This window comes from Roseiflexus sp. RS-1 (genome assembly GCF_000016665.1).
GTDB lineage: Bacteria > Chloroflexota > Chloroflexia > Chloroflexales > Roseiflexaceae > Roseiflexus.
Genome location: NC_009523.1, coordinates 3,866,542 through 3,924,212, shown reverse-complemented (window position 1 = coordinate 3,924,212; position 57,671 = coordinate 3,866,542). Strand labels below are relative to the sequence as shown.

The 57,671-nt window shown below is 60.4% G+C and carries 48 protein-coding genes, 2 tRNA genes and 2 riboswitches (2 of these 52 only partly in view); of the genes, 25 read left to right on the top strand and 25 right to left on the bottom strand.

Annotated features, from left to right (window positions below):
• On the top strand, nt 1-355 hold the end of the coding sequence (locus tag ROSERS_RS16080) for an IS110 family transposase (protein ID WP_011957831.1). The gene continues 608 nt to the left of window position 1, outside the view; 355 of the gene's 963 nt are visible here — the last part of the coding sequence; its start codon lies off the left edge, out of view; the stop codon is at nt 353-355.
• Between the two features lie 96 nt (nt 356-451).
• Here the strand turns inward: ROSERS_RS16080 and ROSERS_RS16075 are convergent.
• The 3 genes from ROSERS_RS16075 to fabZ form a co-directional block, all read right to left on the bottom strand.
• A tRNA-Leu gene (locus tag ROSERS_RS16075) sits at nt 452-537 on the bottom strand.
• Between the two features lie 177 nt (nt 538-714).
• Nucleotides 715-1,089: a nucleotidyltransferase family protein gene (locus ROSERS_RS16070; RefSeq protein WP_041333891.1), complete on the bottom strand. Its 375-nt coding sequence runs from the start codon at nt 1,087-1,089 to the stop codon at nt 715-717.
• Between the two features lie 326 nt (nt 1,090-1,415).
• Nucleotides 1,416-1,847 (bottom strand): 3-hydroxyacyl-ACP dehydratase FabZ, encoded by a 432-nt coding sequence (gene fabZ / locus ROSERS_RS16060; protein WP_011957829.1) that lies wholly within the window; start codon nt 1,845-1,847, stop codon nt 1,416-1,418.
• A gap of 133 nt (nt 1,848-1,980) precedes the next feature.
• On the opposite strand from fabZ, the gene ROSERS_RS16055 reads away from it, so the two are divergent.
• From ROSERS_RS16055 to ROSERS_RS16025, 7 genes are all read left to right on the top strand, one after another.
• The gene (locus tag ROSERS_RS16055) at nt 1,981-3,132 is read left to right on the top strand and encodes a glycosyltransferase family 4 protein (protein WP_011957828.1); all 1,152 of its coding nucleotides are present in this window, start codon (nt 1,981-1,983) and stop codon (nt 3,130-3,132) included.
• Nucleotides 3,133-3,136: 4 nt separating this feature from the next.
• A complete protein-coding gene (locus ROSERS_RS16050) occupies nt 3,137-4,237 on the top strand; it encodes a glycosyltransferase family 4 protein (protein ID WP_011957827.1) in 1,101 nt (366 codons plus the stop codon).
• Between the two features lie 296 nt (nt 4,238-4,533).
• Nucleotides 4,534-5,436: a sortase gene (locus tag ROSERS_RS16045; protein WP_232282636.1), complete on the top strand. Its 903-nt coding sequence runs from the start codon at nt 4,534-4,536 to the stop codon at nt 5,434-5,436.
• Nucleotides 5,437-5,649: 213 nt separating this feature from the next.
• Nucleotides 5,650-6,711, top strand: a complete 1,062-nt coding sequence (gene recA, locus ROSERS_RS16040) for a recombinase RecA (protein WP_011957825.1) — start codon at nt 5,650-5,652, stop codon at nt 6,709-6,711.
• A gap of 6 nt (nt 6,712-6,717) precedes the next feature.
• Nucleotides 6,718-7,407 carry a regulatory protein RecX gene (locus ROSERS_RS16035; protein ID WP_011957824.1) on the top strand — a complete coding sequence of 230 codons (690 nt, stop codon included), beginning with the start codon at nt 6,718-6,720 and terminating at the stop codon, nt 7,405-7,407.
• Nucleotides 7,408-7,416: 9 nt separating this feature from the next.
• Nucleotides 7,417-8,079 carry an MBL fold metallo-hydrolase gene (locus ROSERS_RS16030; protein WP_011957823.1) on the top strand — a complete coding sequence of 221 codons (663 nt, stop codon included), beginning with the start codon at nt 7,417-7,419 and terminating at the stop codon, nt 8,077-8,079.
• 238 nt (nt 8,080-8,317) lie between these two features.
• Entirely contained in the window at nt 8,318-9,991 is a 1,674-nt protein-coding gene (locus ROSERS_RS16025) for a CTP synthase (protein WP_011957822.1), read from the top strand.
• A 968-nt stretch (nt 9,992-10,959) separates the two neighbouring features.
• On the opposite strand, the gene ROSERS_RS16020 is transcribed toward ROSERS_RS16025, so the two are convergent.
• From ROSERS_RS16020 to ROSERS_RS16005, 4 genes are all read right to left on the bottom strand, one after another.
• Nucleotides 10,960-12,009 (bottom strand): sigma-70 family RNA polymerase sigma factor, encoded by a 1,050-nt coding sequence (locus tag ROSERS_RS16020; protein ID WP_011957821.1) that lies wholly within the window; start codon nt 12,007-12,009, stop codon nt 10,960-10,962.
• Nucleotides 12,010-12,371: 362 nt separating this feature from the next.
• Nucleotides 12,372-12,448: transfer RNA gene (locus ROSERS_RS16015), tRNA-Pro, on the bottom strand.
• Between the two features lie 62 nt (nt 12,449-12,510).
• On the bottom strand, nt 12,511-13,758 hold the full coding sequence (locus ROSERS_RS16010; protein WP_011957820.1) for a cysteine desulfurase-like protein: 1,248 nt from the start codon (nt 13,756-13,758) through the stop codon (nt 12,511-12,513).
• A gap of 111 nt (nt 13,759-13,869) precedes the next feature.
• The gene (locus tag ROSERS_RS16005) at nt 13,870-16,104 is read right to left on the bottom strand and encodes a DUF11 domain-containing protein (RefSeq protein WP_011957819.1); all 2,235 of its coding nucleotides are present in this window, start codon (nt 16,102-16,104) and stop codon (nt 13,870-13,872) included.
• Between ROSERS_RS16005 and malQ the strand changes: the two genes are divergently transcribed.
• Both malQ and ROSERS_RS15995 read left to right on the top strand, forming a co-directional pair.
• Nucleotides 16,007-17,818, top strand: coding sequence for a 4-alpha-glucanotransferase (malQ, locus tag ROSERS_RS16000; RefSeq protein WP_442969647.1), 1,812 nt, complete (start codon nt 16,007-16,009; stop codon nt 17,816-17,818). The genes ROSERS_RS16005 and malQ overlap by 98 nt on opposite strands.
• 30 nt (nt 17,819-17,848) lie before the next feature.
• Nucleotides 17,849-20,575, top strand: coding sequence for a phosphoenolpyruvate carboxylase (locus ROSERS_RS15995; RefSeq protein WP_011957817.1), 2,727 nt, complete (start codon nt 17,849-17,851; stop codon nt 20,573-20,575).
• A 29-nt stretch (nt 20,576-20,604) separates the two neighbouring features.
• On the opposite strand, the gene ROSERS_RS15990 is transcribed toward ROSERS_RS15995, so the two are convergent.
• The 3 genes from ROSERS_RS15990 to ROSERS_RS25155 form a co-directional block, all read right to left on the bottom strand.
• On the bottom strand, nt 20,605-21,504 hold the full coding sequence (locus ROSERS_RS15990; protein WP_011957816.1) for a transglutaminase-like domain-containing protein: 900 nt from the start codon (nt 21,502-21,504) through the stop codon (nt 20,605-20,607).
• A gap of 832 nt (nt 21,505-22,336) precedes the next feature.
• Entirely contained in the window at nt 22,337-23,425 is a 1,089-nt protein-coding gene (locus ROSERS_RS15980) for a CobW family GTP-binding protein (RefSeq protein WP_011957815.1), read from the bottom strand.
• Nucleotides 23,426-23,452: 27 nt separating this feature from the next.
• A complete protein-coding gene (locus ROSERS_RS25155; RefSeq protein ID WP_041333881.1) occupies nt 23,453-23,695 on the bottom strand; it encodes an FmdB family zinc ribbon protein in 243 nt (80 codons plus the stop codon).
• A 179-nt stretch (nt 23,696-23,874) separates the two neighbouring features.
• On the opposite strand from ROSERS_RS25155, the gene ROSERS_RS15970 reads away from it, so the two are divergent.
• The 9 genes from ROSERS_RS15970 (at nt 23,875) to ROSERS_RS15930 (ending at nt 35,202) form a co-directional block, all read left to right on the top strand.
• Nucleotides 23,875-24,378: a glutathione peroxidase gene (locus ROSERS_RS15970; RefSeq protein WP_011957813.1), complete on the top strand. Its 504-nt coding sequence runs from the start codon at nt 23,875-23,877 to the stop codon at nt 24,376-24,378.
• Nucleotides 24,379-24,506: 128 nt separating this feature from the next.
• The gene (zigA, locus tag ROSERS_RS15965) at nt 24,507-25,760 is read left to right on the top strand and encodes a zinc metallochaperone GTPase ZigA (protein WP_011957812.1); all 1,254 of its coding nucleotides are present in this window, start codon (nt 24,507-24,509) and stop codon (nt 25,758-25,760) included.
• 35 nt (nt 25,761-25,795) lie between these two features.
• Entirely contained in the window at nt 25,796-26,173 is a 378-nt protein-coding gene (locus ROSERS_RS15960; RefSeq protein WP_011957811.1) for a SaoD/DsrE family protein, read from the top strand.
• Between the two features lie 311 nt (nt 26,174-26,484).
• A riboswitch (cobalamin riboswitch) is annotated at nt 26,485-26,627 on the top strand.
• 89 nt (nt 26,628-26,716) lie between these two features.
• Nucleotides 26,717-27,658 carry a class I SAM-dependent methyltransferase gene (locus ROSERS_RS24275; protein ID WP_049767530.1) on the top strand — a complete coding sequence of 314 codons (942 nt, stop codon included), beginning with the start codon at nt 26,717-26,719 and terminating at the stop codon, nt 27,656-27,658.
• 33 nt (nt 27,659-27,691) lie between these two features.
• On the top strand, nt 27,692-28,237 hold the full coding sequence (locus tag ROSERS_RS15950) for a hypothetical protein (RefSeq protein WP_011957809.1): 546 nt from the start codon (nt 27,692-27,694) through the stop codon (nt 28,235-28,237).
• A 15-nt stretch (nt 28,238-28,252) separates the two neighbouring features.
• Entirely contained in the window at nt 28,253-28,954 is a 702-nt protein-coding gene (locus tag ROSERS_RS15945; protein ID WP_011957808.1) for an energy-coupling factor transporter transmembrane component T family protein, read from the top strand.
• Nucleotides 28,939-30,372, top strand: coding sequence for an ABC transporter ATP-binding protein (locus ROSERS_RS24270; RefSeq protein WP_011957807.1), 1,434 nt, complete (start codon nt 28,939-28,941; stop codon nt 30,370-30,372). The genes ROSERS_RS15945 and ROSERS_RS24270 overlap by 16 nt, the downstream gene beginning before the upstream one ends.
• The gene (gene bchH / locus ROSERS_RS15935; protein WP_011957806.1) at nt 30,369-34,100 is read left to right on the top strand and encodes a magnesium chelatase subunit H; all 3,732 of its coding nucleotides are present in this window, start codon (nt 30,369-30,371) and stop codon (nt 34,098-34,100) included. Before ROSERS_RS24270 ends, bchH begins: the two co-directional genes overlap by 4 nt.
• Before the next feature lie 25 nt (nt 34,101-34,125).
• On the top strand, nt 34,126-35,202 hold the full coding sequence (locus ROSERS_RS15930; protein ID WP_011957805.1) for a hypothetical protein: 1,077 nt from the start codon (nt 34,126-34,128) through the stop codon (nt 35,200-35,202).
• On the opposite strand, the gene ROSERS_RS15925 is transcribed toward ROSERS_RS15930, so the two are convergent.
• The 4 genes from ROSERS_RS15925 to ROSERS_RS15910 all read right to left on the bottom strand — a co-directional run bounded on the left by ROSERS_RS15925 (nt 35,191) and on the right by ROSERS_RS15910 (nt 38,215).
• Nucleotides 35,191-36,039 carry an SDH family Clp fold serine proteinase gene (locus ROSERS_RS15925; RefSeq protein ID WP_011957804.1) on the bottom strand — a complete coding sequence of 283 codons (849 nt, stop codon included), beginning with the start codon at nt 36,037-36,039 and terminating at the stop codon, nt 35,191-35,193. The two genes, ROSERS_RS15930 and ROSERS_RS15925, sit on opposite strands and share 12 nt — an antisense overlap.
• Nucleotides 36,040-36,054: 15 nt before the next feature.
• Nucleotides 36,055-36,750 carry a rhomboid family intramembrane serine protease gene (locus ROSERS_RS15920; protein WP_011957803.1) on the bottom strand — a complete coding sequence of 232 codons (696 nt, stop codon included), beginning with the start codon at nt 36,748-36,750 and terminating at the stop codon, nt 36,055-36,057.
• A 41-nt stretch (nt 36,751-36,791) separates the two neighbouring features.
• Nucleotides 36,792-37,118: a chaperone modulator CbpM gene (locus ROSERS_RS15915; protein ID WP_011957802.1), complete on the bottom strand. Its 327-nt coding sequence runs from the start codon at nt 37,116-37,118 to the stop codon at nt 36,792-36,794.
• 158 nt (nt 37,119-37,276) lie between these two features.
• Nucleotides 37,277-38,215, bottom strand: a complete 939-nt coding sequence (locus ROSERS_RS15910; protein WP_041333871.1) for a DnaJ C-terminal domain-containing protein — start codon at nt 38,213-38,215, stop codon at nt 37,277-37,279.
• 103 nt (nt 38,216-38,318) lie between these two features.
• Here ROSERS_RS15910 and ROSERS_RS15905 point away from each other — a divergent pair, with 103 nt between their 5' ends.
• The 3 genes from ROSERS_RS15905 to ROSERS_RS15895 are packed head-to-tail and all read left to right on the top strand — an operon-like array spanning nt 38,319 to nt 40,437.
• Nucleotides 38,319-39,212 (top strand): cobalamin-binding protein, encoded by an 894-nt coding sequence (locus ROSERS_RS15905; RefSeq protein ID WP_011957800.1) that lies wholly within the window; start codon nt 38,319-38,321, stop codon nt 39,210-39,212.
• The gene (locus ROSERS_RS15900) at nt 39,209-39,604 is read left to right on the top strand and encodes an acyl-CoA thioesterase (protein ID WP_011957799.1); all 396 of its coding nucleotides are present in this window, start codon (nt 39,209-39,211) and stop codon (nt 39,602-39,604) included. The genes ROSERS_RS15905 and ROSERS_RS15900 overlap by 4 nt, the downstream gene beginning before the upstream one ends.
• 5 nt (nt 39,605-39,609) lie before the next feature.
• On the top strand, nt 39,610-40,437 hold the full coding sequence (locus ROSERS_RS15895) for a helical backbone metal receptor (RefSeq protein WP_049767607.1): 828 nt from the start codon (nt 39,610-39,612) through the stop codon (nt 40,435-40,437).
• Nucleotides 40,438-40,456: 19 nt separating this feature from the next.
• Here the strand turns inward: ROSERS_RS15895 and ROSERS_RS15890 are convergent, their stop codons facing one another.
• The 10 genes from ROSERS_RS15890 to ROSERS_RS15845 all read right to left on the bottom strand — a co-directional run bounded on the left by ROSERS_RS15890 (nt 40,457) and on the right by ROSERS_RS15845 (nt 52,115).
• Nucleotides 40,457-41,032 carry a DUF7676 family protein gene (locus ROSERS_RS15890; protein WP_011957797.1) on the bottom strand — a complete coding sequence of 192 codons (576 nt, stop codon included), beginning with the start codon at nt 41,030-41,032 and terminating at the stop codon, nt 40,457-40,459.
• 85 nt (nt 41,033-41,117) lie between these two features.
• The gene (locus ROSERS_RS15885) at nt 41,118-42,140 is read right to left on the bottom strand and encodes an ABC transporter ATP-binding protein (RefSeq protein ID WP_011957796.1); all 1,023 of its coding nucleotides are present in this window, start codon (nt 42,138-42,140) and stop codon (nt 41,118-41,120) included.
• Nucleotides 42,137-43,252 (bottom strand): iron ABC transporter permease, encoded by a 1,116-nt coding sequence (locus ROSERS_RS15880; RefSeq protein ID WP_011957795.1) that lies wholly within the window; start codon nt 43,250-43,252, stop codon nt 42,137-42,139. Before ROSERS_RS15880 ends, ROSERS_RS15885 begins: the two co-directional genes overlap by 4 nt.
• Nucleotides 43,253-43,266: 14 nt before the next feature.
• Complete coding sequence (locus tag ROSERS_RS15875) at nt 43,267-43,596, bottom strand: (2Fe-2S) ferredoxin domain-containing protein (RefSeq protein WP_232282634.1); 330 nt, start codon at nt 43,594-43,596, stop codon at nt 43,267-43,269.
• A gap of 23 nt (nt 43,597-43,619) precedes the next feature.
• Nucleotides 43,620-44,924, bottom strand: coding sequence for an ABC transporter substrate-binding protein (locus ROSERS_RS15870; protein ID WP_011957793.1), 1,305 nt, complete (start codon nt 44,922-44,924; stop codon nt 43,620-43,622).
• A gap of 85 nt (nt 44,925-45,009) precedes the next feature.
• On the bottom strand, nt 45,010-45,237 hold the full coding sequence (locus ROSERS_RS15865) for a hypothetical protein (protein ID WP_041333867.1): 228 nt from the start codon (nt 45,235-45,237) through the stop codon (nt 45,010-45,012).
• 171 nt (nt 45,238-45,408) lie between these two features.
• Nucleotides 45,409-45,552: riboswitch (cobalamin riboswitch) on the bottom strand.
• Between the two features lie 50 nt (nt 45,553-45,602).
• A complete protein-coding gene (locus ROSERS_RS15860; protein WP_011957791.1) occupies nt 45,603-46,484 on the bottom strand; it encodes a DUF72 domain-containing protein in 882 nt (293 codons plus the stop codon).
• A gap of 3 nt (nt 46,485-46,487) precedes the next feature.
• Entirely contained in the window at nt 46,488-47,879 is a 1,392-nt protein-coding gene (locus tag ROSERS_RS15855; protein ID WP_011957790.1) for an Asp-tRNA(Asn)/Glu-tRNA(Gln) amidotransferase GatCAB subunit A, read from the bottom strand.
• Between the two features lie 444 nt (nt 47,880-48,323).
• On the bottom strand, nt 48,324-50,126 hold the full coding sequence (locus ROSERS_RS15850) for a M61 family metallopeptidase (protein ID WP_011957789.1): 1,803 nt from the start codon (nt 50,124-50,126) through the stop codon (nt 48,324-48,326).
• 75 nt (nt 50,127-50,201) lie between these two features.
• On the bottom strand, nt 50,202-52,115 hold the full coding sequence (locus tag ROSERS_RS15845) for a hypothetical protein (RefSeq protein ID WP_011957788.1): 1,914 nt from the start codon (nt 52,113-52,115) through the stop codon (nt 50,202-50,204).
• A gap of 363 nt (nt 52,116-52,478) precedes the next feature.
• On the opposite strand from ROSERS_RS15845, the gene thrC reads away from it, so the two are divergent.
• From thrC to asd, 3 genes are read left to right on the top strand one after another with little or no spacing between them, the layout of a single operon-like run.
• Nucleotides 52,479-53,519: a threonine synthase gene (gene thrC / locus ROSERS_RS15840; protein ID WP_011957787.1), complete on the top strand. Its 1,041-nt coding sequence runs from the start codon at nt 52,479-52,481 to the stop codon at nt 53,517-53,519.
• 17 nt (nt 53,520-53,536) lie between these two features.
• The gene (locus ROSERS_RS15835) at nt 53,537-54,940 is read left to right on the top strand and encodes an aspartate kinase (protein ID WP_011957786.1); all 1,404 of its coding nucleotides are present in this window, start codon (nt 53,537-53,539) and stop codon (nt 54,938-54,940) included.
• Between the two features lie 22 nt (nt 54,941-54,962).
• A complete protein-coding gene (gene asd / locus ROSERS_RS15830; protein ID WP_011957785.1) occupies nt 54,963-56,021 on the top strand; it encodes an aspartate-semialdehyde dehydrogenase in 1,059 nt (352 codons plus the stop codon).
• Between the two features lie 1,007 nt (nt 56,022-57,028).
• On the opposite strand, the gene murJ is transcribed toward asd, so the two are convergent.
• Nucleotides 57,029-57,671 carry the 3' portion of a murein biosynthesis integral membrane protein MurJ gene (murJ, locus tag ROSERS_RS15825; RefSeq protein ID WP_011957784.1) on the bottom strand. It continues 989 nt past the right edge of the window, so 643 of the gene's 1,632 nt are visible here — the last part of the coding sequence; the start codon falls outside the window, past its right edge; the stop codon is at nt 57,029-57,031.

Sequence of the window (57,671 nt, the reverse complement as noted above, 5' to 3'; positions counted from 1 at the left end):
CGCGATCACCGCACGGAACCTGCTGCTCCGCCTGCCCGAACTGGGGACCATCAAGCGCACGGAAGCGGCGGCCGTTGTGGGCGTTGCGCCGTATGCCAATCAGAGCGGCGCACAGCACAAACCCCGGCATAGCTCCGGCGGCAGGAGGGATGTGCGCAGCGTGTTGTACATGGCGACCCTGGCGGCCACGCGGCGCCGTCTGGTCAGGCGCGCCTTCGATCAGCGCCTGTGTCAAGCTGGCAAGCCGCGCAAGGTCGCCATCGTCGCTGCGATGCGCAAGCTGCTGACTATTCTCGGCGCAATATTGCGTCAGCAAAAGCCCTGGGATCCGGCTGTGCATACGAGCGCCCCTTGACAAGCAACACAGTTACTCAGCGGTGCATTACTCACACACCATGCAAACGGCCCCTCCGCCGATCTGGCGAAGAGGCCGCTTACCGCGTGGTGATCCTGGTGCCGGAGACGGGACTCGAACCCGTACGGGGTTGCCCCCATCGGTTTTTAAGACCGAAGCGTCTGCCATTCCGCCACTCCGGCTTTGCATGATCTATCTTAACATAGTCTGGCAGTCTGGCAAGAGGCTTCGTCGTTCCGGCAACAGGCCAATCGCAATTTCAACAGCCAAAACCCCGATCAGGCGGATTTCATTCCGGTGCATGTTCAAAACCGGTGCACTATTCTGGACTTCTTACCATAGGTGTGAGATATGCCCCCTTATTCCGTATCGTTCGTATCTGCACTTCGTGCAGCCAGCAGGATGCTTCCCTGTATGATCTTTTCCATCCCTTCAGGAGGCGTCTTGTCGAAAAGAAGGAGGTCAATGCCGATCTCGAGATGCTGTGAAAAAAAGAAGAAGTATGGCTTCATTTCATCAATCGGATTTCCCGCCCGTTCGTGGACTCGAAGCAGTATGTCAACGTCGCTCGTCCCCGTGTGGACTCCCGTAGCCAGAGAACCGATCAGGCGCACTTCGCACAGTTGGGGAAAGGTCGCCAGTGCTGTAGCAGCAACCTCTTTCAGGCGTCGGATGATCTCATCCCGATCCAGGGAGATGGCCTTCACAGAACCGAATGATTCGATCTGCCGCATACAATCCCTCCTGCGCCTGCGCCTCGGTGAAATAATCGGCTGGCTTTCCTGAGGTAAAACCATTCGGATATCGAGGCGGGATGTAGTAACAGAGCGTCTGACCATTTTTCATCCACAACGACATCTTCATATCATTGTATGCGATCTCTTCGATGCGCGCCATAATCCTGCATAACGTCAACATTCCAATGCTCCAACTCCAATGTTCCACGTTCCAACGTTCAACACTAACGCTCAACGTTCCACGTTCCAACGCTCAACGCTCAACGCTCAACGCTCAACGCTCAACGTTCCACGTTCAACGCTCAACCTTCAACCTTCAACCTTCAACCTTCACTACTCAACGCAAACATCAACTCCCCCTCACACACCAACTGCCCGTTCACGGTCGCAACCCCTGTGCCTTTGCCAATGCCGCGCCGCATTTTGTCGAACCGCACCTCCAGTCGCAGCGTATCGCCAGGATAGACCGGCTTGCGGAAACGCACTCCGTCGATCCCGGCGAAGAACGCCATCTTGCCCCGATTTTCCGGCAGACTCAGCGCCGCCACAGCGCCGGTCTGCGCCAGCGCCTCGACGATCAACACCCCCGGCATGATCGGACGGTTGGGGAAGTGTCCCTGAAAATATGGTTCGCCGATCGTCACCAACTTCTCGCCAACCGCGCGCTGCCCCGGCTCGAGTTCAAGAATGCGGTCGATCAGCAGAAACGGATAACGGTGGGGGATGATCGCCATGATCTCCTGGATGGTCAGCATATGCAACACCCTTCCAAACCTGTGCGTCGGTATTGTGACGCCGCAGTATACCAGAAAGAAGCCAGAGCGTTCGCAAACCGAACCTCTGGTACAATGATCCCGCTCTGGACGGCAAAGGAAACAGGTTCGCAACGTGCATCTCGCCATCAACGCCATGTTCTGGTCGCAACCGACCGTCGGCAGCGGGCAGTATCTGCGCATGCTCGTCCATGCCATGCTATCCGTCGCGCCCGATGTGCGGGTGACTCTGCTCCTGCCTGCCGGTCGCCCGGTCGCTGAACCGCTGCCACCGAATGTCCAGGCGGCGCCTGTGCCCACGCCGTTCGATGGGCGCAACGCGAACCTGGCGAAGGTCTGGTTCGAGCAGATCGCCGTTCCACGCGCAGCGCTGCGCCTGAATGCCGACCTGCTGCATGTACCGTACTTTGCGCCGCCGCTGCGCCCGCCGCTGCCGACCGTCGTGACGATCCTGGACATTATTCCGCTCTTGCTGCCGGAGTATCGGGGACGGGCAGCGGTGCGTCTCTATATGCGCCTGGTCGCGCGCGCCGCGCGGCATGCGACGCAGATTATCACGATTTCGCACCATAGCGCCAGCGATATTATCCGTCACCTCGGCTGTCAGGCAGCGCGCGTGGCGGTCGTCCACCTGGCGGCCGGCGCACAGTTCCGCCCGCGCGACCGTACCTTGAGCGAAACGGAAGTTGCCGCCCGCTACAGCGTCACGCCCCCGTTCGTGTACTATGTCGGCGGGCTGGACGCGCGGAAGAACCTGGCGACGCTGGTGTGGGCATTTGCGCGTATGCGATACGCTGGCGGACCTCCCGCCACGCTGGTGATTGCCGGACGTGCGGCTGGCAACGATCCACGGATGTTTCCCGACCTGGATGCTATCATCATGTTCGCCAGAGCCGGCGCTTTTGTGAAGCGCATTGATGTCCCCTACGAAGATGCGCCGCTGCTCTATGGCGCAGCAACGGTATTCGCCTTTCCGTCGCGCTACGAAGGGTTTGGCTTACCGCCGCTCGAAGCCATGGCGTGCGGTACGCCGGTGATCGTCGCCGATGCCGCCAGCCTGCCCGAGGTTGTCGGCGATGCGGCGCTGCGTGTTCCAGCGGAGGACGTGACAGGATGGAGCGCTGCACTCTGGCGCATGCTGGCGGACGACGCCCTGCGCGCCGATCTGTCCCGACGCGGACTGGAGCGCGCGGCGCAGTTCAGCCCGGATCGTATGGCGCGCGAGACGCTGGCAATCTACGCAGCGACACGCAACAGTTCCGGTTGACGCGATGCGCATTCTGATGCTCTCCAAAGCGCTGGTCAACGGCGCGTACCAGAAGAAGTGCGAAGAACTGGCTGCCCTGCCCGATGTCGAGTTGATCGTCGCCGTGCCGCCCGCCTGGCGTGAACCGCGCGTCGGCGTTATCCGGCTCGAACGACGGTTTACCGCCGGCTATCAACTGGTCACGCTGCCGATGATGTTCAACGGCCGCCACCACCTGCATTTCTACCCGACCTTCGAGCGCCTGGTGCGCCGGACGCGCCCCGATATTGTGCACGTCGATGAGGAGTCGTTCAATCTGGCGACGTTTCTGGCGCTGCGGGCGGGAGTACGGCACGGGGCGCGCTGCTGCTTCTACAACTACGCCAACATCGACCGATTCTATCCGCCGCCCTTCAACCTGTTCGAGCGCTATGCCTTTCGCCACGCAGCGCATGCCTTTGCATGCAGCACCGAAGCCGCCGCAATCATCCGGCGCCACGGCTACACCGGACCGCTCACCATTTTGCCGCAGTTCGGCGTCGATCCCGACCTGTACGCGCCTGCGCGGCGCGACCGCCGTAACGCCACGCTGGTCGTCGGCTACATCGGGCGTCTCGTGCCGGAAAAAGGGGTGATCGACCTGGTGGAAGCCGTCGCGCGGGCGCCGTCGGTGCGCTTGCGGTTGATCGGCGATGGCGCACTGCGCCCGGCAATCGAGGCGCGGATCGCCGCACTGGGCATCGGCGAGCGTGTCGAACTGCACCCTGCCGTCCCATCGACCCGCGTTCCCGACGAATTGCAGCGACTCGACGCGCTGGTGTTGCCATCGCGCACCACGCGCACCTGGAAAGAACAGTTCGGGCGTATCCTGGTCGAAGCGATGAGTTGCGCCGTTCCGGTGGTCGGCTCTTCATCGGCAGCCATTCCCGATGTCATCGGTGATGCGGGAATCATCTACCCGGAAGGGGAAATTGACGCACTGGCGGATGTGCTGCGGCGTCTGGCGGATGATCCGGCGCTGCGCGACGACCTTGGGCGACGCGGACGGGAGCGCGTGCTGGCGCAGTTCACCCAGGCGGCAATCGCCCGACAGTACCATCACGCATACCGTTCGATGCTGAATTGAGATCCACAACCGGGCAATGGTGCGTTATACTGGAAAGAGGAGAAAGACGCCAGCCGCAAACGCTGCGGGCGAATTCGCCTGGGAAGAGCGTCATGGTTTGTGAACAATTATTTCGCTCTAGCCCGCGCAGGCGGGCTTCGCCCCACGCCCTCCGCACGCGGGGGGTTGAGCCGAGGGCGTATGGTCTTTGAAGAAATAATCCGTCATAGCCCGCGCAGGCGGGCTTCGCCCTGGATAGCCGAGGGCTTCAGCCCGACGGCAAGAGACAAATACTGATTTATATTATCAATATGCCGATGAAGCACACCATCCGCGAAGCCGTCACCAGCGCACACAACCCGCCAAAGGTCGGGCGTATTTTGCTCAACCCTTTTCGACGTGCGAAGCGTCGTGCTGGCGCTCCAACAACATTTCGCGAAAAACTCTACTGGACGCTTGGCAACCTGCTTATGCTGATCGGCGCCATCCTGCTGGCGTATGTTGGCGGCATCTACGCCCAGGCGGATTACAACCGCTACGCAGCGCGCGGCGACACCGACGCCCCGCCGCCTGCACCGGTCGCCGCACCGCGCGCCCCCGACGCCGAGCCGACGCCATTTGTCGCGCCGCTGCCGTTCGTCGCGCCGCGCCTCAACACCGCCGAAGGGCAACTCATCAGCGACGTGCCGGACATCGTCAGGTCTATCGTTCCATCCCAGATTTCGCGCATCATCATTCCGAGCATCGACGTCGACTCAAAAGTCGTCGAAGTCGGCTGGGAAGTCGCAGAACAGAACGGGCGACAGGTCGCCGTCTGGCAGGTCGCCGAGTATGCTGTCGGGCACCATCGCGGCTCCGCCAACCCCGGCGAAGGGAGCAACATCGTGCTTGCCGGTCATGTTGGCGGCTACGGCAAAGTCTTCAAAGATCTGATCAACGTCAAAGAGGGTGACCAGATCATCCTGTTCGCTGGCGGTCAACAGTATCTCTACGTCGTGCGTGAACAGGTAATGGTGCACGAGGAAGGCGTATCACCCGAACAGCAGGCGATGAACGCCCTCTACATCGCGCCGACCAGCGAAGAGATGGTCACGCTGATCACCTGCTGGCCCGACCGCGGACCGGAAAAATTCAAGTATCGCATCATCGTGCGCGCAACCCCGTATGGCGCAGGAAACGATGAGTCGCTCACCAATACCGAAGGCTGGAATGTGCGCTGATATGCGGCGACGCCGCCGATACGCGCACAGAATCGCCTGCGCCATGAGACGCTGGTACCCGATCAGGCGAACCAAATAGCCCACTTGTGCGAAAAGAACCTTCGTGCTATAATGCACGCATCGTCTGTGGCGCCGCTTTGACAGCGCAGGCGCGATCAGGTAGAGTCATAAGGAGAAGCACGAGTGAGCACATCAAATGGAGGAGCGCAGATCATGGCCCTCTCCCCGGAAAAGGAAAAGGCTCTGGCAGCAGCCATGAGCCAGATCGACCGCAAATACGGCAAGGGCTCGATCATGCGGATGGGGGAAGTCAGTTCCAAACTGGCGATCGAAGTCATCCCCACCGGGTCGATTGCGCTCGACATTGCGCTGGGCGTCGGCGGCGTGCCACGGGGTCGGGTTGTCGAAATCTACGGTCCGGAGTCCAGCGGTAAAACGACCCTGGCGCAGCATATCATCGCTGAGGCGCAGAAGATGGGCGGCATCGCCGCCTTCATCGACGCCGAGCATGCGTTCGATCCGGTCTATGCAGCACGATGCGGCGTTGATGTCAACAATCTGCTGGTCTCGCAACCCGATTACGGTGAGCAGGCGCTTGAGATCTGCGAAGCGCTGGTGCGCTCGAATGCGGTCGATGTCGTAGTGGTCGACTCGGTTGCTGCGCTGGTGCCGCGCGCTGAGATCGAAGGCGACATGGGCGACTCGCTCCCCGGTCTGCAGGCGCGGTTAATGAGCCAGGCGCTGCGCAAACTTTCCGGCGCCATCAGCAAATCACGCGCGGTTGTCATTTTTCTCAACCAGCTCCGCCTGAAGATCGGCGTGATGTTCGGCTCGCCGGAGACTACCACCGGCGGTCAGGCGCTGAAGTTCTACGCATCGGTGCGGATGGACATCCGCCGCATTGAGACGCTCAAGAACGGTCAGGAGACGATCGGCAGTCGCACGCGGGTGAAGGTGGTCAAGAACAAGGTCGCGCCGCCCTTCCGCCAGGCGGAGTTCGATATTATGCACAACGAGGGCATCTCGCGCGCTGGCAATATCCTTGATGTCGGCGTCGAACTCGACATCATTCGCAAGAGCGGCGCCTGGTTCTATCTCGGCGACGATCGCCTGGGTCAGGGGCGCGAAAATGCCAAGCAGTTCCTGAACGAAAACCCGGCGCTGGCAGATGAAATTGAGCGCCTGATCCGCGCTCACGCAATGGCGGCGCCGATCTCGATTGTATCGCCCAAAGAAGACGATGCCGTAGAAGACGCAGGACTGTTCGAGGAATAGCCTTCCATGCCGGAAGGAATCATCACCGCGCTGCGCGCCCAGGAACATGATGCGCAGCGCGTCAATCTGTATATTGACCACGCCTTCGCTCTTGGCGTCAGCCTGACGACGATTGCGCGCGAGCGATTGTATGTCGGTATGCACCTCGATGCTGCGGCATATGCCCGTATTGAGGCAGCGGAGTGCATCGAGCGCGCTGTGCAGACCGCCCTGCGCGCGATTGAGTCCCGCCCTCGCTCGATTGCCGAAGTGCGTGACCGCCTGCAACGCAAAGGCTTTGCCCCTGAGACGGTCAACGCAGCGATTGAACGGTTGCAGGCGAGCGGGTTGCTCGATGATGCGGCATTTGCGCGGTTCTGGATTGAAAATCGGCAAACATGCCGTCCACGCGGGCGTCACGCCCTCGCCGATGAGTTGCGACGCAAGGGTGTGGACGCTGAACTGGTTGCCGTTGCCCTCGATGCATCCCTGACCGACGACGAGACCGGGCGCGCTGAAATGCTTGCGCGCGCTGCCATGCGGCGCTATGCAACCGTCGCCGATTATCAGACGTTCGTCCGTCGGCTCGGCGGCTATCTGCAACGCCGCGGCTTCAGCGCCGAAACGGTCCTTCCAATCGTCGAACGCCTCTGGTGCGAACGCGGCAGTCTGAACGATGCAGACACAGGCGTGGACGTTGAACAAGACGAAGGGTGATCGACTATCATGGCAGATATTCAATATCTGGGGCATGCATGCTTCCGCCTGCGCGGGCGCGACGGCATCGTCATTACCGATCCGTATGACCGTTCTATCGGGCTTGACCTCGGTCGACCGACGGCGCATATCGTGACGGTCAGCCACCACCATCCCGACCACAACAACGTTGCCGCTGTGCGACCGGCGCGCGACCGGGTGATGGTGATCGATGGTCCTGGCGAGTATGAGGTCGGCGGAGTGCTGATCACCGGTGTGCGCACGTTCCACGACAAGAATAGAGGCGCCGAACTGGGGCGGAACACCGTCTACGTCATCCATCTCGATGATATCGTTTTCTGCCACCTCGGCGACCTGGCGCATGAACTGACGGCGCAACAACTCGAAGAAATCGGCAGTGTCGATGTGCTCTTCGTGCCGGTCGGCGGTGGTGAAACCATCGGTCCGGCAGAGGCGGCGTCGGTGATCAGTCAGATTGAACCGCATATTGTGATCCCGATGCACTACGCAGTGGAGGGATTGGTCGGCATGAACCTGGCGCCGCTCGACCGATTCCTTCATGAACTGGGCATTAAGGACTATACTCCTGAAGAACGGTTGTCACTCAACGCGAGCAATCTTCCCGAAGACGGCGAGCAAACACGCATCATCGTCATGCGATCTGTTTCTTGAGGCGACTGCTGAGATCGTGCTATCATGCGCGGAGTATGGTCAAAATATCCCGGTTTGCCGTCTATACGCGGGTAACGCGCAGACAGACACGTCGTTCTCAACGGCGCTCATGGCGCCCGTCAGGTCGGAGTCTCTTGAGGGGAAGGCGTCACTGCCTTCCCCTCAAACTATTTTGCATTGGTTTCGTTGTTCATCATATGGATGAAGATAGAATGAACGAGCAGGAGCAGGACCTTCAATGGCAAAGTACATTTTTGTGACCGGCGGAGTTGCGTCTTCAGTCGGCAAAGGCATTACAGTTGCGTCGATTGGACGCCTGCTCAAGGCGCGAGGGGTGCGTGTCTCGGTCCAGAAACTCGATCCCTATATCAACGTCGATCCCGGTACCATGTCGCCCTACCAGCACGGCGAGGTCTTCGTCACCGAAGATGGCGCCGAGACCGATCTGGACCTGGGGCACTATGAGCGGTTCATCGACGTGAATCTGACCCGCCTCAGCAATGTCACGACTGGACAGATCTACTCGGCGGTCATTCAAAAAGAGCGCCGTGGCGATTACCTTGGCGGCACGATTCAGGTCATTCCACATATCACCAATGAGATCAAGTCACGGATCGCCGCCGTTGCCCGTCAAACCGGGGCGGATGTGGTGATCGTCGAGATCGGCGGAACTGTCGGCGATATCGAAGGGCTGCCGTTTCTGGAGGCCATTCGGCAGATGCGCAAGGATGTCGGGCGCGACAACGTGTTGTATATCCATGTGACCCTGCTGCCGCATATTGGCGCTACCGGCGAAGTGAAGACCAAACCCACCCAGCACTCTGTGATGGAACTGCGGCGCGTCGGTATTACGGCGGACGTCATCGTGTGCCGTTCCGATTATCCGATCACCGACGAGATCCGCGACAAGATCGCTCTCTTCGCCGATGTTGATGTTGAGGCAGTCGTGCCGCTGCACACGGTCGATTCGATCTACGAAGTGCCGCTGGTGCTGGAAGAAGCCGGTCTTGGCGCCTATCTGACGCAGCGCCTGGGATTGAGCGCGTCCCGACCCGATCTCGACGACTGGCGCGATCTCGTGGCGCGCATCAAGGCGCCCAAGCGCAAACTTGCGATCGCGTTGGTCGGGAAATATGTCGAGCTCCATGATGCCTACATCAGCGTCGTCGAGGCGCTACGACATGCCGGGTTACATCAGGGGGTCGATGTCGATATCCGCTGGATTTCATCCGAACAGATCGAAGAGGAGGGGTGCGAGCCGCTGCTTCACGATGTTTATGGCATTGTTGTGCCCGGCGGCTTTGGCGACCGCGGCATCGAAGGCAAGATTGCCGCTGCGGAATATGCACGCGTCAATAATGTGCCATACCTGGGGCTGTGTCTGGGGATGCAGGTGGCCACGATCTCGTTCGCACGGCATATTATGGGACCAGAAAGCCGCGCCAACAGCACCGAGTTCGATCTCCATACACCGCATCCGGTGATCGACTTTATGCCCGATCAACTCGACATTACCGACAAGGGCGGCACAATGCGCCTTGGCGGGTATCCGTGTAAACTGACTCCGGGGACGCGCGCCTATGCCGCCTACGGCGTCGATGTCGTCGTCGAGCGTCACCGCCATCGCTTCGAGTTCAACAACAAATACCGTCGTCTCTTCGAGTCAGCCGGAATGATCGTCAGTGGACAGTCACCCGACGGTCGGTTGGTCGAAATCATCGAACTGCGCAACCATCCATGGTATGTCGGTACACAGTTCCATCCAGAGTTTCAGTCGCGTCCTGATCGCCCGCATCCGCTATTCCGCGACTTCGTCGCAGCTGCGGCGAAGACCTTCCGCGAGGGGGATCAGCGACCGCTTCCGCTGGAGCAGAACGGCGCTGTGACGGAGCATGAGCCGCATAGCCGATAGGCGATAGCTGATAGGCGAGAGGCGAGAGGCGATAGCTGATAGGCGATAGGCGAGAGGCGAGAGACGGCTGGAGCAGAAGGGCGCTGTGACGGAGCATGAGCCGCATAAATGTATTTCGGTCACCGCGTGGGGCGCGCCATTTCCAGGAGTATTCAACCCTGTTCATCAGGTTCAACCTTTGTGAGAACTGCTATACATTCTCAATCTCTATAAGCCTTGCCTGAGGTCGGGTAAACCCTGCGGGCTGAATCAACCCAGGTCTCTCCGGCAATATGGCAGGGATAACAGACACGCCAGCCCCGCAGGGGCTTCTGCGCACTCAGGGAGGGCTTGTGGTCTTTGAGTAATTATTCCGCTACAGCCCGCGCAGGCGGGCTTCGCATTCCATAGCCGAGGGCTTCAGCCCCACGGCAAGAGGCGCATACCGGATTTATTTCTCAATCTTCATTAGCCCGCACTTTAGCCCTCACGAGCGGAGTCTCGCCTGACGATGGACGATGTCGGATGTCTTCTCTCACCGACCGACATGCATGTCGGTCGCCGCATGGGGGCACGATAGTAACTGCGGTCGTTCGAGGAGGTTCAACCTCAATGAGAACTGCTGTATATGCGGGCGAAACGTCCGCGTACCAGGAATATCCCTGAACGATTGTGGGTTGCCCCAGCAGGAATGTGTTCTGTGAGTCCGCTGCGAAAAGGCTATTTCACTGTGGAGACGCAGCGTTCGCAAAGGCAGGTTCCATATTGCGTCACGCACACGCATGCTTTGCCAGGCATCCATCATGGTTCGTTTTTGGGTTCTCTGCCCCCCCGGCGTCTCGGCGGTGCGTTTGTGCGGCGACGTCATCCTATCAGGAGGATTGATATCATGTGCAAACGCATGCGCCCCGGAACATGCCTGTCACCGTCTACAACAGAACATGTTCCGGGGCGCAACCGTGTTGTGCCGGGGCGCCTGGAGTCGCCTGCTACTCCAGGTAATCGCGCAGATGGAGACCGACGTCAGGAGCGCGCAGGCGACGCAACGCCTCCGCCTCGATCTGGCGCGCGCGCTCGCGGGTCATCCCCAGCACCCGCCCGACCTCTTCGAGCGTGCGGCGCTGCCCGTCCACCAGACCGTAGCGCAGATCAATGATCCGTCGCTCGCGCTCATTCAGGCGGTCGAGCGCTGCGGCAAGATCACGCCGGAGCAACTGGTGCGACGCTGCTTCGACCGGCGTCGGCAGATCGCTATCCTGCAAGAAATCACCGAGCGTATGCTCCCCATCCTCGCCGACCGGCATTTCCAGCGACACCGGACGACGCGACGCCTCGAGCACCCGCTCGATACGCTCAGTCGGCTGACCGAGCGCCGTCGCAATCTCTTCCGGCGTCGGCTGCCGCTCCAGCACCTGCGCCAGGCGGTCGGCGGCGCGCTTCACCTGACCGACCGACTCGCTCATATGCACCGGCAGGCGAATGGTGCGCCCCTGCTCGGCGATAGCGCGTGTCACCGCCTGACGGATCCACCAGGTCGCATACGTTGAGAAGCGGTTGCCTTTGCGGTGGTCGAACTTCTCAACGGCGCGCATCAGACCGATGTTGCCTTCCTGGATCAGGTCGAGCAGCGAGAGACCGCGCCCGACATACTTTTTGGCAATGCTCACCACCAGACGCAGGTTCGCCTGGATCAAATGTCGGCGCGCTTCCTGCCCGGCAGCGACATCATCGAGCAGCGCCTGACGCAGCTGCGGGCTGAGATCCTCTGCCGACGCCAGCCGCCGCGCGGCGGCAGCGCCGCGCTCCATGCGCTCGGCAAGTTCGACCTCCTCGGCAGCTGTCAACAACGGAACCCGCCCGATCTCCTGCAGGTAGTGCTGGATCGAATCCAGGGTCGAATCCGACTCCAGCGTCTCCTCCAGATTCTCGGCTGCAAGTTCCTCAATATCTGCAATCGGCGCCATCTCGCCCTCACCGGCGATCTCCTGGCGCTCGTCAAGTTCATCCCACGGATGCTGCTCATGCATTGTTCGGCTCATGGCGCAACTCCATCTAGAGACATAGCGCGGCTCCTCCATCATGTCGGGAGGAGCCGCGCCCTCTTCTTCTCAGGTAACAGGCGCGCCCAACGAGCCTGGTCGAGCGCTCGTGCGCGTGTCAGGGGGCGACGAGCCCGCCAGGCTCTGCATACCAGGAACCCGACATAATCATACACTCAGGGCGCCTGCCTTGTCAATAATCAATAGACACAAAGTATACGACAATAGACCTCAGGACACCGAGGCGCTCACTCCTGTTACACTCTATTATACGATGGGTAATGTGGTTTGGATGCGGCTTTTTTGAGTAGACCAATAGAACCCGCATGAGCGGGCTGAACGATTTGGCGGTGAAAGATGAATGGTCGGGGCGGAGGGATTCGAACCCACGACCCCAGCGTCCCAAACGCTGTGCGCTACCAGACTGCGCCACGCCCCGTCAGAACCGCTTTGAATCATACGCAAGACCAACGGGTTTGTCAAATGGCGCAGGACATCTTTTCAGTTCCCGATCCTCAGTTCGTTCAGCGCTTCCAGCAATAGTTCGATCTCTTCCACGGTGTTGTAGTGCACCAGACCAATACGCAGCATGCCGCCATCAGCTTCAACGCCCAGGCGCTCGGTCAGATTGATCGCGTAGTAGTTGCCGTCCCAGCAGAAGATGCCGCGCCGTCCCAGCGCTTCGGCAAGTTCGCGCGGTGTGCGTCCGGCAAGACGCACTGCCACGGTCGGCGTGCGCATGTCGAAACGCGCCGGGTCGCTGATACCGTAGAAGGTCAATCCCGGAATTGCAAGGAGACCGGCGATCAGTTGCTCCGATAATCCGCGTTCATACGCTTTGATCGCTTCCATCGCCTGCACCAGCGCCGCGCGTCGGGTCGTCGCTGGCTTGATGCGCTGCCCAAGTTCTGCCAGGTACTCGATTGCCGCCGTTACCCCGGCTAACCCTTCGTGGTTTTTGGTTCCAGTTTCCCAGCGATCAGGAACATCGTCAGAGGCGGGTCGAACCTTATACGGACGCAGGCGCGCCAGGTGCTCACGTTTGCCGTATAAAACTCCCATATGCGGTGCAAAGAATTTGTACGGCGAGCACGCGAGAAAATCGCAATCGAGCGCCCGCACATCGATTGGTCCGTGCGGGGCGTAGTGCACTGCATCGATATACACCAGTGCACCGACCGCGTGCGCCATCCGTGTGATGGTCGCCACGTCGTTGATCGTTCCCACGGCGTTCGACGCATACCCGACCGCGACGAGTTTCGTGCGTGGACCGATGGCGCGCGCCATATCCGCCATATCGAGGGTGCATTCTTCGGTGTCGATATCGACCATCTGAATGACGGCGCCCTGTTCTTCGAGCGCTTTCCAGGGTGCGACGTTGGCATCATGATCCAGGCGCGTCAGGACAATCTCATCACCGGGGCGAATGTCACGCCCAAATGCGCGGCTGATCGCAAAGGTCAGCGTGGTCATGTTTGGTCCGAAAACCACCTCGTCCGCAGCACACCCCAGAAAATCAGCCATAGCGGCGCGCGCCGCGTCAATCGTTTCATCAGTGCGGCGACTGGTTGCAAATGCGCCATGAGTATTGGCATTGTGGTGGATCAGATAATCGGCGACAGCATCGATCACCCGCTGCGGAACCTGCGTTCCGCCTGGACCATCAAAAAACACGGCGGGATGTCCATTCACTTCTTGCGCCAGCGCAGGAAACTGTGCGCGAATCCAGGTCAGATCGAGGGGGTGCATGCTGCTCTCCTCAACAGTATCGGGTGACCCATATGGTATCACAAAAGCCGACGACCGCTTGAGACGCGCTCAGGCGGTCGCCGTTCCAATCAAACAGATACAGCGTCGGTGTTACCGGGTTACCAGCGGAAGGTACACGCGCAGTTTGACCTGGAGTTCTGTTGTTACCGTCGCGCTATTGTTCGATGGATTTCCGTCAGTTGCAGGTGACGTGATCGTTGCCGTATTGGTAAGCGTGATGTCATCGGGAACATTGTTGCCGGTCACTGTGAGAATAAATGTGTCGGTCGCTACGTCGAGGGCGGGAGTCGTACAGGTAATGGCGCCAGACGCACCAACCGCTGGCGTTGTACAATCCCAACCCAGAGGTTTCTGCAGCGAAACGAACCGCGTGCCGGTCGGCGCCGCCATGGTGAGTGTAACATCATTCGCAAACTCTGGTCCGCTGTTATTGGCGTTCACCGTGTAGGTCAGCGTCTCTCCAGGACGAATGATCGGTTTGTCGGCACTGATGGTCACGCTCAGATCAGCATTGATCGTAACCGTGCTTTCGCCGGTTGCCGTGTTGTTGGCGCTGTTCGGATCGGTCGTCGCGCTGGCGATGCCTGCGTTGAGTGTGATGGTCGTACCGACTGGCGTTCCCTGCTTTACTCTGACTCTGAGCGTAAACGTCACATTGCCGAGACCGACTTGAGGGGCAGTGCACGTGATTGGACCAATATCTCCAACGCCTGGCGTTGTGCACGTCCAGCCATCCGGTGCATCAAGTCCAACGAATGTGGTATTCGTCGGAATAGAGGTCGTGAGCGTGACAACGCTGGCATTACTGGGACCGTTGTTGGTTGCCGTGATTGCGTAGGTCAGTTGTGCACCAGCGCTGACCGGATCGGGTTCGTCCGATACTGTCAATGCCAGATCGGCGCGGGTGGTGACGCTGGTTGTCGCCTGCCTGGTATTATTGGCGGCGTTTGGATCGGTTGTCGCCGATGAGATCGTGGCGGTGCTATCAATCGTCGCACCGGCGGCGGTATTCGGCTTGACCCGCGTGGTCAGACGGAATTCTACACTGGTGAGCGTAAAAGTCGGAAGCGTGCATGTGACCGTTCCTGTCTCGCCGACCGCTGGTGTTGTGCAGTTCCAGCCATCAGGCGACGTCAGAGCGACGAACGTCGTGTCCGTGTCGAGCGGCAATGACAGACTGGCGCTGTCTGCAAAACTGGGACCGTTGTTACGGACGGTCACAACGGCTTCAACATTCTCGCCCGCATTGATACTGGCAGGTGCGGTAAGTGACACGATTTCCAGATTCGCCGACGTGGTGACGGTGACAGTGGCGGAAGAACTGTTATTGGCGGTGTTCGCCTCCTGGATTGCCGACGCAATCGTGGCTGAGAGCGGCAGGGTCGTGCCGGGAGCAGTGGCCGGGTCAACGTTCAACCGCACATTGAACGTCACGGCACCAACCACAAATGAAGCAGCGGTACAACTGAAGCTTGATGCCCCAGATGCCGGTGGTGGGCAGGTCCACCCGCCAGGTGGCGTAATCTGATTGAAGGTTGTGTTTGCGGGGATCGTTCCCGTGACAGTGACATTCGACACCGGATCGGTGCCGGCATTGGTTACCGTAATATTGTAGTCCAATGGATCGCCAGCATTCACCGATGACGGCACTGAAGCCAGCGTTGCCTGCAGGTCGATCGTGACGATATCAATCTGCCAGGACGTCAGCGATCCGCTCGATCCATTCTCATCTTCGGCTACATACAGCCGCCAGATGCCGTTGGGATTCGTCAGGTTGTAGACCGACAATGCTGTTCCGTATGGTCCGGCGGGCAGATTTGGATGCGCTGGCATTGGATCATTGGCGCCGATGTTGGTTGGACGGTAGGTTCCACTCACAATCGGTCCTGCATCGGGAAGGGCGCTTGCAGCGGTTGCGTCGAACACCAGATTCACGTTTGTAATCGGTGTTGCACCACCAACATCAGACATGAGCATAACCGCCTGACCGGACGGTCCCACCAGCACAATGTCGAGATCGTCAGGGAATGTGTGTGACAGTCCATTTAAGCGCACAACAACGCTGACAATCGAACCGTTGACACCACTGACGTCGATAGTCGAGGGATAGGGTGTCGCCGCACCTTGTGCTCCAGCAGGCATCGTGACCGATCCGCCAGCTGGACTGGTGTACACTGCACGCGCTGGGGGAACGCCAGCAAGTGCCAGCGCCAGCATAAGGAACGCAATGCCTGTTGTGAGCAGTGCGCTCTGTTGTAACCGCGTTCCGCCGTTGTATAATCCTGGTGCGCGGAACGTCAGACGAGCGAGCAGGCGTCGAAGCACAGATTGCTCCTTCCTCTTTTTCAGTATCGTCTTCAGAAATGGTGTCCAGCGGTCTGTCAATGCGCAGCGCCTGATATTTCCTCCGGGGAATGCAGGTGCAGTGCTGCCTGTTTATTGTAATGCCGTCTGGCGGAATATATCAAGAGACGAATTATTGCAATATCGAATCAAAGTTGCAATCATTTGTCAAAGGATCGTAAACATGCCACCCTTTCCCCGTCGGAGCGGATTGATTCTGCACCCCACATCTCTCCCCGGACCATACGGCATCGGGGATGTCGGGGTCGAAGCGTACCGTTTTGTGGACTTTCTCGTCGCTGCCGGGCAGACCTGGTGGCAGACGCTGCCGCTCAACCCGACCGGGTTCGCCGACTCGCCGTACCAGGGGTTATCCGCCTTTGCTGGCAACCCCATGCTGATCAGTCCCGACCGTCTGCTCGCCGCCGGGCATCTGATGGTTGATGATCTGGCAGACCGTCCTGTCTGTTCCGATGAACGGGTTGATTTCGGCGTCGTTATTGCCTGGAAGTCGGCGCTGCTCGACCGGGCCTTCGAGCGTTTTCGGGCGTTCTCTGCCGCTGATCGCGCACCCTTTGCGCAGTTCTGTCAGGCGCAGGCTGCCTGGCTCAACGATGTTGCGCTGTTCATGGCGCTTAAACAGGAGTATGGCATGCGTACCTGGACGGAATGGCCCGCCCCGCTCGCTGCGCGCGATCCGGATGCGCTGGCGCAGGCGCGCAACGAACTTGCGGACGCCATCGAGGCGCAGAAGTATCGTCAGTGGGTTTTCTTCACGCAGTGGAACGATCTGCGTCGCTATGCCAATCGGCGGGGCGTCCGGATTATTGGCGATATGCCGATCTTCGTTGCCCTCGATAGCGCCGATGTGTGGGCGCATCCCCACCTGTTCCATCTCGATGACGATCTGCGCCCAACCTGTGTGTCGGGAGTGCCGCCCGATTATTTCAGCGAAACCGGGCAACTGTGGGGACATCCGCTCTACCGCTGGGACGTGATGGCTGCCGATGGATACCGCTGGTGGATCGATCGTTTTCGTGCTGCATTTGCGGTTGCTGATGTGGTACGTATCGACCATTTCCGCGGGTTCTACAACTATTGGGAAATCCCGGCAGGTGCGTCAACCGCGATTGATGGGCGGTGGGTCGATGGTCCGCGCGATGCCCTGTTTACAGCGGTTACATCTGCACTGGGAGACGTGGCGATCATCGCAGAAGACCTGGGCGATTTCACGCCCGAATCACGCGCCGGTCTCGATACGCTGATGGCGCAGTTCGGCTTTCCGGGCATGCGCATCCTTCAGTTCGCCTTCAACCGCCGCGAAGGTGATCGTTTCTTCCCGCACAACTATCCGCGTGCGTGCGTCGTTTACACCGGCACCCACGACAACGACACCCTTGTCGGATGGTTCACCAGCAGTTCAACCGATGCCGAACGTCGTGATGCGCTCCGTTATTTGTGCGGCACTGCCGATGATATTTCCTGGGCATTCATTCGCACGGCATGGATGTCGGTCGCAGATACGGCGCTGACAACCGTGCAGGATCTGCTCGGTCTGGGAAGCGAGGCGCGGATGAACCTGCCCGGCACACTGGGGATGCACAACTGGACCTGGCGCACGTCGGCTGGCGCCCTTGATCAACAGATCGCCAGGCGTCTGCGCGATCTGACAGAGATCTATCAGCGATTACCCTGAACCAGAGAAGGTACATTGCCGGGAGGTGGTATGAATACAGGTGACATCCCGACGCAGGCGCGGGTGGAACGCGATTTACACTGGTTGATGGATCGCTTCTGCGAAGTGCTGGATACCGTCAACGCTGAAGAGGTGCGAGTGTTCCTGCCCTGGAAAGAGCACGGGGATCTTCCCGATCAACTGCCCGAACGTGCGCCGCAGGCGTATTCTATCGCTTTTCAGTTGCTCAATCTCGTTGAAGAGAATGCTGAGGCGCAGGCGCGACGCGCTGCGGAAACCATCGACGGTCCGGCTGCGTTGCGCGGGTTGTGGGGTCAGACGTTCATGCAGCTTCGCAACGCCGGACTGAGTGACGCACAGATTGCCGCTGCGCTTCCGCGCATCCGTGTTGAACCGGTGCTTACCGCCCATCCAACCGAGAACAAGCGGGCAACAGTGCTGGCGCACTACCGTGAACTTTACCTGCAACTGGTGAAAGCCGAGAACCAGATGTGGACGCCGCTGGAGCGCAAAGGGATCGCCGATGATGTGCGCACCATTCTGGAACGTCTCTGGCGCACCGGTGACATTTTTCTCGAGCGACTCGAAGTGACCGCCGAATTGCAAAATGTTATCCACTACCTGCGTAATGTCTTTCCCGAAGCGCTGGCAATGCACGATCAGCGTCTGCGTCAGATCTGGGAAGAGATTGGCAATGACCCGGCGTTGCTGGACGACCCCGATTCGTTGCCATCGATCACGTTCGGCACATGGGTCGGCGGTGATCGCGACGGGCATCCGCTGGTCACTGCCGGGGAGACGCGCAACGCGCTGCTCGAATTGCGCTCCAATGCGCTCGCTCTGTTGCGTGAACAGTTGACTGCTATCGCGCGCCATTTGAGTCTTTCGAATCTGCTCCAGACTCCCCCCGACATTCTTGTTGACACCATCCAACGCTACGCTGCATTGCTTGGCGAGGCGGGACAGCAGGCGCTCAATCGCAACCCTTATGAGCCGTGGCGGCAAATGGTCAATCTGATACTGGCGCGGTTGCCTGAACCGGTCGGTGCGCCTGGTCCTGGTCGTTACACAAGTGCGGCAGAACTGATCGCCGATCTGCGCATTCTCGATGAATCGCTGGTTTCTGTAGGCGCCATTCGACTGGCGCGATCCGATGTGCGCCCGTTGATCCGCAGCGTTCGCACATTCGGCTTTCACCTGGCGGTGCTCGATATCCGGCAGAACAGCGCCTTCCACGACCGGGCGCTTGCTCAATTGCTCACGGCAGCCGGCATTGACGGCGGCGATTATCCTTCCTGGAGCGAAACGCAACGGATGGCGCTGCTCGAAGCCGAACTGCAATCACCGCGCCCTTTTACCAGGAGCGGCATGTCTCTCGGAATGGAAGCGGAGGCGGTGCTGAGTTGTTATCGCGTTCTGGTCGAACACGTGCACATGTATGGTATTGATGGTCTGGGCGCGCTGATTGTCAGTATGACGCGACAACTTTCCGATCTGCTGGTTATCTTTCTCTTCGCCCGTGAAACAGGGTTGCTCGTCAGCACGCCAGAAGGACCGATCTGCCCGCTCCCGATCGTGCCACTCTTCGAGACTATCGATGACCTGGAGCGCAGCCCCCTGATCCTGCGCGACTATCTGGCGCATCCCATTGTGCAGCGCAGTCTTGAGTGGCAACGGCGCAGGCACGGCGCCGCCGAACGGGTGCAACAGGTTATGATTGGCTACAGTGACAGCAACAAGGATGGCGGCATCGGCGCCAGTTTTTGGGCGTTGAAGCGGGCGCAGCAGGCGCTTGCCGCCGAAGGGCGGGCAGCTGGCGTGCGCATTCGCTTTTTCCACGGTCGTGGCGGGACGCTGAGCCGGGGCGCCGGACCGACAGGGCGCTTCATCCGGGCGCTGCCGGTGGAAGCGCTGGCGGGCGACTTGCGGATGACCGAACAGGGTGAGACAATTTCCCAGAAATATGCCAACCGTATCAGCGCCATCTATAACTTCGAACTCTTACTTGCCGGCGTCACCGGTGCAACGCTCCGTCCAGCGCCTGCCAGACCCGACCACCTGGCGATGGCGCTCGAACTGATCGCCAGGGAGAGCCAGAAAGCCTATCGCGTGCTGATCGAGCACGAACGATTCATTCCATTCTTCCGCGAAGCAACGCCAATCGATGCCATCGAAGCAAGCCGGATCGGATCGCGTCCTGCACGCCGCACCGGTACACGATCCCTTGCCGATCTGCGGGCGATTCCGTGGGTGTTCAGTTGGAACCAGGCGCGCTTCTATCTGTCGGGCTGGTACGGCATTGGCAGCGGCCTGGCAGTGGTGCAGCAGGAAGAACCGGCGCTCTTTGCCGAACTGTGTGCGAGAATGCGCGAATGGGCGCCGGTGCACTATCTGCTTGGAAATGTGGCGACCAGCGTGATGAACGCTGATGAAACGATCATGTGCGCATACGCAGAACTTGTTAACGATGCCACGACACGCACGGTCATTTTGCAGAAGATCCTCGATGAATTTGCACGCACCCGTGCGTTGCTTGAACAGGTCTATGGCGGAACGCTCGAAGAGAAGCGTCCCTATATCGCCCGTCAACTGGATCTGCGACGAGAAGGACTCCACCGCCTGCATCGTGAACAGATCGCGCGTCTGCGCACATGGCGCGCAGTGCGTGATCGCGATCCTGAAGCAGGCGAGGAGCACCTCCGCCGCGTCCTGGTGTTGATCAACGCAATTGCAGCCGGGTTGCGCGCAACAGGTTGATATGGCAGCCAGGCGCGGCGCCATCAGGTTCATGCAGGAAGGTCGAACAGCGCTTCGCCGTTCATCGACTCGACCGGCAGTGGCGGACGCAGACGGGCATCAGAGGCGAACAGCGCTGCGACCGCTTCTGGAGAAGGGGTCGCCAGAGCGCCGACAGTCACGTGCGCCACGGTATCGAGCAACGTGATGTCGGCATCGCGCAGCATCTCGTCAGGCGGCAGCATGAGACCCCAGCGATCCCATGGCAGCATTTCGATGCGGTTGAGCGTCGCCAGGTCGTGGATCAATGTGCAGCGGATCGCGTGCATCCCCCGGTTTTCGAGACTACCGAAGAGGGCGGGATCGAGCGAACCGGAGCGACAGCGCTGCCATGCAGCGCCGCCGCTGAGAAAACGAGACCGCGGCACGTCGAGTGGATCGAACGCGACACTCAGCGCCGCGCGTTGAGTATCGTCCATCTGCGGATCGACCAGCACCCAGCGGTGATCATCGTCGCTCCAGTATTCGACCATCCAGTGTTCCTCGTAGCGGCGAGGGGCGAAAAAGGTGGCAAAACCGCAGCGTACCCGCGTCGGGATGCCCTGATGACGCAGCAGTGCTACCAGGAGCAGGCTGTAGTCGCGGGAAGTTGCTGCCAGGCGTCGTTCCGGCGGGCGGGCGATCATCAAGGGTCGATCATCGAGCGCCAGGATGGCTGCCAGTTTTGCAGCAGCCGGGCGCATTTGAAGTGCTCGTTTGCGATCTCCGGTCAGGGGTGATGCGTCCAGTCCATGCCAGAAGACATGAACCAGCAATCCCTGAATGATGCGGCAGAGATCGGCAATGTCGTTCGGAAGATGGGCGAGATGAGCGTGATACATCGACAGATCGGTCAACGGACCGACCTGGGCATAGGTCCCGGTATAGGTGGAAGGTAGCAGGCGTGTCATACGAGTCTCCTGTGAACGATCACAGTCCCTTTTCTACTATACCGCGCCATGACGCACTGCGCAACGGGTTTTGGGTTCTGTTGTCTCTTCTTCACCGGAGTGCGTCTCATACCAGATCATCCGGAATGCCTCCTGTCTGCGGGGTTGGTGAATAGAACCCGTATTCGCCCTCGCGCCGTGGGGCTGAACCCCTCGGCTCTGCGAGGCGAAGCCCGCCTGCGCGAGCTGGTTAATTTCCTTGAGACTTTGCCCCTCATCCCCCCTGCCCCTTCTCGCACACAGGGAGAAGGGGGAGTTTGGGCATCCTGAAGCGCGTTTGCCCCTCATCGCCCCAACCCCCTTCTCCCACACGGGGAGAAGGGGGAGTCTGGGCGTCCTGAAGCCCAAAGCGAGAGAAGAAATGCAGGGGCTTGCCAAAAAACCTGCCGCTGGAAGCGGAGATGCCCTGGGTGCGCGCGCCTCCGGCGCGCACCCGGCGGGATGCCTGCAACCGGAGAAGGAGCGCCAGAAACGCGGTCGTCCCGCAATGACGACCACTCCGTTGCGGCGCCCGTTTGCCCCTCATCGCCCCAACCCCCTTCTCCCACACGAGGAGAAGGGGGAGTCTGGGCGTCCTGAAGCCCAAAGCGAGAGAAGAAATGCAGGGGCTTCCCAAAAAAACCTGCCCCCGGTGAGGCTTCCTTGCCCTCAGTGAGGGCTTCAGTTCGCACGACTCTGGGAGCGCGGGCGTCCCGCTTGTAGCGGCAGCAGGCTGGGAGCGCGGGCGTCCCGCAGCGGCAGCAGGCTGGGAGCGCAGGCGTCGCGCCCGCATCGGAGTAAAGCACTGAGTCGGTCACGCTCCGCCGAACACGCGGCGGAACCACGATTGTTGCCCCACTACCTGCTCCTGTGCCGGCACGTCGGTCAGACAGGAGTCGAAGGCCTTCTGAAGCGCATCGCCGTTCAATCCGCCGGGTATTCCGAGAAAGACCATCTGCGTGCCGGGAGGCGTGTCGCCCCACGGTTCTCCAACCGAGACCGTAATCCGCACGCCGACGATCTGGAGAATGGCGCGGCGGCCCGGTGTTTCTGCAAGATAGATGATCCCCTTGGCGCGAAAGATGGTTTCGGGCAGGTCTTGCAGAACGGTACGCAACTTTTTCAGCGCAAATGGGCGATGATTGACATAACTCCACGAGCTGAACTCAGTTGTATGGTCGTGGTGGTGCTCGTGGTCGTGGTCGTGGTCGTGGTCGCAGTGCGGACCGTGCTCGTGGTCGTGGTCGTGGGCATGGAGGCGGGACACGACCGGCGGTTGAACGTCCAGTTTGTAGCGCCCGACGCCCAGCAGCAGGCTCATCGGCACATCGCCGTGGATGGCGGGGAGAATACGGGCGCGGGGCACGATCTGGCGCACCCACTGCTCCACGTCGGCGCGCTGCTCCGCGCTCACCAGATCGACTTTGCTCAATACAACCACGTCGGCTGCGCTGATCTGATGGATGATCAGGTCCTCGTAGTACTGTTGCTTGCGAACATATTCCACGTCGACGACGGTGATGACCGAATCAAGATGGAAGAAAGGGCGCAGTTCGGGAAGGTCGAACGTTTCCGCCACCGCCCACGGGTCGCTCACGCCGCTTGCCTCGATGATCAGATACTCCGGCGGTTCCTCGCGGTCGAGCAGGAGCAGCGCCGTTTTGAGCAGGTCGCCGCGGATCGAACAGCAGATGCACCCGTTGGCGAGCGAGATCGTCTCGCCCTCGACGCCGACAACGAGTTGCGTATCGATGTTGATGCTGCCGAAATCGTTTACCAGCACAGCAACTCTCAATCCGTGGTCGGCATGGAGTATCCGGTTGAGCAGCGTTGTTTTACCGGCGCCGAGGAAACCGGTCAGAATAGTGACCGGCACAGGGCGGAGCGGCGCTTCTATAGACATGCTTCTCCTCCTCATGTACGACAAAGGTTACGACCGGCGACGCGGAGTGCAGCATGGGCATCCCGGACCATGGAGCGCACGGGCGACCTGTTGCGGGCTGGCGTACACCGGCGTCGGCGAGCTGCGTGAGCGGAAACTGAATGAACTGATGTCACGGGTGCACAACCCGTGACAGACAGGACACTCGACCGGGTCGTCGGCGCGTGCGGCAGGTCGCAACTCTTCGATCTCGATCTCGCACTCCGGGCAGGTGTAGGTGTAGAGTGGCATTGGTGTTTCATTTCCTGGAATTGTAAGTGTGATATATGCTATCACTTAAGAATCGAGATGTCAATGAGAATCGTTTGACATCTCTCCCAAAACCGTGCATACTATGTGCAAAGGTATTGCAAGTGTCACATTGCCAGCGTATTCCGGCGCAGGTTCAGTGGCGGAAAGAAAGGTCTCTCATGAGCATCTACGAGATGACTGCCAATCTTATTGACGGCACACCGAAGTCCCTCGGCGACTACCGGGGCAAGGTGCTTCTCATTGTGAACGTTGCGAGCAAATGCGGATTTGCGCCGCAGTATGCCGGTCTTGAAGCGCTCTACCGTCGTTACCAAAATGATGGTCTGGTTGTGCTGGGGTTCCCGTGCGACCAGTTTGGCAGGCAGGAGTTCGATGATCCCAACGCGATTCAGCAGTTCTGTACGCGCAATTATGGGGTCAGCTTCCCGATCTTCGAAAAGGTTGACGTCAACGGTCCGCACACGCATCCATTGTTTGCGTATCTGAAGGCGGAGCGCCCTGGATTTCTGGGGACTCAAACGATCAAGTGGAACTTCACCAAGTTTCTGGTTGATCGCGAAGGGAAGGTGCGCCGTCGGTACGCTCCTACCGACACGCCCGAAGCGATCGAGCGTGATATTGTCGCTCTGCTCCGCCGTTCACATCCGGCTACGGCTCATTGAGTCGCAGCGATCGTCGAACAGCGCCCCAACGCCGCCGGCTCAACCTGCGGCGTTCTTTTTCAAGATCGTTCTACGTCAGTTGACAATAGAACTGATATGATCTATCATTTGCTGGCGTGCCTGACGACATGCATAGAGCGAGAAGTACGAACGTGAAGCAACAGCATTCTTTTCGTCCCCTGCCGGTTACCGTGCTGTCGGGGTTTCTTGGCAGCGGCAAGACGACGCTGCTCAACCATGTGCTTGCCAATCGCTCAGGACTGCGGGTGGCGGTCATTGTCAACGATATGAGCGAGATCAATATCGATGCGCAACTGGTGCGCAGCGGCGGTGCAGCGCTCAGCCGTACCGATGAGCGTCTGGTCGAGATGTCCAACGGATGCATCTGTTGCACGTTGCGTGAGGATCTGCTTGTCGAGGTGGCGCGTCTGGCGCGCGAGGGGCGCTTCGACTATCTTCTGATCGAGTCAACCGGCATTTCCGAGCCGTTGCCCGTGGCTGAAACCTTCACCTTCGCCGATGAAACGGGGGTCAGTCTGGCGGAACTGGCGCGCCTGGACACGATGGTGACGGTGGTTGACTCTTTCAATTTCCCACGCGATTTTTTCTCGACCGATGATCTGCGTGATCGCAATCTGTCCGCTGGCGAGGAGGATGAGCGGTCGGTGGTTGATCTGCTGATCGATCAGGTGGAGTTCGCCGATGTGCTGGTGTTGAACAAAGTCGATCTGGTCGATCCAGACGCGGTTGATCACCTGGAGGCGCTGCTGCGCAAACTCAACCCCGATGCGCGGATTGTGCGCACGAGTTTTGGGCGTGTGCCGTTGCACGAGATTCTGAACACCGGACGGTTCGATTTCGAACGTGCGGCGCAGGCGCCCGGCTGGCTCAAAGAATTGCGCGGCGAGCACACGCCGGAGACCGAGGAGTACGGTATTTCGAGTTTTGTCTACCGTGCGCGACGTCCATTCCACCCGCAGCGCTTCTGGGACCTGATCCACGATGCGTGGCCCGGCGTGTTGCGCTCGAAAGGTCTGATCTGGCTGGCGACGCGAATGCAGGTGAGCGGCATCTGGTCGCAGGCTGGAAATGCGTGTCGGGTTGAACCTGGCGGGATGTGGTGGGCGGCGTTGCTCGAGGACGAACTGCCCGATGACCCCGATGTAGAGGCGCAACTGGCGCAGGTGTGGCATAGCCGCTGGGGTGATCGACGGCAGGAACTGGTGCTGATTGGTCAGGATATGGACGAAGCTGCGCTCCGTGCCCGCCTCGACGCATGTTTGCTGACCGATGCAGAAATGGCGCTGGGACCGGAAGGTTGGGCGCAGTTTGAGGATCCGTTTGGTGTGTGGACGGTCTGGGAACTGGGATCTGGTGGTTAATTCGGAGAAGTCGTCTATCTGGAGGGAAGATATTCATGAAGGTTGCATACGTGTTCGCTACCGATATGTCGGCTACCTACAAACTGGGGAAGATGATCCTGCCGCAACTTGAACAGGGGGTTCACGGCGCGCAGGTGGTGGGGATGATGTTTTTCGACGACAATCTGTATGTATTACGTCGAGGTGATCCAATCGGTGAGCGCCTGGCGAAGATCGCAAAGGAGCAGAACATTCTGCTGATGGTGTGTGACCGGTGCGCCATCGAGCGCGACCTAGGTGAGGGCGATTTCACGCAGTGCGGCCTCGGGCAGGTGAGAGCGAAAGGACTGGTCGAGGGCGTGGTCGCCGGTTGTTTCCCGCAACTGTACGAAGCCTTGTCCGGCAATCCGCCGGATCAGGTGATTACGCTGTGAGGCGGGTGGGAGGACAAAATCGTTTCAGCCCTCATCTTCCGTCCCCTCCTGCGCTGCGGAATAGGGGTTCTGCGATAGATTTGCTGCACCATGGCACCCAAGAATCCGTGACACGAACCGATGTTCTGCTCGGCTTTAAACCTTACAAGAGCAGGTTCTTCCGGCAGGAGGGGCGGATTTGAGACTTGCCTTTCCGGTTGTGGTCATCCGTCTCGCTCCCGACGCCTTTCGTGAACAGGTTTCAACTAAGGTGATGGTATATCGTCTTGCCACGTGATCAATAAGTGAGTATCATGCTATTTGTACTAGATAAACCTTTCAAACGTCGCGGTGACCCGCAGGCCCGGATGCCAGGGCGTAAAGGTGGAAGCTGGTGCAAGTCCAGCGCTGTGCCGCAACTGTAACCGATCGTATCGTCGGAAGCCAGGATGCCTGCCGCGACACTGTGTGTTCGACCCTTCTCGAGCTAAGGAGGAGAACCATGTTCCAGTCCATATTCTCTGCATCATCCTGCGATAGTTATCGCGTTCCCTGGCATTCAGTATGTCACTGATCGCCGATCAGCAGTATCAGGCGTGGCTTGATCCTGGTGATGGCGTTTTGTTCGCTCACGAGGATTCGTGTGCGCTGGTGATCGTTCGAGGGGAGCGCATTATGTCTGATTCCCTGTTCGATTTCGCTGCCGTCTGGGCAGAGCGTATGTGGCGGCATCCTTCTGAACGGCTTGATCCGGCGAAGGATCGGGCGTTCTGGCAGGAGTATGCGGAGCGCTACGATGAGCGCGCCGGTGATACTGCTGCTATTGCGCAGACGCTGGCGATCATCGGCGACCTGCTGCACCCCGATGATACGCTGCTCGATGTGGGTGCGGGAACCGGGCGTTTCACGCTGCCCCTTGGAGCACGGGTGCGCCATGTGACCGCGCTGGATCAGTCGTCGGCAATGCTGCATGTGCTCAGGCGCAAGGCGTATGCGCGAGGAATCACGAATATCACGCTGCTCGAAGCCGACTGGCAGGATGCAGTGGTCGAACCGCACGATGTTGTACTTGCCGCCTGGTCGCTCTATCGCCTGGTTGATCTGCGTGCAACGCTGGAAAAGATGGTTACCGTTACGCGTCGCGCGTTGGTGATCGTCAGCGGCGTTGGCAGCAGTCCGCCACACCGTTCGCTGATCGAGGCGATCTGTGGGAAGTGGACGGAGTCGCTGGATCCGAATCACTTGTTGATTGCAGGAACACTCTGGCAGATGGGACTGCTGGCAGACGTGCGGGTTGTCAGTGAGACCCGTGAGATCGTCGGTTCGACGCCATACGCTGTTGCGCAACTGCTCGCGCCGGATGCATCTCCTGATGCGCTCGATGCTCTGGAGGAGGGCTTGCTGCCGCTTCTACAACGCTGCGAGAACGGATGGCGCTACGCTTATCCGCAGATGGTCGGCATCGTGGTGTGGCTTTCGGGCAGTACGCTGTCCGTGTCGGTTTAGTGCTGCATCATTGGATACATAAAGGAGGTTCACATGATTGCACGGTTGACGCTCCGCGACGTCGTCTTCCTCGCAGTTGTCGCCGCCTGTCTGCTCGCTGTCAGTTTCCTGGTTGTGCCGCTGGTTATCAGTCTTCCAATCCCTGGCATTCGTTCGCTGGCGCCCTCGCCTTTCTACGGTTTGCTGCTGGCAGTTGCGCTGCTCAAGGTGCGCCAGCCCGGTACACTGTTCGTTGTCGTGAGTCTCGTCGGTCTGGTGCTGTTGATGATGGCATGGGTGATGTTTGCGATCAATGTTATTGCGGGGGCGCTGGCAGAGCTTATTGTGCTTGCAGTGTTCCGATCCTATCAGCGCAATGAGGCGGTACTGCTGGCGGCTGGTCTGTATATGCCGCTGACCGTGCTGGTCGGTCTGGGTATCGGCGCGGTGGTTGGAGGTCCGACGATTGCGCGGTTCCTGATGAATCCGTGGCTGATTGTGCCGGTTCTGGGCGCAACGGCGCTCTTGAGTTTTATCGGCGCCTGGGCAGGGTTGCGTCTGGGGCAGGAGTTGCGGGTTGCGGGTGTGCTGCGGGCGTAAGGAAGGGCGTGTTCGATGTTCCAGCGACTATGGCTTGCATCCGTGGCGCAGCCGCTGCATCCGCTGCTCAGCGTCGCCTGTGCGGCGGTTGCGCTGACGTTTGGGTTGCTGCTGCGCGATGCAACCACGCTACTGACGTTTGTTGCGGGGTTGGGGTTGATCTTCATGATGGTTGGCTACGGAGTGTTGTTAGCCCGTATTGCGCGGATCGTCATCCCGCTGGCGGCGCTGATCGGTGTACTGGCTGCACTGTTCGGCGGCGGAGTGTCTGGTGGTCTGATGACGTTCGGTAGGATCAGTCTGCTCGGTTTGACGATTGCGTTTGCCTGGACGATCGATCCGACGCAACTGGCGCGCGCATTGCGGCAGGCGGGCGCGCCGCCGCTTGTTGCCCTGAGTCTGCTCATTACGGTACGCTCGATTCCGACACTTGTCGGCGAGGCGGTGCGCATCCGTGATGCGATGCGGGTGCGCGGATTGTCGCTGCGACATACGCCGCTTCGTATTCTCTATCGCGCGCTGGTTGTGCCGCTTCTGATCCGGGTCCTGACCCTATCGGAGAGTCTGGCGCTGGCGCTGGAAACGCGCGCATTTACCGGCGATCCATGCGCGACGATCTATCGTCCGGTCGCCCTGCACGGGCGCGATTACGCAACACTGGCGCTGATGGTGATCCTGATGAGCGGAGTGGCAGGCGCACAATGGCTCTTCAACTGACCATTTCTCATCTTCGTTTTCGCTACGCAACGGCAAGCGAGTGGGTGCTTCAGGATGTGAGTCTTGATCTGCGCGGCGGTGAGTTTGTTGTGATTGCGGGAACGAGTGGCGCTGGAAAATCGACACTTCTCAACTGTGTCAACGGCAGTGTGGTCGTTTACGGTGAGATGCATGGACAGATCGCACTCAACGGCGTCGCCCTCACCGGTCAACCCGTCGCGCAGATTGCCCGATCCATCAGTACGGTGGCACAGGACGCCGAGGGGCAGATTGTGACGTTGCGTGTGGAGGATGAGATCGCCTTCGGATGTGAGAACCTGGGTTTCACGCCTGAAGCGATTCAGCAGCGGATTACCCGCAGTTGCGCGCTTCTTGATCTCAATCCCGATCAGGCGACCTCCACGCTGTCCGGCGGTGGTCAGCAACGCCTGATCACTGCAGCGGCGCTGGCGATGGGAACGCACGTGATCCTGCTTGATGAGCCGCTTGCGAACCTTGATGCGGTTGGCACAGCGCGCCTGCTTGATACGCTGCGCGATCTGGCGTCGCACGGCGCACTCGTGATCGTCGCCGAGCATCGTCTCGATATCATTCTCCCATACGCCACACGCCTGATCTGGATCGAGGATGGGCGGGTGACGCTGGATCTGCCGCACGATGAGGCGCTACACTATGTCGAGCGTCTCATTCGCCACACGAACATTGTCTCTGCTTCCAACCGGCACATACCGTCGGACATAGCCATCGAACTGGATTCGGTAAGCGCCGGGTATGCTGCCGTACCGGTATTGCGTGACATCACGCTGACCGTGCGGCAAGGCGAGCAGATCGTTGTGCTCGGCGAAAACGGATGCGGCAAAACGACGTTGCTGCGCGTCATTGCGGGTTTGCTCAAGCCGCAGCAGGGGCAATTGCGCTACAGTCTGGATCGTCATCGACCGCTGCTGCGCCAGATCGGGTATGTGTTTCAGAATCCGAACAGTCAGTTGTTCATGGATAGTGTGCGCTCCGAGATAGCAGTGCAGGCGGAGAGTCCTGCGCTTGCAGAAGAGGTCATGGAGCGTTTCGGATTAATGCCGCTCGCCGGTCGTCACCCGCATGCGCTGAGCACCGGTCAGAAGCGATTGGTAGCAGTGGCGGCGATGGTCGCAATGCGCCCTGATATCCTGTTGCTCGATGAACCATCGGTCGGTCAGGATGCCGGAGGAGTCGAGCGTATGCTTGCGGCGCTCGGCGCATTACGGCAGCAGTGGGGATTGACGCTGATCGTGGTGACACACGACTGGCGGTGTGCCAGCGCCTTCGGCGAGCGGGTGATCTGGATCGAAAAGGGCGCCATTCACAGGGATGGCAATGCGTCGGTGTTGCCCGATTACTTTTTGCGCGCCTACCCATGCCGGGATGAGGTGAACAGATGAGCACGGTTACGATTATTTCCGTCAGCGCTGTCGGGTTGAGTCACATGCGGGCGTTGGGGCTGCGATCACCGTGGCGTGAGCGACTGAACCTGCGGTTGCAGTATATCGGGCGTGACGCTCTGCACCCTGCGGATTGGGAACCGATCATCGCAGCAATCCAGGGCGCCGATATCCTGTTGCTCGATTTGATGGGTGCACCCAAAGACCTGAGCAGCGCACTGGTTCAGCAGATTACCGGTTTTACCGGTCCTGTGGTCGTGCTCAATGGTGACAGTATGGCGAGCCGTGCTCTGACACGTCTGGGTGGATTTTCAATGGCGGGCATGGCAAAGGAGAGCGAAACAGGAGAACCGCCGTCGCTTGATGCAATCCAGCGCATGATGGCAATGATGGAGAAGGTTGGGACACTCCTGCCGGTTGGGAAATTGCGTGACATGCGCAACTATCTCTGGCTGGTCAGGTACTGGCAATTTGCCAACCCGGAGAATTGTGAACAGATGCTGCGCCTGCTAGCGCGCGATTATCTGGGGCAGGGCGATCTGCCAAAGCCGGAGCCGCCGCAAACCCTGGAGCAGGTTGCCATCTATGATCCTGTTGCGCATCGTATGTATCCCGATCTGCGCCGTTATCGCGCGGAGGTTCCTGCTCAGCCTCATCGACCGAATGTAGCGGTTCTTTTTCGAAATACCACCTATCCGGTTGACCTCTTTCCGATCGCCGGTCGGTTGTGTCAACGCCTGCAATCGGTCTGCAACGTTGTTCCAATTGCCATATCCCGCGCGGTTGGGAATGATCTGGAGCGCTTACGTGATCTTCTTGCAGCGGATGGTCAGCCGCAGGTCGATCTGATCATCAACCTGCTCGCCTTTCGGTTGGGGCAGGGACCAATGGGCGGCGATCCGGAAGGGGCGATAGCCCTGCTCCGTGCGCTCAATGTTCCGGTGCTGCATCCCTTTGTATTGACAAAGCGCAGCGTTGCCGACTGGCAGGCGGATGATCAGGGAGCGCAGGTGGGCGAGTTTCTGGTTTCGATCTTTCTCCCGGAACTCGATGGGTGTATTGAAACGTATCCGATTGGAGCGATGCAACCGAACGGGCTGGGTTTTGAAGAGGCGACCCTGATCGAGGAGCGCGTTGAGCGCCTGATTGCCCGTGTGCAACGCTGGATTGCGTTGCGCAGGAAACCGAACGCTGAGAAGCGGGTGGCGATCATCACCTACGATTATCCTCCAGGGGAGGGAAATGTTGGGTGTGGTGCGTTCCTCGACAGTTTTGCCTCGCTGGCGGCGATCCTTCGGCATCTGGCAGACAACGGGTATACGGTGACACCCTGGGATGTAACCGAACTGAAAGAGCGCTTCGTTGCCGATGGGCAGATCAATACGCCGCAGTGGAAACAGCCGCATCGCACTGATGACTACGTCGTTATTGAACCGGCAGTGTATCAAGCCCTGACCCGCGACTGCCCGCAGTGGAACACGATCCGCACCTTCTGGGGCGAAGCGCCAGGGCAGATCATGCGCGAAGGAGCGGGTGTTCGGATACCGGGCATCCGTAACGGCAATATCTTTCTCGGCGTTCAGCCGTCGCGTGGTGCAGGCGAGCAGCACGTTCAGCAGTACCACGACACGCGCCTGCCGCCGCACCACCAGTATGTAGCATTCTACCGCTGGCTCGAAGAGGTGTTCCGCGCTGATGCCATCATTCACCTCGGCACGCATGGCACGCTGGAGTTTCTACCCGGCAAAGAAAAAGCGGTTTCGGGCGCATGCTTTCCAGACTATCTGATCGGCAACGCGCCCCACTTCTACGTCTACTACAGCGGCAACCCGACCGAGGCGATGATTGCGAAGCGTCGGACGCACGCGACCATCATCAGCCATCTGCCGCCGCCCTTCATCCGCAGCGATCTCTATGGCGACCTGTCGGAGTTGCGTGCGTTGATGAGCGACTATGTGCAGGCGGGCAATCTCAACCCTGAGCAACAGGCATCGATCCTGGACAGATTGACGGATCGCGTTCGACGTCTGGGATGGACGTGGGAAGGCATTGAGGCGCTCGAACAGACCCTTTACGAATACGAAAGCAGCCTGATACCAGGTCGACTGCACTGCTTTGGGCAGCGCTACACCGACGAGGAAGTGCGTGAGTTCCTGATCCAGACATTGCGCACTGCCGATGGGGAGCGTCCTTCGTTGTTCGAGTTGCTCTGCCGCGACAGACGCCTGGACTGGAGGGCGATCTGGGAGTCACCGGAGCGCCATGCGGAAGTGCTGGCACAGCTGGAAGACGATGCACGCGCCTGGGTGCAGGAGTATGTCATCGAAGGACAACGGTTCTCACGGCGGGAGCAAGAATGGCAGCAGGTATACGTTGCTGCCTGTGCTATCCGCGATGGTTTGCAGCAGTGCGATGAGTTGGGCGGGTTGGTGCACGCGCTGTCGGGCGGCTACTTGCCTGCTGGCATGGGAGGCGACCTTTTCCGCTCGCCGGATATTCTGCCGACCGGACGCAACATGGTGCAGTTTGATCCGCGTCGTGTGCCAACGGATGCAGCACTGGCACGAGGTGCGGCAATCGCTGAAGCGACGCTTGAACACTATCGGCAAACTCACGGCAGATATCCGCGTCAGACTGCGGTGATCCTCTGGGGATTGGAGACCGCCAAGACGCAGGGTGAGACGATTGGACAGATCCTTGCATATCTCGGCGTGCGGCGTGTCTGCCGTAGTGTATGGGAAACGCGGTTGGAGATCATCCCGCTGGCGGAATTGAAACGTCCCCGCGTGGATGTCACCATTCAGATGTGCGGCTTCTTCCGCGACATGTTCCCTAACCTGATCGAACTGCTCCAGGAGGCAATTTCACTGGTTGCTGCGCAAGATGAGGACGACGACCACAACCCTGTTCGTTGTCACACCCGTCGTCTCTACAACGAACTGCGCGCACAGGGGGCGTCCCACAACGATGCTGAAGACCTGGCGACTGCGCGGTTGTTTGGTCCGCAAAATACACTGTACGGCGCAGGCGTCGATCAGTTGATCAAAAGCCAGGCATGGCAGAATCCGGCGGAGCTTGCGGCATGCTACACCGACAGTCTGCGCTATGTCTACACGCGTCGGCGGTATGGCGAGGCGATGCCGCACCTTCTCAATGCTCAACTCACGCATGTCGAACTGATCAGCCAGGTACGCAGTTCACGCGATTACGAGATGACCGACCTGGATCACTACTACGAGTTTTATGGCGGATTAGCATGCAGTGTCAAAGCAGCAACCGGGCGTCAGGCGCACCTGATGGTGGCTGATACGACTGAAGGGCGCATTCGTGCAGAACCGTTGCAACGCGCCATTCAGCGCGGCTTGCGCACCCGCCTGCTGAACCCGCGCTGGCTGGATGCGATGCTGAAGCACGATTATCACGGTGCGCAACAGATTGCGAAACGCCTGGAGCATATGGTTGGTCTGGCTGCAACGACGGAGGCAGTCGATCCGGCGCTCTTCGAAGCCGCCAATCGCTGCCTGATCGCCGATGAAACGCTGCGCAAACGGATCGAGCAGAACAACCCTTATGCGCTGCTGGAGGTTGTGGATCGTCTGTTGGAGGCGCATCATCGCAAGTACTGGCAACCTTCGGATGACGACCTGGCGCGGCTGCAGGCGCTCCGTGGTCAACTTGAGGATCGGTTGGAGGGGATCGGTGTTCCACAGGATGCCGGTTCTGCCTGAGAACAGCATCACTCGTCAGTTTTGAATGTACATACGTGAAATCCTATCCTGTCGGAGACTCGGCGCCGGCGCAGTGACCGGCATCGGCAGCCTGCCGCATACCGATGCTGAGGCGGCCGTGCGATTGGTTGCCGAAGTCTCGCCGGAGATTCCCTTCTGGCCCCAACTGCCACAGCGCGCAGTGGAGGAGCGCATGGTCGAGCAGGTGTTGACGCCGGTTTGCGATCTGCTGGCGCCGCGCCGCGACTCGTATGGGTATGCGCTTCTCCGGGCGGATCGGCGCGCCGATCTGATGGCCCGTTTTGAGTGTGCGCAGGCAGAACTTGCACCGTTCGCCGCCGCCGGGTTCTTCGCATTTGAGCGTGCGCTGGCAGATGGCGCATTTCCGCGCGCCGTCGCCTTGAAGGGGCAGATCATCGGTCCGGCGACGCTGGCGGCGCTATTGTTCGTTGATGGGCAGCCATTGGTGAACGATTCGGCTGCACTGGATGCGGCAGGCAGCTACATTCAGCGCCTGGCGATCTGGCAGATCGAACGATTGGCGCGCTGGCGCACGCCGGTGCTGCTCATGCTCGACGAGCCGTACCTGGCGTTGCTTCCGCAACGCGACGCCACGGGGGAGGCGATGCGCGTGGTGCAATCGGTTGTGCGCGGCATTCAGGCGACCGGTGCGCTGGGTGGGATTCACTGCTGTGCGCTCCTGCCGGACGGTACGCCGCCCGTAGCGCTCCTGTGCCGGACCGGTGCGGATGTTGTGTCGTTCGATGCGTACCACCGGGTTGCGTCGTGGTGTGCCGATCCGGATGTGTGCGCTTTCGTGAAGGAGGGCGGCATCCTGGCGTTTGGGCTGGCGCCGACGACACTTGATCTCTCCGGGGTGGGCAGCGCCGATCTGCTGACGCACTGGATCATTGCCACTGCCGGATGTGACAGGCAGGTTGACATGGCGCGTCACACGCTGGTGACGGCGACGTGCGGCTTGGGATTGCTTTCTGAAGATGCAGCGCGCCAATCGTTCCGACTGGCGCGCGATGTGGCCGGTTTGATCGGGCGTATGCCAGGTTTGGAGGCACACGGGCAGGGTGAACGCTCACCACGGTGAGCCGCGCACCTGGCGTCGCTCCGGCTCGCGCGACCGGGGGAGCGGGATGTACTCGACCGATGGGCGGCGCTGGGCGGTTTGCGGGTACAACCCCATCAACTGATAGATGAGCGGCGGCATATCGGTGCTGACCGGCAAGCCGAGTTCGCGCGCTTCGCGGACGCTGATCGGATAATCGTGCGTCCAGACGCCGGTTGCCAGCATCGTTGCAATATGTTCCGCCGGTTCGGCGCCCATGCGGTCTGCCAGCAGTTCAATGACTGTCGCTTTCACCTGGCGAATGGCTTTCTCGGCGATGTCGGCCATGATCAGGGTCTCGTCGTCGATTTCGCTGATCGGTTTGCGTTCGAGCACCTTAAGAATCGAGGCCGCCGGTTGCTGTCCCAGTTGCGGGTCGACCGGTCCCAGGACGGCATTTTCGTCCATCACAATCTCATCGGCAGCCAGGGCGATCAGCGTACCGCCCGACATGGCGTAGTGCGGCACAAACACGGTGACCTTCGCCGGATGCTTGCGCAGCGCACTGGCGATCTGTTCGGCGGCCAGCACCAATCCGCCCGGTGTGTGGAGCACCAGGTCGATTGGAACGTCCCTGTCGGTCATTTTGATCGCCCGCAACACGGCTTCCGAGTCGTCGATGTCGATGTAGCGTACCAGCGGAAATCCGAGCAGGCTGAGCGTTTCCTGCCGGTGGATCAGTACGATGACGCGACTCTGCCGTTGTTGTTCGATGCGTTCGAGCAACCGCAGGCGTCCGGTCTCCAGCATTTTCTGACGGATGACCGGTTGCAGTGATGAGATAATGAGAAAGATCCAGAATAGCCCAATCAGATCCACGTGCAACCTCCACACTCACCAGGGCCAGTACTCGTCTGCATAGACTCGTCGCTGGTAGCGACGCTGAATGAACAGCCCGACAAGCACAATACCGGCGACGAACCCGCCGGCATGCGCCCACCATGCCACACCGCCAAACCCCTGCGCGCCAATGATGATCGCCAGTGTTCCATTCAGCAACTGGGAAAGGAACCAGACGCCCAGGTAGATAACTGCGGGAATTTCCACAAACCACGGCAGGAAGAAGATCGGGATCAGGGTGATTACCCGCGCTGTAGGGTAGAGAACCAGGTATGCGCCGAGCACTCCGCTGATAGCGCCACTCGCGCCGATGGTCGGAATGCGCGAATCCGGATTGAAAAAGACGTGGGTCAGGGCGGCGATCAACCCGCAGATGATATAGAATGTGAGATAGCGCCCGCCACCCATCCGATCCTCAACATTGTCGCCAAAGATGAAGAGCGCCAGCATATTGCTCAGCAGATGCGACCATCCCCCATGGAGAAACATTGATGAGAAGAGGGTCGCAATCTGGTCGGGTCCTGGATTCGCCAGCAGACGCGCTGGCACAACGCCGAACGTTGCAACCAGCCATTCGGCGTCCGTTCCGAGCGCAACTTCGATCAGGAAGAATGCAACATTTGCGATGATGAGCATCCAGTTGACAAACGGAAACGAGCGCGAATGAATAGTGTCATAGAGAGGGATCATGGGCGTATCTCAGAGAGAAATAATAAGTCGAGACGCATGTATCATTCCCGCGTCTCGACCCACTCTGCTTCGATCCAGACGGATGTGCGCTCGACACGATGGCGTTCCGACAGTTCCATCCTGAGTTGCGCGACTTCGTTTTGCAGAGCGACCAGGCGACGGCGCATCTGGAGGATGACATCGACAGCCTCGTGGGAGAGACCGAGCGTGTCGATCAGGCGACGCACCCGTCGCAACTCGCGCAGGTCGGTTTCGGTTGGTTCCGGTAGTGTCCCGATCAGCCCCAGATCGATCAGTTCCTGAATCACCTCAACCGGCAGACCTGTCTGTGCTGCCAGCGTCTCAGGATTGATACGGCGGATCAGCATATGATTGCTCCTGATACAACACGTGCGACTCCAATCTCAGCGCGTCCCGATGCTCAAGAGCGCCCACAATAGCACGGCGCCGATCAGGATGGCGGTCAGCGTCACCGTCCATGTTATTGCAACGGACTGTTGTGGTGTCAATCGTCGTGGCATGTCGGTCACCCTTTTTTTTTGCCACCCCGTTCTCGCACAAGAGAGCGAATAGTCTCGACATCAGCATCGCTGAGTGTGTCGGGCAGCACCAGTTTTACCCGCACGAACAGGTCGCCGCGCTCAGAGGGACGTTCGAGGCGCGGCATCCCCTTTCCGCGCAGGCGGAACACCTGATCCGCCTGCGTTCGCGGCGGTATCTTGAGCATCACCGATCCATCGATCGTCGGAACGCGCACCTCGCCGCCAGCAATCGCAGTAAAGCAATCCAGCGGCACGGTGGTTGTCAGATCGTCGCCATCGCGCTCAAACTGCGCATGGGGCAGGACGTTGATCAGCAAATAGAGATCACCGGGCGGTCCGCCAGCAATACCGGGTCGTCCCTGACCTGCAAGGCGCACCCGGGTGCCGGTGCGAGCGCCAACCGGGATTTTCGCCTCGATGCGTCGATTCCCGACCTGGAGCGAGCGCGTTGTGCCGTGAAACGCCTCTTCGAGCGAAATATCGACCGGGAACTCGATGTCGCGTCCCCGTTGCGGACCTCGCGGCGCCGCCGTGCGCGGTTGACCGAAGATCGAGCCGAAAAAGTCCGAAAACGGACTTTCGCTTCCGAAGAGATCTTCCAGGTCCTCCGGCGATACTGTGTAGGTATACACCGTCTGACCGGGGGCGGTCTGCCATGGACCCCAGTCGAACTCGCCGACGCCGCCACGCTGCTGCCAGCGCTGGTACTGCTCGCGCAACTGGTCGTATTTGCGGCGACGTTCCGGATCGCTGAGCGCTTCGTAGGCTTCGTTGATCTCTTTGAAACGCTCTTCCGCCTGCCGGTCGCCAGGATTGACGTCGGGATGGTACTGACGCGCGAGTTTACGGTATGCCTTCTTGATGGTCTGTTCGTCGGCATCGGGAGAAACGCCGAGCACAGCGTAGTAATCTTTGAAATCCATAGGATGATCTGCTCTTCGGTCGAGATACGGAAGCATTATACCCGATTGTGTGGGTATAGATTATGATAAGGAATAGATGCACGTGAATTGAAAGGATACTGGTATGCGCATTGTATCGCTTCTTCCTTCCGCAACGGAAATTGTCTGCGCTCTGGGGCTGGCGGATATGCTGGCAGGCGTGTCACACGAATGCGATTACCCGCCTGATGTTGTTGCCGATCTGCCACGGGTGACGTCTTCCGCCATTCCGCACGGGTTGACAAGCGCCGAGATTGATCGGGTGGTCAGCGCGCGACTGGCGCGCGGCGAGAGTCTCTACCTGCTCGACGAATCACTCCTCGCCGAATTACAGCCCGACCTGGTGATAACGCAGGAGTTGTGTGATGTGTGCGCCGTCTCGTTTGCCGATGTCTGCTCGCTGGCGGCGCGGCTGCCGGGCAACCCGCGCATCGTTTCGCTGGCGCCGCCGAACCTGGATGGCATCTTCAACGATGTGTTGACGATTGCTGAGGCGGTTGGGATGCCGGAGCGCGGCAGGCGTCTCAATGAGCGCCTGCGTCAGCGACTGGATCGCGTTCGCCGCACTGTCGCCGGTCAACCACGTCCCGGTGTGGTGGCGCTGGAGTGGCTCGACCCGCCGTTTGTCGGCGGGCACTGGGTGCCGGAGATGATCGATCTGGCGGGAGGGCGCGATCTGCTGGGCCGCGCCGGGGAACGTTCGTTTCGGGTGCGCTGGGAGGATGTGATCGGTGCGCAACCCGACGTCATCCTGCTCATTCCCTGCGGTTACTCCGCCGAAGCCGCGCAACAGGAGTGGGATGCGCTGCCGCGTCCGCCGGGCTGGTTCGACATCCCCGCAGCGCGCGCCGGTCGGGTGTACGCGCTGGACGCGAATGGTTACTGCTCACGTCCGGCGCCGCGTGTGGTGGAAGGGATCGAACATCTGGCGCGCCTGCTGCATCCGACGTGTTTTGTGCAGGAAGGAGATGAGCGATGAGCGCCGCTGACCGTGCCGAAACGCGCATGGTTTTCCCGGTTTTTCCGGTCGATACCAACCACTACCGCACCCTGTTCGGCGGCAAGGCGGTTGCCTGGATCGATCAGGCAGCGTTCATCTGCGCGACGCGCTGGTGTCGGCGCAAGGTTGTGACGGTGCGGATCAGTGAAGTGAACTTTCACCATCCGATCCGTGAGGGGTCGATTGTCGAAGTGATCGCTCGTCTGGTGCGCACCGGACGGAGTTCGATGCAGATCGCGGTGGATGTCTGGTGGGAACCGATGGATTATGAAGAACGGGTGCTGGCGTGCCAGGCGACGTGTGTGCTGGTCGCGCTCGATGACAACAATCGCCCGGTCGCTGTGCCGCCGCTCACGGAGACAATGTCGTGACCCTCATGATCGTTCATGATGCCCTTGGGCGTCGTCTCGACGTGAAACATCCGCCGCAGCGCATTGTGTCGCTTGTGCCAAGCCTGACCGAGTGGTTATTCACGATTGGTCTGGGTGCGCGCGTGGTTGCCGTGACCGACTACTGTATCGAACCGGCGGCGGCGCTTGCTGGCGTGCCACGCATTCGCGGCACGAAGAATCCTGACCGGGCGCGGATCGTTGCGCTGCAACCCGATCTGGTGATCGCCGATCAGGAAGAGAACCGTGCACGTGATGTGCAGGCATTGACCGCAGCCGGAATTCCGGTGTATGTCACCGCGATCCGCAGTGTTGCCGATGTACCGGTGCAGTTCGAGCAGCTTGCCGCCGTCCTGGGGGCGAGCGATCAGGCAGCGCCAGGTCTTGCGGCGTTGCGCCAGGCGCTGAAGGCGACGGATCGGCGCCCGACGCGACGGATTCCGACGCTCACCTTCATCTGGCGCGACCCGTGGATGGCAGTGGGCGCGGAGACTTATGCGGGCGATCTGCTGGAACGGTGCGGCGCGGAGAACCTGGGACGTCGCCTGCCGGGGCGATACCCGCGCGCTCCGCTGGAAACATTCATGCGCCTGCAGCCGGAGGTGATTCTGCTGCCGGATGAACCGTATGCGTTCAGCCAGCGTGATTTTGACGCATTTGAGGTATATCATGATGTTCCGGCAGTCCGTGATGGGCGTGTCCTGCTGTGCGACGGTATGGCGCTGACCTGGCCCGGTTTGCGCGCCCTTGCAGCGTTGCGCGACATTGCTGCCCTGATCGATCCTGACACACGCGGTTGCGATGCGCCGGATTGACGCCTTCAGCAGGACCGGCTCAACCGTGGAACATCGTCTTGCCGCTCCGGTCTCTGGGATCGGGCGGCAACCCCAGATAACGCTGCCGCAGATCATCCCACAGCGCCAGGCGTGACCAATCGGGTTGCTTGAGGAAGCGCATATCGTCTGACAGAAATGGATTGGGCAGGAAGATGTAGATCTGGTTTTCGTCTTTGCCATTGAAGAGGCGGAATCCCCAGCTCCCTACTGTGCCATCGGGGTTGAGCCGACGGTAGAACTCAGCGCGCGCGGTGCGACGGTGGCGCGCGAGTTCCGGATCGACCGGCTTGTTTTTGCTGCCTTTGTGCTCGCCGATGCAGATGTGGAAGTGCCACGCGCCAAAGTCGACGGTCAGGTAGCCATCGAGCATGCCGATCTTTGTCGGCGGCGCTGTGGCTTTGATCTCGAACACCGATCCCTGGATGAGCGGACCGAAGTGGATCTTGTCCCAGTGATCGCGGAAGAATTCGGTCATCAGCGCGACCAGGGTCTCTTCTTTCGGTTCCAGCGGAAAGATTTCGAGTGTTCCGTTGCCAGGCTCTTCGACGATCCGCGGCTCAAGCGCAGCAGTCATGCCCCCCTCCTTACATGCGTGTTGCGGGAATGCCTGAAGCAGTCCCGCGAATAATCCAGCGTTGACCGATCATTGAGAGTATGCGCTACCCCTCAATGCGACGCACCAGCGCGACCAGATCGCGCAGCGTCTGAACGTGCTGCGGTGCGTCGCCGTTCCTCCGCACTTCCCAACACGGTTGATACCCGTCGCCGGTGACTGTGATACGTAATTCGACTGGCTCATCAGGGGTGACCGCTGCATAGCCAGCACGTTCGAGGGCGCGGGCAGTCCACTCGCGCACCACCCCATCGCCCATCAGCGCGATACGACGCTGGGTTGGCGGATGGATGCGGAAGTGCCCCTCATGGCGGTCGAAACTGATCCCTTCGGTGGCGAAGGTCGCCTCAAATGCTCCGCCGAGCACCAGGTCTTCCGGGGCGCCGGCATGCACGCCGCCGCCAGGCGCCATGAGCCAGAGGAGATCAGCGCTGCGCAGCGCCAGGTCGAGGTCGTGGGTCGAAAGGATCATCGCCCGCTGTGTTTCGTGCGCCAGGCGACGCAGCAGGCGCATGATCTCGACTCGTCGCGGCAGGTCAAGGAAGGCGGTCGGCTCATCGAGCACCACGACCAGCGGTTCCTGCGCCAGGGCGCGCGCCACCATCACCCGTTGCCGTTCGCCGTCGCTCAGTTCGTGCACCAGTCGTCCCGCCAGGTTGACCGCATTGACTGCCTCGAGCGCCTGCCGCACGATCGCCTCATCATGCGGCGTCAGGCGTCCGGTCCAGTCGGTATGCGGGTGACGCCCCAGGGCAACCAGCGCGTAGACGGTCAGTTGCCCGACCTCGACGCGCTCGGTCAGCACCACGCTCACACGGCGGGCGATCTCACGAGCGCTCAGCGTGGAGAGATCGACGCCATCGAGCCATACCCGTCCATCCAGTGGCGGTTGCATCCCCACCAGCGTGCGCAGCAGGGTTGACTTTCCCACGCCGTTGGGTCCCAACAGGCAGACGACTTCACCCGCGTGGAGGGTCAGGTTCAGGTTGCTGGCAACGATCCGTCGTGGACCACGGCGAGGGGCATAGCCAATGCTCAGGTGTTCGGTTGCAAGAATCGCTCTGCTCATACGCCAAATGTTCCTCTTTCGACACCGCGTCGCAGCAAGATCCAGATGACCGTCGGCGCGCCGATGAGTGCAGTGATGGCATTCAGCGGCAGCACAACACTCATCCCCGGCGCCTGCGCGAACAGGTCTGCAAGCAGCGCAGTCGTCGCACCGACCAGAATGCAGGCGGGGATCAGCAGCCGGTGATCGGCGCTGCGCAGCAGCGCCCGGCAGAGGTGCGGAATGGCGATGCCGAGGAAGGCGATCGGTCCGCAGAATGCTGTCACTGCCCCGGCGAGCAGGGCGCTGCTGGCGACAATGCCGGTCCGCGCCCGTCGGATGTCCACCCCCAGGCTGCGGGCGTATGCTTCGCCAAGCAGGAGCGCATTGAGCGATTTCGTGAGGATGAGCGCCAGCAGTAGCCCGATGCCCACGACGGGCGCAAGCACGTGCATCCGACTCCAGGTGACCCCGCCAAAACTGCCGAAACCCCACGCGATATACGCCTGAATGCGTTCCGCAATGCTGAAGTAGAGCAACAGGCTGACAATCGCGCCGGCGATGTAGCCGATCATCAATCCCAGAATAAGCAGCGTCACGCTGTTCTGCACCCGCTGCGCCAGCGTCAGCACCAGCGCCAGCACTGCACCGGCGCCAATGCTCGCGGCGGCTGCCAGACTCAGATTGCCGATCAGACCGGTGACTGCAAGCAGGGTGGTGTTGGCGACGCCGACGCTCAACACCACCAGCGCGACTCCCAGGCTGGCGCCGGAACTGACGCCGAGCACGAATGGATCTGCCAGCGGGTTGCGGAACAGGGTCTGCATCTGCAACCCGCTGACGCCGAGCGCTGCGCCGGCCAGCGCTGCCGTCAACGCCTTCGGCAGGCGAAAATCGTAGATGATGGTTGTCCAGCTGGCGCGCTCAGCCTGCCCGCCGAGCAGGATCGTCAGCACCTGTTCCAGAGGGATGCGCACCGACCCGAAACTCAGGCTGAGCAGGAACGCCAGGATCATAACGCCGCACATCGCCGCCAACGCCAGCGGACGCAATCCCAGACGGGGCCAGGACGCAATCGGCGTCGGCGTGACCGGTTCCCGGAACGTGTCTGTTATGCTGCGTTTCTGTGCCATCTTCAATGTCTGCCTCAGCGCGACTCCGTCTCGTCGGTAAACAATCGGTGAAAGATATACTCCTCGACGGGTCTGTTCTGTTCCAGATGCTCGTGTACAATCCGTTCAAGCGCCCCTTCATCGACGTGGTGGTACCAGATGCCATCGGGGTAAACAACGGCGATTGGACCACCGGAGCAGACACCCAGGCAGGGTGTCGTGCCCCGTTTGACCCGACACGGATTCTCATAGCGCCCCAGCGGACCGAGCAGGCGTGCCAGAAGCGCATACAGATGGATAGCCTGCCCCTGCGGATCGCAGAAGCGTCCGGTGCAGATGAAGATGTGGCGCGCATACCGGTTCATATGGGGCTTCTGCATGCGATCCTCTATGGTGTCAGTTGCTGGTAGAAATACAACTCGTGGTCTGGCAACAGTTCCGGATGGAAAATCTTGATCAGGTCCGCCAGCACCAGGTGCGGGTTCGTTACGCCGGTTTCCCAGTAGTCGTTGCCGCCGTTCTCGTTGAGGCGCTTGTTGTTGTTGAAGACGTTGCCGTTCTGGAAGGCGGCGAACCCGGTGAGGCGCTCATCTGCCGCCTTGATTTCGGACAGACTCTTCCATGAACCCGGATTCAGCCAGAAATCGGCATTGCGGGCACGCTCGAACACCTCTTCAAAACTCAGCGGCTGGCTCCCGGTTGAGGTGTCATCCGCCCAGAGGTAGTCGGCGCCGGCGTCAGCCAGCAGTTGGGCGACGTAGCTTCTGCCCCCCGGCATATACCACGTCCCCTGGAACGGCGCATCGCCGAACACCGTCGGTCTGGTTGCAACGTTGCGCGCTTTCGCGGCTATCTCCTTGTAGCGGCTCACAATCGTGTTGTAGACCTCAGTCGCCTTTGCTTCCCGGTTGAAGAATGCCGCCGTGAACTTGATCCACTCGGCGCGTCCCAGGGGCGACGTTTCCATGTACTCGCTGTTCAGCACGACCTTCAGGTTGGCTTCGAGCAATTTGGGGTGAGCATCGTATTCCGGATTGCCGACGCCATAGGTCATGATCAGGTCTGGCTGCAGGTCAAGCGCCTGTTCGACGTTGACCTGCCCGCCGCCGCCGATCTCGACGAGTTCGCCGGCTTCGATCTTCTTGCGCACATCGGGGTTGTTGATGTACAGGAAACTATCAACGCCGACCAGTGTATCGAGCACGCCCAGTTCGCTGAGATGCGGCAAATGCGTGGTGGACATGGTGATGATGCTGTTCACCGGAACTTCGATCACCAGCGCATCACCCGTCTCCGTCGGCGGGGGTGTGCCGCATTGCACCAGGACGTAGCGGAACTGCACATCGGCGTTGCGCCAGGGGTTGAGCACGGTAATGACTTTGTAGTTGTTGAAGTACTCGATTGTCCAGCCAACCGAATCGCTCAGGGTGACTTTTTCGGGGAAGTAGTCAATTTCTGGATCGTAGTCGGTGACGCATCCTTCGGTCAGATTTGCAGCTGGCGCTGATGGCGCCGCAACGGTTGGCGCTGCTGTGGGTTCAGCCGGTGGTGCAGCGGTTGGTGCGATGGTTGGCGCGCTCGTCGGCGCCTGAAGTGCATTTGTTGGTGTTGGCGCTGCGGTTTGCTGACCGCTGCACGCGATCAGCGCCGTCGCCAGCAGCAAGAGAGTTATCCAGCGGGATACTCGTTGCATGTGCTTCCTCCACACGGGTTTCAGCAAACCGGTTCTACCGTCCGCCAATGGGTACAGAACACACGGGCAACGTCCGGAAACGCGCTCATCTGCGACTCCGGCGCTCATCTCGTGAGGCGTTGCGATCTGATACGCCGATCAGTCGCCAGAGCCATGCACATCTGGCATGCTCGTGGTGCAACTGTTCTATCAGCGTCCAGGCATACGATGTGGGCAGCCATCCGAGCAGCGCCAGGTCTTGTTCGATGCGCAGCAGACGTTCCTGGCAGTGTGCGAGTTCGCGGTGCAGGTCATCGTCGTCGTTCTCACTCACAGGCGTGAAACCTCCGCTTGCGCGACGCAGACGGCGCTCCGCACCGGCATCGTTCCACTGCCCGTCAACGAACCGCCCCGGTCTCTTCCGAGAACCGGGGCGACATGACCTGCCCACTGTGCAGAGAAAGGGGCGTCAGGCATGTTCTCCTCCCTGGCTCGAGAAGGGTCGAACACATTCAACATCGCGGCAGGCGTCCTGGCTTCCGGTGATTGTCACCGGTTACAGTTGCGGCACAGCGCTGGACTTACACCAGCTTCCACCTTTACGCCCTGGCATCCGGGCCTGCGGGTCACCGCGATGGTATTCACTTGAGAAAGGTGTTGAGATAATAGCACATCTTCATCAGGTGTGCAAGTGAGGGTTCAAAACAGGGACAGTTGCTCGCCGTCATCGGTTGCGCTATCCCACGGCAGCGGCGGTACGCCGGGTGCGCCTTCAAGACGGCGTTGCAGCGCGCGACAGAGGAGTGGCGACTCGCGTTCTACAGGACAGTGCATAAAGAAAAAAACGGTCGTGCCTTCCGCGATCCACGTGCGCAATCGCGCTGCCCATTCGTCGAGCAGCGGATCGTTCCGTGCCACATCGGGATGGCCGATGTAGCGTATCAGTGTGAACGATGCGCTTCGGAGCGGGTGAAGCGGCACATCCGGCTTGTTGTCACGCGCGCGGCGCAGATCGTCATCCGCGCCGGGCAACGGTCCCAGGTCGAGCGGGCGCACATCCATCAACACTCTCCCGACGCCGTGACGTTCCAGCAACGCCATGAGCGCCGCTTCTTCCTGTGGGGTATACCAGTCGCTGTGGCGCACTTCGACAGCCAGCGGGATCGCGGGAGACCATGCCTGCAACCATGCGGCGAGATCGTCGATCTGGCGCGGTGTATAGCCTGGCGGAAGTTGCAGGAAGAACGGTCCCAGTCGCTCGCCGAGCGGCGCCATGCGTTGGACAAACGTCTCCGTCTCGCGCATCCGTGCCATCAGCGGTCCCTGGTGACTGACATCGCGCGGGAGTTTGAAGCAGAACCGGAACGATGGCGGTGTTTCGTCCGCCCATCGCCGTACCGTTTCGGCAGACGGCGTGGCGTAAAAGGTGGTATTGCCTTCAACGGTTGTCAGGCGTCGGCTGTAGAGGCGCAGATAGTCGGCGCTGCGCGCATTGCGGGGGAAGAGAACACCGCTCCAGGATGGGTGCGCCCAGACTGCGCAGCCGAGATAGAACCGTGGTTGGTCGCTGGTGGACGTCATACCTCACCATCCCGGCGGAGTCTGGCGATGCCATTGCGTTGCGTTCTCGAAAGCCCTGCCTGCGCGCAGCACCCGCGCTTCGTTCCAGGGCGCGGCAACGATCTGCAACCCGATCGGCAATCCTGCGGCGCTCAGACCGCACGGCAGCGAGAGCGCAGGGAGACCGGCGAGATTGAACGGCGCGGTGCAGCGGGTCAACTGACGCGCCGCTTCGATTGAATCCAGCCCTTCGATGACCGGCGCAGTGATCGGTGTGGCAGGCGTCAACAACAGATCGAACTGATCGAAGAGGCGTTCCAGGCGTCGGCGCCATTCGCTCTGAAAGCGACGCGCCAGGATATACTCGGTCGACGTGAACTGTGCGCCACGTTCCATACGCGCCAGTACATCGGCGCCGAACCGGTGCGGGTGATCGCGCAGACGGTCGCGGTGGAATGCGGCTGCATCGCTGGTTGTCATCAGCGCGTTCATTTGCGCTGCTTCACGCCCCTGGCTGAGATCAACCGCTTCCACGCGGGCGCCCAGTTCCTCGAAAACGGTTGCCGCGCGACGGACGGCGGAGATCACCTCCGGATCGGCTTCACCGAAGTGTGCATCGGTTGCCAGGGCGATACGCCATCCGGTCACGCCTGCATCGAGCGTTGCGAGCAGATTATCGACCGGCAGCGCAACGCTCACCGGATCGTCCGGATCATATCCGGCAATTGCCTGGAGCAGCAATGCGGCGTCGGTCACGGTGCGCGCCATCGGTCCGGCGTGGTCGAGGTTCCAGCTCAGCGGAATAACCCCTTGCAGGCTTACCCGCCCAAAGGTTGGCTTGAGACCAACGATACCGCAGAGGGACGCCGGAATACGGATGCTGCCGCCGGTATCGCTGCCCAACGCGCCCATGCAGAGACCGGCTGCCAGTGCGGCAGCGGCGCCGCCGGACGAACCGCCGGTGATTCGTGATGGATCCCAGGGGTTGCGCGAAGGACCGTAGTGCGGATTGATGTTGGTCACTCCCAGCGCCCACTCGTGCATATTCAGTTTACCGAGGAGCACTGCGCCTGCCTGGTAGAGCAGCGTCACAGCGCGGGCATCGGTGTCGGGGACGCGGTCGGCGAAGAATGTCGAGCCAGCGGTGGTGCGAATGCCAGCAGTATCGTACAGGTCTTTCAGCGCAAGCGGGATGCCGTGTAACGGACCGCGCCGGATGCCGCGAGTCAGCTCAGCATCGGCAGCGCGCGCCTGTGTGAGCGCGTGGTCAGAAGTGATGGTGATGAAACTGTTAAGGCGGGCGTCGTGGGCGTCAATCCGACGCAGGTGCGCTTCAGTCAATTCGACTGCGGCGATCTCACGCCGCGCCAGCAGATCGGCGGCTTCGGCGATTGTCAGATGGGTGAGATCGGACATGGCAGACGTTCCTCCTGTCCCTGCTGTTGCTGCATTCCCGTTGAGTAGGTGTTGATCGAAATTGTGGTCTTTGAATACATAATCCGGTATAGCCCGCGCAGGCGGGCTTTGCCCTGCATAGCCGAGGGCGTATGGTCTTTGAGTAATTATTCCACTATAGCCCGCGCAGGCGGGCTTCGCCCTGCATAGCCGAGGGCTTCAACCCGACGGCACGAGGCGCATACCGGATTTAATGCTCAATCTCCATCAGCCCGACAGCAAGAGGCGCATACCGGGTTTAAGTTGCTCAATCTCCATAATTTCGGCGAACTGTTGCGGTCTCCCCGTGTAGCTTACAGGACGCCTGCCGAAATGCATGTCGGCGAACTGTCGCGGACGCCTGGCGTGGCTCACAGGACGCCTGCGAACCCTGCTTGTTGACAGAGCACAGCGACTCATGCTTCATCAGGAGGCTATCACCTTCAACCATGCTTCGAGCTGGCGGGTCTGCTCATCGGTTGGCGCCTCGACCGGTGCGATCGTGAGGGTGTCGGGTGGCGCTTCGGCGAGCTGCAGCGGAACGTGGAGGAGATCGTCGCGCCGGAACAGGCTGAACACAACTGTCTGTCCTGGTTGTCGCTCCGCCATCCGCGCCTTGAGGCGCTCTTCGTCAATTCGGACACCATCGAGAGCAATCAGTTCGTCGCCAGCGTAGATCCCGGCAGCTTCGCCGGGTCCGCCCGCCAGGACGACCGATACCTTGAGGCGACCATGCTCGGTCTTGAGACGCAACCCGTGCCATGCTGGCAGATGATCATTCTCTTTTTCAAGCGTATGTCCCCACACGAGGTGCAATCCAACTGTTTCGAAGGCGCGTGCATAATCAAGCTCGCCTGTGCCGGATACTGCATGCGCCAGGAATGTCCGGTACGCGCCGTCTTCCTCGCCAGCGACGGTTTCGACTGCGCGGCAGAAGCCGTCGTCGTCATCGAAACCGGGGCGCTTCACCCGATCGCCGCTGTAGAGGTCGTGCACGTGGTCATCCGCATATTCCGCATAGAGGTGGCGCATCACATCGTCGAGCGAACGCGCGCCGCCGGTGCGCCGTCGGATTTCCAGGTCGAGCAGGAGCGCAACCAGGCTCCCCTTCAGATAGTACGAGACGCTGCTGTTGGGTCCATTCTCATCGGGGCGGTAGAACTTGATCCAGGCGTCGAAACTGCTCTGTTCGAGCGACTGCAACGCGCGTCCCGGTTGACTCTGCAACAGTTTGATATCGTCAGCGATCGTTTCGAGATAGCGTTCGCGGCTGATCAACCCGGCGCGCAGGAGGATCAGGTGATCGTAGTAACTGGTGATGCCCTCCATCACCCATAACTGACGGGTATAGTTTTCGCGGGTGTAGTCGAACGGTCCCAGCGGTGCGGGGCGAATGCGCTTGACATTCCAGACGTGGAAGAACTCATGGGCAGTGAGCGCCAGGAACTTTTCGTACGAACGTGCAGGACGGAATCCCCAGCGATCAACGATATTCGATACGCTGTTACGATGCTCCAGACCGCCATACCCGCCATCGACCAGGTGGACGATGAAGACGTAGCGACGGTATGGCAGGCGACCGAACATAGCGCGTGTGGTTTCAACAATGGTGCGTGTATCGGTCAGTATCCGCTGCTCGTCTTCGTTGCCGCGTCCCCAGAGCGCAATGTCGTGGGAAATGCCGTCCACCTCAAACGTCAGCACGCGGTGCGTGCCACACTCGAACGGTGAATCAGCCAGTTCGTCGTAATCGTGGGCGTGGAATGTGACCCATCCATCGTTTTGCTCCGGCGCAGGTGCGAGACCGGTCGTTATTCGCCATCCAGGAGGGGTCTGGACATGGACCAGGCATGGTTCATGAGCGTGACCGCAGCGATACATGAAGATATTAGAAGGATTGAAATAGCCATGCGTGTTGTCGAGGTGGCTGGTGCGGACGCTCAACTCGAACGCATAGACCTGATAGGTGACCCGGATGCGCCGGGCGGCGCCGTTTTCGATACGCCAGGTGGTTTTGTCGATCTTTCGCCATGGCAATGGCGCGCCCTGATCGTCCGTGACGGCGAATGATTGTACATGGCGCGCATAATCGCGGATCAGGTACGATCCTGGCGTCCAGGCAGGAAGCGCCAGATCGAGGGTTGGTTCTTCGATGGGATGGATATCCAGCGCCACATCGTACAGGTGGGTGTTGGGGCGCAGCATTGAGATGAAATACATTATTGTCATGGGCGCTACTTCACTCCTGTGATGTCGGCGGCACAGGAGCGACATCATCGTGCGTAGTCGCGCATTCAGGCGGTTTCAGACGGTATATGGGGCGAACAGGCGCACGAACAATCGCTCGAACTGTGGAGAGTCGGCATCGATCCGCTCATAGAGATCGACGACCCGCGCAGCCTGATCGCGACGACGCCACATCTCGCGCGCGAAGCGATCATCGATGTTGCGTTCCGCACGCAGGAAGGCGTAGAACTGCTTCAGGGACGTGCAGAGTTCGCGCGCTCCGCGTGGCGAGCTGCTGGCAACGCGACGAGGGTAGAAAAAGAACAGGCATTCATCGAGCGTCGCGTAGTTGCCTTCGGCGAGTGTCTGTGCATAATAGCTGGCCAGGAAATCGGCGTAGATCCACAGATCGCCGGTGCGACTGGCGGCCGTTGCCTCACTTTTGCCCTGCGCCAGAAGGAACGCATAGAAGCGCTCCATCAATTCGTGGCTGGCAGCCAGCGCCTCATCGCCGGGCGTTGGCTGGTCATCGAGCTCATCGTCCCAGGCATCGTTTTCATCGTCCCACTCCTGGTCGAGCGGCGATATGTCATCATCGGAAATGGCTTCCAGTTCGGGCAGTCCGCCGTTGAAGTCGGAGATGGTCGTATCCGAAGCGACATACGGCACAAGCGTTGCGAACAGGTGCGGATGATCGGGGAGCATGCGGTGAAAACGCGCCGCCAGAATGTTCTGGATCTCTTCATTGCTCTGGGCGTGACGCAGGCGCTCGATCTCGTCGGGGCTGAGCGCTGCCATCAGACGACGGGCGGCAGCGAGCAGTTCAGGGCGTTCGGCGATGAATTCGCGCAGATCATCGATCATGGGCAGTTCGTCGTCATCGATGCCCACATCCGCGAAGAGTGCATCGTCCTCGTCGATCATGTCCCACTCACTCTGGTCGTACTCGCCATTGCGCAGACGTTCCTCGATCTGCTCGACATAATCCTGGAGGGCGTTGATCGGGTCTGGCTGGACGACCGTTGTTTCGCCGGTGCGTGTATCGAAGACGACACGCGCCGTTGACGCACGCGGCGCAACCCCATTCCAGATCTCCTGCGCTGCCGCCTCGCGGCGACTCTCCAGCATGTCGTGTTGCAGTGCATCGATTGCTGCCAGCAGTTCGGCGTCGTGCGCTTCCCAGAAGTGTTTTTCCTGGTTGTCGAAGAGGTCGACCAGCGAATGATGCGTCCGATTGCTGAGGAACATACCGTTGATCAGGCGCAGCCGACGGTCGCTCATCACCAGTTCCTGCCAGGGTCGTCCCGCATATGTTGTGCGCCACGATGCCCGGGCATAGACCGGCAGCACTGCTTCGGCGGCGCTGATCGGGAGTGACCGGCTGGACAGAACGCGGGCAACGATTCCTTCAAGCAGTTCCTGCTCCTGACGGCGCGCCTCAATCGAAAGGACGGCTGAATACGGCTCACGTTGAAAACGGAGCGTCAGCGGCGATGTCTGCTCAATCGTCACCAGGATCGTATCGCCGTCGAACATGCCCTCCTGCTGCATCCAATCACCGATGTTAATCGCCGGTTGTTCCATCGGACCGAACAGATCATCGATCCGGGTGATAGCGTCAAATTGAAACCGGATTGGCGATCCACCGGTGTCGATCAGCACGAAGTCGGTGCGATTGAGCGGAACGAACGGGATCAATCGTGTACGCAGCAGCAGACCGGTCGCCATTTCGTGCGGATCCGGCGCAACCCGGAATCGCAATCCGGTCAGTGCGACGCGCAGGGGCAACAATTTGCCCTCACCGAGCCGCACCCAACCGACCTCGCTCGCCTGGAAGCGGAGACGTTCACGAATGCTGGCGAAAGGATCACGCGCCTGGCTTGGGCGCCGGTGCAACACACGTTCGTAGATTTCACGCTCAGCGACGACATCGTCGTATTCCTCAGCCAGTTCCATGAGAATGCTGGCGATGGTCGGTTCGCGCTGCGCCATGGTCGGGATGCTCCTGTCGTGCAGTTCTCTGGTAGCAATTATAGCACAGCGAGGGGAGACCGTGGATGAAGGTTGAATGTTGAAAAGGCGGATCGTTTCCCGGCACCTGGCTCGCGCTTCCCGGTTCCGGTTCGCTTGACAGTCTGCGCCATCACGGGTATAGTAACCCTGTCAACAACCTGCGACACCGGCAACTGATATGCTTGCAGCACCCCGCACGACGATAACCGCGACAACGACCCCGACGACCACGACCGGGTCGGTTCGTCGTGGGAGGGTTTCCGGGCGCTGACAGCCGGATTGCGATGGACGCCCCCTCCTGGAGCAGGAAGGGGGCTTTTCTATTTACAGACGGAGGAAGGCATGCTGTTCGAACGCTATGGCGCATTTCTGCCATTGACCGGGCAAACGCCGCGCCTCAGCCTTGGCGAAGGCGATACGCCGCTGATTGCCGCACCCCGCCTGGCGCGCTCCATCGGCGTGCGTGAGTTGTACCTGAAGTACGAAGGCGCCAACCCGACCGGATCGTTCAAAGATCGCGGAATGGTGGTGGCGGTCGCCAAAGCCATCGAAGCCGGCGCTACCTCGGTCATCTGCGCTTCGACCGGCAATACCTCGGCGAGCGCGGCGGCATATGCGGCGCATGCCGGCATCGAGTCAATTGTGGTTGTGCCTGCCGGAAAGATCGCCCTGGGCAAACTGGCGCAGGCGCTGATGTATGGCGCGCGGTTGCTGGTGATCGAGGGCAACTTCGACGAAGCGCTGCGGATTGTGCGCGATCTGGCGCGGCAGTTTCCGGTGACGCTGGTCAACTCCGTCAATCCGCACCGCCTCGAAGGGCAGGCGACGGCAGCCTACGAGATCTGTGATACGCTGGGTGGTCCGCCCGATGCGCTCTGTCTGCCGGTCGGCAATGCGGGGAATATCACCGCGTACTGGATGGGATTCCGCCGGTATTACGAAGCAGGCAGGATCAACCGCCTGCCGAAGATGCTCGGCTTTCAGGCGGAGGGCGCAGCGCCGATTGTGCACGGCGCTCCGGTGGAACATCCTGAGACGGTTGCGACCGCGATCCGGATCGGCAACCCGGCGAGCTGGTGTTATGCGCTCGATGCGCGCGATCAGTCGGGAGGATCGATCGACGCCGTCAGCGATGAGCAGATCCTGCGGAGCTGGCGCGACCTGGCGCGCCTGGAAGGGGTATTCGCGGAGCCGGCATCGGCAGCCGGCGTCGCCGGGTTGCGCAAAATGGTCGCCGAAGGGCGCGCCGATCCGGATGCATGCTATGTGGCGGTGCTGACCGGTCATGGACTGAAAGATCCCGGACTGGCGGTGGAGCAATTCGAGACGCCTCAGCCGGTGCCGGCGGATATGAATGCCATTCTCCGATGGTTGGGCTGGTGATGCAAGGAGGGTTCGCAATGCCTTTGCTGGTGATGAAGTTTGGCGGAACCTCGGTTGGCGATGCTGCTGCGATCCAGGCAGTAGCTGCAATTACCGAAGCGCAACGTGCTGCCTGGGGGCGTGTGGTGCTGGTGGTCTCCGCAATGAGTGGTGTGACCGATATGCTGATCCGTGGCGCGACAACCGCTGCGTCCGGCGATAAGCACACATTTCGCGATCTGGATCGGATGCTGCGCGAAAAGCATGCCGCTGCGCTGGCGGAGCTTGTGCCCGACGATCAGGAGCGCACCGCTATCGACGATCAGATTGCACGCCTGATCGACGAATTCAGCATCCTGTGTCACAGCGTCGCCGTTCTCGGTGAACTGTCGCCGCGCGCAATCGATGCGATTTCGAGTCTCGGCGAGCGTATGAGTGTGCGGGTGGTGGCTGCGGCGCTACGGGCGCGTGGCATTCCCGCCGAAGCGCTCGATGCTTCCGAATTCGTGGTGACGACTGCACACTTCGGCGATGCGCGCCCGTTGCAGGAAGTGACGCGCGAACGAACCCGCGCCCGAATCCTGCCGCTGCTCGGCAGAGGCATCGTGCCGGTCATCACCGGTTTTATTGGTGCGACCGAACAGGGGGTGACAACCACACTGGGGCGCGGCGGCAGCGATTACAGCGGTGCGATCATCGGCGCTGCGCTCGACGCCGATGAGGTCGATATCTACACCGACGTTGATGGGGTCATGACCACCGACCCGCGGCTGGCGCCCGATGCCCGTGTGATACCGGTTCTCTCATATGCTGAGATGGGAGAACTGGCATATTTCGGCGCGAAGGTGCTGCATCCGCGCACTATTCGCCCGATCGTCGAACGCGGCATTCCACTGCGTGTTCGCAATACGTTCAACCCGTACCACCCTGGCACGCTGGTGGTTCAGGATGTTGAGTCGAACGGTCAGACGGTGAAAGCCGTCACCGCCATCCGTAATCTGAGTCTCGTCACTGTTGAAGGACGTGGCATGATTGGCGTTCCTGGCGTTGCGGCACGCACCTTCGGCGCTGTCGCCAGTGTTGGCGCGAACGTGCTCATGATTTCACAGGCATCGTCGGAACAGAGTATTTGCTTTGTGGTGCCGTCCAGTACCATTCCTCAGGTCACCTATGCGCTCGAGCATAACCTGGCGATGGAACTGGCGCGCCGCGATATTGACCGCATCTGGGCGCGCGAGGATGTCGCAATCGTGACTGCCGTCGGCGCAGGTATGCGCGACACGCCGGGGGTTGCGGCGCGCGTCTTTGGCGCACTTGCCGACAATCATATCAATGTGATTGCCATTGCACAGGGATCATCCGAATGTTCAATCAGCACCGTCGTCGCTGCGGCGGACTGCGATGCCGCCGTGCGCGCTGTGCATCGTCTGACGGGAGTATGAAGCGTAACGGAGGGATCACAGTATGATTCACAAACGATTACCAGTCGCTATTCTTGGCGCCACAGGCGCCGTTGGTCAGCGGATGGTGCAACTCCTGGCGGATCACCCGTGGTTCGAGATTGCTGTATTGACCGGTTCAGACCGGACGATTGGGCGTCCCTACGGCGAATTGGTGCGCTGGATACTCGATACGCCGATTCCAGAACGGGTAGCAAAGATGATCGTTCAGCCAACTGAGGCGGTGGCTGATGTTGCAATTGCGCTATCGGCGCTGCCGACAGATGTGGCGCGTGAGGCGGAACCGCTCTGGGCGGCGCGCACTGCTGTCTGCTCGAATGCGTCCGCCTACCGCGCAGTCGCCGATGTGCCGCTGATCATCCCGGAGGTCAATCCCGATCAACTGGCGCTGATCGAACGTCAACGCACCGAACGCGGCTGGCAGGGATGCCTGGTGACCAACCCGAACTGTGCGACGATCAGCGCGGTGATGCCGTTGAAGCCGCTCCACGATGCATTCGGTTTGCAGAAGGCGCATATCAGCACGCTCCAGGCGGTATCCGGCGCCGGGTATCCCGGTGTAGCGTCGCTCGACATTATCGACAATATCATCCCGAACATCGCCGATGGCGGCGAAGAGGCGAAGATTGAGTCCGAGCCGCGCAAATTGCTTGGCAGAGTTGTGGAAGGTCAGGTTATCGAGACGCAGATCGCCATCAGCGCACAGGTGACCCGTGTTCCGATCATCGATGGACATACAGCGCTGATCGCGGCATCGTTTGCGCAGAAACCGTCGCCGGAGGAGGCGCTGGCGGTGCTGGAAGCATTCACGCCGCCTGAGATTGTGCGTCACCTGCCGAGTTCGCCGGAACGCGCACTCATCGTTCACCGCGTCGGCGACCGTCCCCAACCCCGTCGTGACCGTGATGCCGGGCGCGGTATGAGCGCCAGCGTCGGGCGGGTGCGCGCCTGCCCGGTGCTGGACCTGCGCATGGTCGCGCTGTCGCACAATACCATCCGCGGCGCAGCTGGCGGCGCTATCCTCAACGCTGAGTTGCTTGTCGCAAGCGGCATTGTGTCGTGAGCGGAGCGTAGACCGAAATTCATTTCGGTCACCGTGTGGGGCGCGCAGTTCCCACGAGTGTTCAACCTTGTCTATCAGGTTCAACCTCTGTGAGAACTGCTATAATCCGGTATGCACCGCGTGCCGTCGGGGTGAACCCCTCGGCTAGTCAAGGCGAAGCCCGCCTGCGCGGGCTATGGCGGATTATTTCTTCAAAGACCATAAGCCCCCGGCTCAACCCCCCGACCCCCCGCGTGCGGGGGGCGTGGGGCGAAGCCCGCCTGCGCGGGCTACAGCGGAATAATGACTCAAAGACCATATTCCTGGCGCGCTGAAGCCGTTCGCGTCCCTGCACCGCCTGAGGGCGCGGGCGTCTCGTCCGCGTGCTGGGATCGCGGGCGTCTCGTCCGCATTGGGAGCGCGGGCATCTCGCCCTTGACGCCCCGCGAGGGCGGGACGTCCTCGCCTTACAGGGGCAGGTTCTTTGGGGGCGCCTGTGTTCCTGCTCTCGTTTTGGGCTTCAGGACGCCCAACCTCCCCCTGCTCCTTTTGTGGGAGCAGGGGGTTGGGGGGATGAGGGGCAAAAGCGCACGGGAATGCAGCAAACTGCGCATCGCTTCCAAGAACGCTCCCCTTGAGCAGCGCAGAACAGGCACATTATTCCGACCCTTGAAGAAGCCATGCAGCAGGTGCTGACGCTCGATGAGATGGAAAGGCTTGTTGCCTGTTTGCGCCCTCTCGTCGAATCGCGGCAGGGCATCCATCGGCGTGCGGCAGCGTACCTGTGGGCGGTGAAGTAAGGCAAGCGTTCACATTTCTCCTGGGAGCGAGGGCATCTTGCCCTCGTAGACGCAGCGAGGGCGGGACGCCCTTGCTCCCAGGCGCGTGTGTTAACAACCCCAGGTGTGAACAGGTACGAAGTAAGGAATAGCAAGTAGATGTTCCCATTGGGAACTCTGCTGCCTGTGTTCGCTGCGGCTGCGTCGTGATCGGCGTGCTGCGATCCGGAGTGTGCGGGGTGGCGGCGCCTACCGCAGCCGCACCCGACTCAGAATCCGCTGCCCGCGTGCGATGGTTGCGCCGAGTTCCGGTACACGCAGCAGAGCAGCGACACCAGCGTAGACCAGCCCTCCAGGAACCGTTGCGCCTGTCAGCCATACCAGGATTGGAAGGAAATCGCCGGGCCAGCGGTAGGTGTCGCCGGGTGCGACGAAGGGTAGTACCGCATATGAGGATCGGTGCAACAGGGCGAGGGTGAGCGCGCATGCCAGGGTTGCCAGGATCATTGCACCGGTTGCGCGGAAGAAGTCGTGCTCCAGTCCGCCCAACCGTCGTCCAAGTAGCGCCAGGAGCAGCGTGGCTTCAAACAGGTTCGCCAGGCTGAACGCCAGCCCCAATCCGCCCAGCCCCATCCCCAGCTCCAGAAACGACCATCCCAGGCTGATGTTGAGCGCCACCGCTCCAATGCCGACGATCACCGGTGTGCGGGTATCCTGCATCGCAAAAAAGGCGCGCACCACGATTTCGGCAGCGGCGAACCCGGCAAGTCCCAGGGCATACATCGCCAGCGCCTCAGCTGTCAATGCTGCCGATGTGTCGTCGAAAGCGCCGCGCTGATAGAGTGCGCGTAGTACAGGGAGCGCCAGGACGCCAAGGATCGCCGATGCGGGA

What these genes read in the sequence shown, in the direction of transcription:
- ROSERS_RS16070 (WP_041333891.1), bottom strand. Translation starts at nt 1,089, where the DNA reads ATGCGGCAGATCGAATCATTCGGTTCTGTGAAGGCCATCTCCCTGGAT.
- fabZ (WP_011957829.1), bottom strand. Translation starts at nt 1,847, where the DNA reads ATGCTGACCATCCAGGAGATCATGGCGATCATCCCCCACCGTTATCCG.
- ROSERS_RS16050 (WP_011957827.1), top strand. Translation starts at nt 3,137, where the DNA reads ATGCGCATTCTGATGCTCTCCAAAGCGCTGGTCAACGGCGCGTACCAG.
- ROSERS_RS16045 (WP_232282636.1), top strand. Translation starts at nt 4,534, where the DNA reads ATGAAGCACACCATCCGCGAAGCCGTCACCAGCGCACACAACCCGCCA.
- recA (WP_011957825.1), top strand. Translation starts at nt 5,650, where the DNA reads ATGGCCCTCTCCCCGGAAAAGGAAAAGGCTCTGGCAGCAGCCATGAGC.
- ROSERS_RS16035 (WP_011957824.1), top strand. Translation starts at nt 6,718, where the DNA reads ATGCCGGAAGGAATCATCACCGCGCTGCGCGCCCAGGAACATGATGCG.
- ROSERS_RS16030 (WP_011957823.1), top strand. Translation starts at nt 7,417, where the DNA reads ATGGCAGATATTCAATATCTGGGGCATGCATGCTTCCGCCTGCGCGGG.
- ROSERS_RS16025 (WP_011957822.1), top strand. Translation starts at nt 8,318, where the DNA reads ATGGCAAAGTACATTTTTGTGACCGGCGGAGTTGCGTCTTCAGTCGGC.
- ROSERS_RS16020 (WP_011957821.1), bottom strand. Translation starts at nt 12,009, where the DNA reads ATGAGCCGAACAATGCATGAGCAGCATCCGTGGGATGAACTTGACGAG.
- ROSERS_RS16010 (WP_011957820.1), bottom strand. Translation starts at nt 13,758, where the DNA reads ATGCACCCCCTCGATCTGACCTGGATTCGCGCACAGTTTCCTGCGCTG.
- malQ (WP_442969647.1), top strand. Translation starts at nt 16,007, where the DNA reads ATGCCTGTTGTGAGCAGTGCGCTCTGTTGTAACCGCGTTCCGCCGTTG.
- ROSERS_RS15995 (WP_011957817.1), top strand. Translation starts at nt 17,849, where the DNA reads ATGAATACAGGTGACATCCCGACGCAGGCGCGGGTGGAACGCGATTTA.
- ROSERS_RS15990 (WP_011957816.1), bottom strand. Translation starts at nt 21,504, where the DNA reads ATGACACGCCTGCTACCTTCCACCTATACCGGGACCTATGCCCAGGTC.
- ROSERS_RS15980 (WP_011957815.1), bottom strand. Translation starts at nt 23,425, where the DNA reads ATGTCTATAGAAGCGCCGCTCCGCCCTGTGCCGGTCACTATTCTGACC.
- ROSERS_RS25155 (WP_041333881.1), bottom strand. Translation starts at nt 23,695, where the DNA reads ATGCCACTCTACACCTACACCTGCCCGGAGTGCGAGATCGAGATCGAA.
- ROSERS_RS15970 (WP_011957813.1), top strand. Translation starts at nt 23,875, where the DNA reads ATGAGCATCTACGAGATGACTGCCAATCTTATTGACGGCACACCGAAG.
- zigA (WP_011957812.1), top strand. Translation starts at nt 24,507, where the DNA reads ATGCATAGAGCGAGAAGTACGAACGTGAAGCAACAGCATTCTTTTCGT.
- ROSERS_RS15960 (WP_011957811.1), top strand. Translation starts at nt 25,796, where the DNA reads ATGAAGGTTGCATACGTGTTCGCTACCGATATGTCGGCTACCTACAAA.
- ROSERS_RS24275 (WP_049767530.1), top strand. Translation starts at nt 26,717, where the DNA reads ATGTCACTGATCGCCGATCAGCAGTATCAGGCGTGGCTTGATCCTGGT.
- ROSERS_RS15950 (WP_011957809.1), top strand. Translation starts at nt 27,692, where the DNA reads ATGATTGCACGGTTGACGCTCCGCGACGTCGTCTTCCTCGCAGTTGTC.
- ROSERS_RS15945 (WP_011957808.1), top strand. Translation starts at nt 28,253, where the DNA reads ATGTTCCAGCGACTATGGCTTGCATCCGTGGCGCAGCCGCTGCATCCG.
- ROSERS_RS24270 (WP_011957807.1), top strand. Translation starts at nt 28,939, where the DNA reads ATGGCTCTTCAACTGACCATTTCTCATCTTCGTTTTCGCTACGCAACG.
- bchH (WP_011957806.1), top strand. Translation starts at nt 30,369, where the DNA reads ATGAGCACGGTTACGATTATTTCCGTCAGCGCTGTCGGGTTGAGTCAC.
- ROSERS_RS15930 (WP_011957805.1), top strand. Translation starts at nt 34,126, where the DNA reads ATGTACATACGTGAAATCCTATCCTGTCGGAGACTCGGCGCCGGCGCA.
- ROSERS_RS15920 (WP_011957803.1), bottom strand. Translation starts at nt 36,750, where the DNA reads ATGATCCCTCTCTATGACACTATTCATTCGCGCTCGTTTCCGTTTGTC.
- ROSERS_RS15915 (WP_011957802.1), bottom strand. Translation starts at nt 37,118, where the DNA reads ATGCTGATCCGCCGTATCAATCCTGAGACGCTGGCAGCACAGACAGGT.
- ROSERS_RS15910 (WP_041333871.1), bottom strand. Translation starts at nt 38,215, where the DNA reads ATGGATTTCAAAGATTACTACGCTGTGCTCGGCGTTTCTCCCGATGCC.
- ROSERS_RS15905 (WP_011957800.1), top strand. Translation starts at nt 38,319, where the DNA reads ATGCGCATTGTATCGCTTCTTCCTTCCGCAACGGAAATTGTCTGCGCT.
- ROSERS_RS15900 (WP_011957799.1), top strand. Translation starts at nt 39,209, where the DNA reads ATGAGCGCCGCTGACCGTGCCGAAACGCGCATGGTTTTCCCGGTTTTT.
- ROSERS_RS15895 (WP_049767607.1), top strand. Translation starts at nt 39,610, where the DNA reads ATGATCGTTCATGATGCCCTTGGGCGTCGTCTCGACGTGAAACATCCG.
- ROSERS_RS15890 (WP_011957797.1), bottom strand. Translation starts at nt 41,032, where the DNA reads ATGACTGCTGCGCTTGAGCCGCGGATCGTCGAAGAGCCTGGCAACGGA.
- ROSERS_RS15885 (WP_011957796.1), bottom strand. Translation starts at nt 42,140, where the DNA reads ATGAGCAGAGCGATTCTTGCAACCGAACACCTGAGCATTGGCTATGCC.
- ROSERS_RS15880 (WP_011957795.1), bottom strand. Translation starts at nt 43,252, where the DNA reads ATGGCACAGAAACGCAGCATAACAGACACGTTCCGGGAACCGGTCACG.
- ROSERS_RS15875 (WP_232282634.1), bottom strand. Translation starts at nt 43,596, where the DNA reads ATGAACCGGTATGCGCGCCACATCTTCATCTGCACCGGACGCTTCTGC.
- ROSERS_RS15870 (WP_011957793.1), bottom strand. Translation starts at nt 44,924, where the DNA reads ATGCAACGAGTATCCCGCTGGATAACTCTCTTGCTGCTGGCGACGGCG.
- ROSERS_RS15860 (WP_011957791.1), bottom strand. Translation starts at nt 46,484, where the DNA reads ATGACGTCCACCAGCGACCAACCACGGTTCTATCTCGGCTGCGCAGTC.
- ROSERS_RS15855 (WP_011957790.1), bottom strand. Translation starts at nt 47,879, where the DNA reads ATGTCCGATCTCACCCATCTGACAATCGCCGAAGCCGCCGATCTGCTG.
- ROSERS_RS15850 (WP_011957789.1), bottom strand. Translation starts at nt 50,126, where the DNA reads ATGACAATAATGTATTTCATCTCAATGCTGCGCCCCAACACCCACCTG.
- ROSERS_RS15845 (WP_011957788.1), bottom strand. Translation starts at nt 52,115, where the DNA reads ATGGCGCAGCGCGAACCGACCATCGCCAGCATTCTCATGGAACTGGCT.
- thrC (WP_011957787.1), top strand. Translation starts at nt 52,479, where the DNA reads ATGCTGTTCGAACGCTATGGCGCATTTCTGCCATTGACCGGGCAAACG.
- ROSERS_RS15835 (WP_011957786.1), top strand. Translation starts at nt 53,537, where the DNA reads ATGCCTTTGCTGGTGATGAAGTTTGGCGGAACCTCGGTTGGCGATGCT.
- asd (WP_011957785.1), top strand. Translation starts at nt 54,963, where the DNA reads ATGATTCACAAACGATTACCAGTCGCTATTCTTGGCGCCACAGGCGCC.